Genomic DNA, 57,671 nt, shown 5'->3' with positions numbered 1-57,671 from the left:
CAGCCCTTCTTTTTCATCAATCGTTTGGATTCTTCGATACGCAAATGCGTTAAGTACTGAATGAAATTGCTGCCGACTTCCTTCGTAAACTGCTTGCTTAAATAGCTTTCGCTAACGCCCACCATCTCGCTGATCAACGCCAGATTGACGTCTTCCATATAATGAAGATCAAGGAATTGCTTAGCCGTCGCCACCACGGTGCTGTAGCTGCTATCCGCTTTTTCCTGCCCATGAAGCCAACTGTACAAATTCGTGCAGATCCGATATAGCCAGCTTTTCGTTTCTTCCAAAGTCTCCAAACTTCTCATATATTCAAAAGGATGCTGAAGCTCTTCCTGCAGTTCATCCCAACGTATCCCTTTGCGATGCAATAAGCCGCCAAGCTCCCAAAGCAAATTTCCAAGGGCAGCCTGAACATCCTGAGGCCGCCATCCCCATGTTTGCCCGAGCAGCAGCTGCATTTGCTCAAACTCCTTGCTCCATAACTCCGGATTGTCTTGTTCCAGCAGTTGAGTGATCGCTGCCCCATTCGCTTTCAGCGTCAGCTGCAGCTTGCGAACATGGTCCTGACCGGCATTCCCACCAGATCCAGATCCAGTTCCAGCTCCAGCTCCAGATCTTCCCTGATCCATACAGCTTTCAGGATAAAACACTTTGTTCCATCCGGCAAAAAAGCTCATCGCCGCCAAATGCGCAGCCTGTTGATGCAGACGGTACCAATGCTTCGTTCCGCTGGCCAGTTCACTCACGCCGATAGAGATCGACACGTTCACATACTGAATCAGCCGGGTTTGCATCATGGTAAAAGCAGATTGCACCTTTTCGCGCATCACGCTTTCGCTTCGATATTGGACCAAGGTGCAGAAAAGCACGTATTCCGTTTGACTTTTACGATAGATGAAATGCCGGATCGACATAGCGTCCAGTACGGTTTGCACCGACTGCGTAATAAAACGCTGCGTTTTCGCATCGTTCAAACTTCGATCCTGCCTGCTGCCCAGTGAACCTTGCGAAACGGTCATAACGGCAACCAACTGGTTCACTTCACCAAGCCATTCGTGAATACCTGTAGTTGTTATGGCAGCCGCCTCTTCCTGCTGATTCGGATCTAACGTGATAAGCTGACGGAGGATTTCGCTTTTCGCATCAATGTCGTCTTCAATCTCACTTGCCGGCAGCGAATTTAACTCAGGTTCCTCTTTACTGAGTTCGTTGACCGCCTTCAGAATGACAGGCACGAGATGCTCCTCATCCATATCCGCCTTCACGATGAAGTCTATCGCACCGAGCAAAAAAGCTTCCCGCACATAACTGTAATCGCTATAGGCGCTTAACATGATCGTGACGGGTCTCCGCTTTTCCATAACGGGCGAGTAGGCCCGCAGCAGTTCAATTCCGCTAAGCCTCGGCATCTCGATATCAAGGAGCATGAGATCAATATCGCCACGCTGCTTCAAAATCTCAAGCGCTTCCGCTCCGTCAGCGGCCTCGCCTTCGACCACAATCCCCATACTTGGCCAATCGATCATATGTTGAAGCGCAAGGCGAACAAGCGGTTCATCGTCAACAATCATCATTTTAAGCAACCGATTCATCCTCCAATGGCCAAGTTGACTGCTTCCACCTTATCCTTTAACAGCCCCATCCATGAGACCTTTGAAAATATAACGCTGAAACACGATGTAGAAAATGGCGCTAGGCAGCAGCACGATAATAATCCCTGCGCAAAGCTGTGATAAATCGGAACTGCGTGTACTGACAAACGCTGTCAATGAGGTCGCCAACGTCGCCAGTTTCGCGCTTGGCATGTATAACTGTTGGACAAAGATATCGTTCATTATTGTAACACTTTTTAGTATAGCTAGTGTAGCCGTTGCTGGCAGCAATAATGGGAAAATAATCGAGCGGAAAATGCGCACATAAGAGGCGCCATCCAACATCGCACTCTCGTCGAGCTGTACGGAAATCTTTTCGAGAAACTGCATATAAATGTAGATCTGCATAATATCCGTTCCGATATAAATTAGCAGAGGCGCACCTAGTGTATTATAGACACCCAGAGCATGTATGAGCTGAAACCTGGCAATCTCCGTCGTATAGGCCGGAATAATCATCGCAGCCATAAACATCATGAGAATCACTTTTTTCATCCGGAACTGAAAGCGATTAAGCACATAAGCCGTCATCGTACCAAGCAGCATATTCCCGAGCATACTCAACACAACGAGCAGCACAGAATTGCCTAGACCGCGTATCATATTGCCCTCTTTCAAGGCGCTAACGTAGTTATCGATATGGAGAAAGCTTTGGGGCAGAGAAAAAGGCGACGTTTCGGCCAGCTCCAGATTTGTTTTAAAAGAACCGAATACGACCAGCAAAATGGGGACGAAAACGATCGCCGCCATTAAGGTAAACAAGACATAATAAACGATATGGCCAACTAATCGCTGTGTGCTCATCGAACGGGTCCTGCTCGGCACTTCCGGCTTGTAGGTTTGTTTCAATAGCTGAGTACGTTCCATGTCAAGCTTCACTCCTGTCTTTCACAATCCAAGCCTGCAGCGCTGAAAATATAATAATTAATAATAAAAGCATAACGGCCATAGAGGAGGCCAAACCATAATTGTTATACGTAAACGCCGTTTGAAGCGAATATAAACCGAATGTTGAGCTTGCGCTGCCTGGACCGCCATTGGTCATGACAAGCGGAATATCATACTGCAGAAGAGCTCCCGATACATTCATAAACAAGATAATTTCTACGACCCGACGGATGCCTGGCAGTGTAACAAAACGCTGCTGCTGCCAAAAGTTCGCTCCATCGATTTCAGCCGCTTCATACAGATCTTTCGGAATCGACTGCAGACCGGCTAGAAACAAGACAACATGCACACCGCTGTAACGCCAAAGCGAGACAACCACTAAGGAATAATTAACGACGTTGGAGTCGCTCAGCCAACTTTGAATCCATGATTCTAGCCCGACTGCCTTTAACAACTCGTTCAGCGGACCGTTAATTGGATTATAGATGTAGCTAAACATATACGCCACAGCAATTCCGTTAATAATGTAGGGCATTAGCACGGAAAAACGAAAGAATGCACTCCCACGCAGCACTCTGTTCAGCAGTACGGCTGTCGTCAATTCGAGTGGAATCGCGATGGTATGGAGCAAAAAATACACGCCGTTATTCCTAATCGCTTGCCACGCTTCAGGGAAATCAAACAGCATCCGGACATAATTCTCGAAGCCGATGTACTTGAAGCTAGGGCTGTAGCCATCCCAGCTAGTGAAACTGTAACGAAATAACTGCAGCGTCGGATAGATAAGAAATAACAGCAAGAGTGAAACCGGTACAAGTAGAAACGAGAAAATTACGACTTTTTGCTGCATGCGATAATTCATATGATCACTCCTGTATATAAGAGAAGACACTATGCCAGTCGCCTAGGTAGTGCCCTCTCTTCCAAACTTATTTGTTCGATTCAACCGCTTTTTTCCACTTATTGTTTAAATCTTTTTCCACGGTTTCGATCGGTTTGCCAGCGTAAATTTCTTGTGCCGCTTTTTTGAAATCAAATTGGGCTGCGCCGCTTACTTTCGCAAAAGCCTCATCTGTCGCGTTGTAAATGAACGGTTTAAACGGATACTTTTCCGTCCACTTATTGAAAAAAGGAATTTCCGAATTCACGCCGTTGATGGTCGAGAACTGTTGGGCGTTATTGATATAACCTTGATACACCTCTTTGCTGAACATCCACTCGAAAAACGCTTTGGCTTCTGCTACATTTTTGCTGTTCTTGTTGATCCCGATATTCATATCGGACAACGTCATAGCCGTTAATGGTTCGCTCTCGGTGCTTCTGAAAGGAAGCGGGAATACGCCAACGTCATCGTCCGTTTTTACACGGTTCACATAATCGCCGTAATACCATTGACCGGCAGCAATCATTGCCGCCTTCTTCGATTCAAACAATTGCGTGGATTGATCGAAGGAAATCGAGAGCGCATCTGGTCCTGCTAATTTTTTGCTCGACATTTCTTTAATTACTTTTCCAACTTTATCAAATGTGCTGCCATCGCCAAACGGTTCAGGCGTTTTCGCCAAAGTAGCCAAGTAATTCTCATCCCCGGAGAGGATATGCGGTCCGAATTCCATGAACGGATAGAACGTCCAATCTTCCTTACCTCCAATGGCTATCGGCGTGTATTTGCCGTTAGTTTTAATTTTCTCCATCGTTGACATCAACTCAGGCAATGTTTTTGGCACTTCCAAGTTCAATTCTTTGAAGACGCTCGGATGGAAGTAAACGAATTCAGAGAAGGAAACGAGTGGTGCACCCAATATTTTTCCATCGATTTTTGCCGGGAATTTATTATTTTTGGCCCCGTTCAGATCATCGAGTGGAAGCAGCGACTGCTTATAAATTTGCATATGGGCTGGTTTTAGGTAGAACAGATCAGGTAAATCATTTGCAGCTAAGCGTACCTTTAAATATTGGCCGCCGTTGTCCGGCACTTTTTCCACTTCAACCGTAACATTCGGCTTCAATTTGGTATAATCTTTCACTTTCTCCTGCCAAAACGTAATGTCTCCCTTGGCATCCCACATCGCCAGCTTCAACTTAACCGGATCAGCCGGTTTCGCAGTTGGCGCAGCAGCCGCTTGGGTTTCTGCCGGTTTGGTTGATGCTGCAGGCTGTGTAGCCGCATCTTTGCCGCAGCCTGTTAAAGCACTCAACATCACGATTCCACTAACTAATGCCGTGCCCATTAATCTTCTTTTTCCCATCTTCGTTACCCCTCCAATGATTGATTCTATAATCACTTGTTCTACTCTTATCATACCCGTGATGTAAACGCATCCAAATGATCTTTTCGGCTATAGAGTTGATCTTTTTTGAACTACAGCGGCTCCTCATCTTTATTTTTAAAAATAAGCGGAATTTTCATCGTGACCTTCGTTCCCTCCGGTTCATTCGCTGCCAGGGTTAAGCCGTAATCCTCTCCGTGGTGCAGCTGAATGCGGTGGTGCACATTGGCAAACCCCATCCCTGAGAACGTATGAGGACTGCTTTTCGCACGGAATTGCGTTAACTGTTCCTCGGTCATTCCCTCACCGTTATCCGCAATGACGATGTACAAGCTGCCTTCATGAACATTAGCGGCTATAACGATTTTACCTTGCGATTCCTTACCGGCCATCCCGTGTACAATGCTGTTTTCCAGAACCGGTTGCAGCAGCAGCTTGAGCAAATACTTCGACTCTGTTTGCGGATCAATCTGCCATTCGACTTCGAATTTATGGCCATATCGGATTTCCATGATGTATAAATAATGCTTTAAATTTTCAATTTCATCGGAAAAGCGCGTAAGAATGCCTCCCCGGTTAAAAGAAGAAGAAACAAGCCGCATCAAGGCATTGGTCATGTTCCGAATATTATCTACCTTGCTGATAAGCGCCATCAATTTAATCGCATTCAGCGTGTTAATCAGAAAATGAGGGTTGATTTGCGACTGCAAGGCGGCAAACTCCGCTTTCCTTTTCATCTGCTCCTCTTCCTCACGCTGGCGAATCAACAGCTTAATTTGGTCCAGCATATGATTGAATGTGCGCCCAAGCGTAGCCATTTCTGCGATGCCCGATGTGCCGATTTTGGCATTCAAATCCCCCTCCATGACCAGGGACATCTTGCGTACCAGCACATGAATGGGTCTCGTAAGGCCTTTCACCAAATAAAATGAAATGAGCAAAAATACGGCAATAACCGCGAATGTAGCAAGCAGTACGATCTTATATATCCGGTTATAATTGGCCGTCAACTCGCTATACGGAATTTCATGCACGACTTTCCACCCCGTTTGCCCAACCGCTGCATATGTGACAAGCATCTCCGTCTCACTGGCTTTATCGATAAAATGGCCTTCACTAGCTGACTTTATTTGCTCAAGCCGTTCAAGACTCACACTCGTTTCATCCCAGTTGCTGCTCGCTGCAATCACTTGCCCTTCTCCGGTCACAATGACAAAAGCGGATTTATCATAGGGCTGCTGCAGAAAAATTTTATCGAACGCTTCTTCATTTAATGTAAAACACACCATCTCAACATCGCTCAACGTATGAAAAGCGCTCGGCGCGATGGCCGCAGATAGCCCTGATGGTTCAGTCTGACCAAACAACATCATACGTTGCAGACCTAGAAACTGGACGTTATCCGTTTGCTTCAACGTTCTCCGATACCACTCCATAGCGCGAACCTCCTGCTCGTCTGTGGACAGATTTTGCTGGAACGAATACACGCCGCCATCTTTGTAAAAAAAATGAATCGCCAGAAGCTGGCTTGACATTGAGTACGTATATCGACTTAGCGCACGTTCCATCGCATTAATGTACGTGTAGCGATTGCTTTCATCCGCTTGATGCAGCCCAGTTGCAATCGATAAAATATCCCGGTCGACGCCGACTGCCGCCGTCACGTACTCGATTTTGCTAATCTCTTGCTGGGCGGAATAGGTGACCGCATGCAGCGTCTGCAGGGAACGTTCTGTCGTTTGCTGCAGAAGATCACGTTTATATACTTGCAGAATCATGGTCGAAATAATCACGATGGGCAACACCACCATCACAACTAATAAAACATGGAGCGTCGCCGAAAACGTCCACGGTTTAGCAAACAACTTCATCCTGGGCACCCCGCCATGTCAACATACATTAGATGACTTTCTCACCATACATTCGGTCATTTTGAGGTAATGTCCTTTTTTCCCTTTTGAATTCGACAAAAATTCTTGTTTTTCGACATGACTTGGTGCGCAATTCATGCTCGGAGATGCCATCAATCAAACCTGCCGCATACGCCTTTTTTACCGCCAGCTCATACCAAGAGCCTGAAGCGACATCGTCGAACGGCGTTTGGCCCGCGTTGTCCTTCAGATTCAAAACCTTGGCAATCAGTGTCGCGAATTGAGCTCTTGTCACATTCGTGTCCGGTGCGAAATGATCGTCATCCATTCCCTCAACGATTTGTTTGCCGACCATCTCCATAATGTCGGGTTTCGCCCACGTCCATTTCACATTCGTTGTCCCTATTTTTTTCGCTTTAAAAGTGATCGTGCCTAGATAAATGTGCAAGCGCTTACAAATTTACTTGCAAAATCATGTTCTCAATTAAATTATAGCGATTCCCGAGAGGAAGGCTCATGATGTTTTTTGTTCGATTCATGATTATTTTTGAACCTTTGTGCAAATAAAAAACCGTTTCATCCAGTCCAAGAGACTGAATGAAACGGGCTTACATTTTACACGCCGACAGGCTGACCAAGCTTGGCAGATTCATAAGCGGCAAGCGCCACTTGCGCCGCTTTCAAGCCATCTTCACCTGTGACCGGAACCTGCTCGCCTTGGCGCAGCGCCTTGACGAAGTCACGGATCATAAACGCATCCATGTTGTCTCCCCAGAAGGTGTATTGCCCTTTACCCGCTGCATTGCTGAACAGGTCATTCTTCTGCGCAAAACCGTCCACGGTGATGACTCCCAGTGTGCCGACAATCTCCATTGTCACATCTCCCCAAGTCGGGAACGATTTCGGACGCGACCAGCTCGTATCCAGTACTGCGAATACGCCGTTCTCGAACTTGATGTGCAGCATGCCGGCATCTTCCACTTCAAGCTCTTCTCTGAAAAGCGTAGCGGCATAAGCGTACACTTCCTTCACTTCGGACTGTAGGAACCAGTTCATCAAGTCCATCACATGCACGGTGTGGTCAAGAACAGCCCCGCCTCCTGACAAACTTTTATCGATGAACCATCCGCCGGGATTCCCTCCGTGATTCGTCCCTTTAATCGCAACGATGTCACCGATTTCACCGCGCTCAACGGCTTCTTTCGCCCGCACGACTGCCGCCAAGTAGCGGCAAGGGAATGCTGTCATAAGCTGCACTCCGTTATGCTTGCAGGCCGCAATCATTTGCTCCATCTCTTCTTTTGTCGTGCCGAGCGGCTTCTCACAAAGCACGTGCTTCTTTGCATTGGCCGCATCGATCACAAGCTTGGCGTGGTGAACATTCTCCGAGCAAATGACCACGGCGTCCACATCTTGTGCGAGCAGGTCGCGGTAATCCGCATAATACGGTACTTCGTGGCGCTGGGCGAGACCTTCAACCCGGCTTGTTACTTCATCGGCAATCCCAACGATTTTAACCTCAGGCAGTTCTTGTAAGCTATTAAAATAACTGAATGCATGACCGTGCGCGAAGCTAATCATGCCAATTTTCAATAAATCCATGATAAGTTCCTCCCTGATTGTTTGGCTCTTTTTACAGCAGCACGACTTTGCCGGATTGAATCGAGTCAAGCGCAGCTTTGGCGATTCTTAATGCTTCGCATGCATCTTGAGGCGTTACAATCGGTTGGCTGCCGTCGCGGATACAACTCAGAAAATGTTCAAGCTCGATGTAATACGGATCAAAGAAGTTCGGACTTTGCGGAATTTCAACCGCTTTCCCCCCGCTCTCTGGAGGTGCTGCCTTGCGTATTTGCAAAGATTGCGCGCTCATGCTGTCCGTGCGGACAAGTCCTTCGGAACCTGCAAACTCCGCCGCATAGCGGAAGGAGCCCGGATATCCCCAGAAGGCCTCCAAATTAGCTACGGCGCCGCTTTCAAAAACTAGCGTAACCAGCGCATAATCCATCGTTCCCTCACATTTGTTCATCCCGTAAACCGATTTGACCTCGCCGAGTGTCCACCTCATGAAATCGATGTCATGTACCATCAAATCGACGATTACGCCTCCGCTTTTGTCAGCATCCAGAAACCAAGGTCTGGCTTCCCCCGGATGACTGCCCACGCGCCGGGCATTCGCAACACCAACTCTGCCGATTTGTCCGGCATCCATCTGCTGCTTCATTTGCGCATATTCAGGGAAAAACCGCACGACATGACCAATGAACAAGCGAACCCCATTTTCCTCGCAGCAGGAAATCATCTCTTGCGCATCTTGCAGATCAAGCGCAACCGGTTTCTCACAAATAACATGCTTCCCCGCTCTTGCGGCTTGAAGCACAACTTCTTTATGTACAAAGGTTGGTACTGCGACACTAACCACGTCAAACGAGACCGCCGTAAGCATTTCCTCAAATGACGCGAACGCTGCCGTCCCTACTTTATTGGCAGCTTCCACCGCAAACTCCAGCTGAACATCACATACGCCAACTAACTCTACACCGGGCATCTTCGCATAACACTTCGCATGCCACTGACCCATACCGCCACAGCCGACTACTGCTACTTTCATCTCTCACTCGCCCTTTCAATTGTTGTATACTAATTAAAGCAATCATACCGATTCGACAGCTATTCAAAAATGACAAGGTTTGTCTTGTTTATATCCAAATTTGCAGTGATGATTAGGTGGTATTACTTATGGAAACGTTCAAAGAACCCATTTATTATCAGAATGAACATTTATGCATGAAGGTTTGGCAGTTCACTAACACAAATCCGAAGAGTCGACAGCTTGCTCAGCAATGGCATTATCATAAAGAAGTAGAACTGATTATCGTGCAAGAAGGAAAGCTGGATATTCGTACGCCGGACAATCTTTATCACCTGTCTCCGGGAGAAGTCGTCCTTATCGGTTCTTCCCAGCTGCATCACAGTCATAAGCCGGAAGACGAACCTCTCGTCTACATCGTGCTCCACGTCGATCTACAGCCCTATTTTGATCCTGCGATGATGATGTATTATCGGCATTTTTCGGAAATGGTGCGGCCGCTCGAAGATCTGAACTATATGTTTCTTGAAAATGAGCGCGCCAAGCAGGAAATCGGCCGCATCATCGTAGACATTCATGCCGAAATGATGGACAAAACCAAAGGCTATGAAATTGCTATGAGCATGCACATTAAGCATTTGCTGCTAACGCTGCTGCGGCATGACCGGCGTGAGCTTCTGCAGCCTTTCGGCTTTGTGGACGCGGCCGTTATGAGGCCCATTCTCGATTATGTCGAAACCCGTCTAGGAGAAAAAATCGACATGGAAGAAGTTAGCCGGAGCGCAGGAATGAGCTATACGTACTTTTCAAAATTTTTCAAAAAATGCGTTGGCGTCTCCTTCACGGATTATGTGAACCGGCAGCGGATTCGAAAAGCCGAGCAGCTGCTCATTACCAAAACCGACATTGTCACCGATATTGCCGTTGCTGTTGGGATCGAGAATATGGCCCATTTTTATGAGCTGTTCAAACGCTATAATGGCTGCACGCCGAAGGAATATGTCAGGAAGCTGCTGCGAGTGGTACAATAGAAACCGATCGCGTTTCATTTCAAATTATCAGGAGGATGGATTAGAATGAGAGATACCTTTTTATTCGGAGCATTGGACAGATACCGTAATCGATTACTGCAATTAGTTGAAGGATGTCCTGTGGATAAAAGAAATGTCGTGCCGGCTGGGTTTAACAACAGCATTCATTGGCAAATTGGTCACGTACTTGCGGTGACGGATCGCCTCATATTCACGCTTTCCGAACAACCTTCGTTAGTGCCGGCGAACTATATCTCTTTTTTTGGCAATGGCACAAAACCTGCGGATTGGCAAGAAGAACCGCCTGCGTGGGATGTGATTATTGCGCAGCTGAAGGAACAACCTGCCCACATCCGTGAATCCTTGGGTGATAAGCTGGATGTTGCAGTCAAGGAGAATATGATGAAAGCTGCAACAATTGAACAGCTAATCAATTTCAGTATCATGCATGAAGCCAATCATTTTGGCATGATCTCCGCGATGATGAAGGTCCTGAAATAATCGAGAACAAAAAAAAACAGCCGTTCAAAGGGTACTTTGGATAGCTGTTTTTTTATTGTTGGTCCCGCTAGACTTCTATTTTTCAATCGGACCGGTGTCCACGACCTCAAAATCGCTGCCTTTGAGCTTGCTCAGCTTGCTTAAGTCATCGTCATCCCATTTCGGATCAGGCGCGCCGCTGACATAGAGATCGCTGCCGTTGTCCGCGACGATCATGCCATATTTCTTCATTGCGCGAAGGATGGCTTGATTCGTTGGCGAGTAGCCGGAAATGTCAACATCGGCCCGCAGCCGCAGCCTCAGTCCCATGGGCGGAAGATTAGGGTCCGTACTGCTCGATGCATAATGGGTGGCTGGGGCGATGAAGCCCTTTTGTGTTTTGCGGACGGTGAACCGCAGGGCATGGTTAATTTCACCGGTAGAAGCTTCATCATACCGGACGAGACCAGGGAAAACCGGCAGACCGGCTGCATCAGCGGATGTCCAGTATTTTGTCCGCAAGGCATTGGATGTCAAGTCCCACTTGGCGCCGTTCGAAGCTTGCCAACCGTCTGCAGTCGGGTGAGCATTGTATAATTCATACAGGTATTGATTGTCTTTATCAACAACGATGACATGACGGTCGCCGTCGCTGTTTGGTCCGCCCTCGATTGGCGCATTGGACGGAATCGGGTAGGGGCCCGGATCGCTCTCATCGCCATAGTCCGTGAATGTCACATTAACTTTCGGCTGATCACCGCCAACGATCGTGTAAGGAATGCCGATTGGCGCACCTTCCCACATCGTCCCGAAATCCGCATGCAGACTTGTATTGAGGCCTATTGAGGAGAGGTACTGCGCCGATTTTTGATGGACAGGGTAGCTGGAAATATCGGTATTCCATGGGTTATCCTTTGGAAATACTTGCAATGCTCCCGATCCTGACGTTGGATTCTGAGCCGGCTTGTCCCCAACATAGATAGAGCTTGTTGCATCATCCCAACTTACCGGTTTCCCAAGCGATTCAGACAAAAATCTCAGCGGTACGTACGTGGTATCTTTGTAAATAAACCCTTGTAGATCCTTCGGCGGCTGCTTGTTCTCACCATCGAAATAATACTGCAATTTCCGAAAGTAAACGTCTATGCCGACCGCATCCGTCGCCGCGTAAGTAAGCCCTGAGAAGAATAAGGCGCCACATACGAAACCGACGGTTCCCGCTTTCCATTTACCCAATGTATGGTCACTCTCCCATTTCCCTATTGATAATGTAGATTCTTTCGCCTAACATTAAATTATTCGTAATATCCTTACGCTTTTAGTTCGTTTCCACCCGAAAAATAGTCCCATCGTCTCGGTAGTAATAAGCAATTTCATCCATAATCGTGCTTAAGCGGACGGATTTATTGGTGAACTTTTCAATAATTCCGCGGTCTACTTCACAGTAAACTCCTTCAGCATCCGTCTGCAGCACAGAGACCGGTGTTTGCGATAAAGCTGCGATAAACAGATCCGCATCAGATTCCAATTTCTTATGCATGGAGACAGCCTCACCTTCGGTTAGGTCATAACGAGCAGCTTTTTACAAAATGTTACTTGAGTATATGTGGGAACTTATGATGTATTAACCTTTTATTCATAATCGCTAATATTTCGAAGGGGATGGTGCCGTTGATACGTTTTGACAAGTATGAGAGTGTGACCGCATTTCAAAAAGAGGTGAGCTCTTTCTTGGAACAAGATGAAGCCGCCAACAATTTATTGCTAGGTGTTCTGCAATCTCTGATCGACCAAGATACAACCCCTCTTTTCATGGCGGTTGTACGGAAAAATGATGACATAGGATTGGTTTTGCTTCAAACACAACCCAAACAAATTATTTTATCCAAACCCACGGCACTATCTTCTCCGGACATACAAGAACTTGGAGAACAGTTGGTGCAGACCGTTCAACCCATCCCGGGTTTAATTGGCGAAAAGAAACTAACCACCGAACTTGCCAGGTATGTTTCACAAGCACAAGGGACCCGTGCCACTATCCACATGGAACAAATCATTTACAAACTAGAAAAAATTAAAAATACCTTACAAACAAACGGAAAACTTCGGCGAGTAATAGCTAGCGACCATCCTGTTATAAAAGAGTGGGTCTATCAATTCTGCCAGGAGACGAATCAACCTCTTAGTTCTGATGACGCTTCTATCAAAGCCACCTTTCTCATTAATAAAGGAAATTTAGTGGCATGGGATGTGGATGGAGAGTTGGTTTCCATGGCTACTGCCACTCGCCCTACTAGGCACAATATTACCATCTCCTACGTATACACGCCCAGCAATCAAAGGAAAAAGGGATATGCCTCCGATTGTGTATCAGACCTTACGCAGCGGCTGCTGAATCGCGGGTATCAAACAACAAGCTTATACGCAGATCAAAGCAACCCAACATCGAATTATGTCTATAGGCAAATTGGATATGAACCGATCATGGACTCCATTGTCATCCAATTCCAATGACACCTGGCCACTGCGGAAAAAGAAGAGGCTGTCTCCTAAGTCATTTTCTGACTCTGAGACAGCCTTTTCTTTTATTTAAAATGGCCCTTCGGCTTTTTGCCGCTCCATCTCTCGTCAACCTGCTCGCTGGCCGATTGATACCTCGCATCAACACTAATGCGATACTGGTTCGTCGTATTTTCAAGGGAACAGTGCATCAAAAACATACCGAAAATCAGCACATCCCCAGCTTGAAATTCGGTAGTTGCCCATTTACCGCCAAACTTCTCCGTAATGACTAGCGGATCATCGGTATAGTGGCCGATGCCATCGCGGTCTGAATCCTTGGATCCGTATGATGCTTTCAATTTTTCGAAACGGTGAGAACCCAGGCAAATAGCCAATCCCCCCATTTCATACGAAACGTCTCCAAGCGGCGACCATACGGTGTAGACATTTTTTGTTCCTCTGCCCATATACACAATATCGTAATGCGCTCCGGTGAAATCTCCTTTGCCTACGGCGCGCAGCCATTTGTAATGGTAAGTAAGCGATTGTTCCCCAATGAATTCGTCAAAAAATCGCATGATATGCTCGCCATTTAATACATTCAGCAAAGCGGGCAAATCTTCATTCGTTCCTCCCATGAAAATGGTTTTGCTGCCGTCGGCCATCACACCCTCTTCCAACTGCGTGTCGCGATCCAGCTTGCCCATTTGTGCCATTTTCTCCAAAATACTCGTCCGAGCTGCCAACACCTTGTCTCTATCATGAAATCCACGGATCAATAAATAGCCGTCTTCTTCCATTCGCTCTCGCAACGCCTGCTTGTCATGCAAAATATCATTGGAGCTTCTAAGCTCCGTCAATTGCTCGCCATCCATCTCTAATTCGCGATTTCCTACTTTCACCATCATTGTCCATACACTCCTCTGCTTGATGTATATGATTTAAGTGTAGAGGAAATATGGAATTCCATCCATGGATTGACGGCATAAACTCATGTATAATTGTACAAATAAATGATCCAATTGCGCTATTATCCCCCACTTCAAATGTACATTAGAACATTTCGCAAGGAGACGATGTTTCATGTCCTTCATGAATATTCCCTATGGATTAGGAAGTACGCCAATCCCACTTGCATCCTTTATTTCCATCTGGAAAGTGCAAGCAAACGATTCCTACCATATAACGAAAGGAACAGGATTCGAGGTTCCCGGCCTATTTATCACCTATGAAGGGAAAGGGCTTCTTACGCAAGATGAGCAGCACTTTGAGTTGCACGCAGGCACTTATTTTTTCGTACCAGATGGGATACCTACTACGTACAGATGCCTGGGCAATGACTGGAAATTTTATTTCCTTGATTTCAGCTCGCTGGATGCCATGCACGCTCTGCAGCTTCCCGTAAACAAGGTGGTTTCTACAGGGAAAGCAGCCGATGCCATTCAACTCTGTGAACGGATCATTGATCTGTTGATTGCTGAGCCATTCGGATACGCGTATTCTACAAATATCATCTTACAGGAAGTGATGCTTCTCTTCGCTAAGGAGCATTCTGCTGCCCTTCCCGCCCGCCATACAGAGCTTAATAAAATTATGATCTACATCCACCGAAATTTGGACAAAGTCATCCGGGTTGATGAACTTATCGATCAAAGCGGCATGTCACGGACGACTTTTTTCTCTCGCTTCCGTTCATTAACAGGCCTATCTCCCACTGAATATATGTTGACTCTAAAACTCGAATCGGCCAAGATATCGCTGGAGACAACCAGCTTATCTGTCAAAGAAATCGCTGCCCATTTGCAATTTTATGATGAATTTCACTTTTCCAAGCTGTTTAAAAGGAAGTTCGGTTTGTCGCCCAGCGCTTTTCGCCGTCTAACCTAAATTATTCTTTTGGAAGTCTCTCTGTATACGCTAGGCGAACTGCCAAAGTATTTGGTAAACGAGCGGGTAAATGAATAAAGCTCCGGATATCCGAGCGATAATGCGATCTCTGTCACGGATAATGCCGTTTCTCTCAGCAAGCTTGCCCCTTTCGTGAGTCTGATCTTCTGTAAATATTGCTGCGGCGAGACGCCGTATTTCGTGCGAAAGGAGGCGAACAGATGGGAACGATGAACGCCAACTAAACGCGCAGCATCCTCAATTCGAATATGCTCTGTCGCGTGCAAATCCAGATACTCCTTCACATCATCAAGCCAGTCTGCCTTTCTTGCCCGTACTAATAGCGTGGAGGCGCTGTTCATTTTCCAAAACAAATTGTACAGTAAGCTTTGCTCTTGAAGAGCGTCTTTTTCCGGTCGACTGACCGCTTCGAGGACATTCTGCAAAGCCTCTCCGACTTCCGAGTTGATAATCTGTTGCAACCAAAATATCTCTGTAGTGAGCCCTAATTGCGCTGTAAGGTAAGGAAGCTGATTGCCTTCCATCGCCAGCCACGCCATTTTGAGCGGTTTCTCGTCTGACTCATGAATCGTTTCGTACGTATACGTTTGTTTAGGAAACAAACAGAACAAATCGCCTTTCACAAGTTCAATTGTCCGATTGTTGGTGGCAACCCTCACCTTCCCCTGTAAAATCCAATGGATGCTGGTCTGGTTAATCACTTTGGGACCTGCCATATAATTCGGCTTTGCCTCATTCCGTCCCGCCCTCACAATCCAGCAGCCTCCCGCCGTTTGTAATGGGTGTGGCAGCGAATACCAATAATCCGCATATTCCAACGCATATTCTTGCATGGCTTCTTATTCCTCCTTGGCCAAGATAATGAATCCAACAAGATGAATACCACATAATGAATACAACATAATGACAAGTGCAAAACATATTGATATTTAGTTATATCCCCATCAATCTTATACTTAAATCAATCACTCTTATCTACATATTAGAAAGGAGAAGACACTTTGAAAAGACCTAATATACTTTTGATCACAAGTGATCAACAACATTGGGACACCCTGGGTGCCTTTAATTCTGAAATCTCCACTCCCAATTTGGATCGTTTGGTGCAGGAGGGCACAACGTTTACGCGTGCGTACTGCCCGAATCCAACTTGTACGCCTACCCGCGCTTCCATCATCACCGGTATGCACCCCAGCCAGCATGGGGCTTGGACACTTGGCACCAAGCTTTTCGAGGACCGCCATACGGTCGGCGAAGATTTCCAAGAAGCCTCTTACCGTACCGCTTTAGTCGGCAAGGCACATTTCCAGCCCCTGCGAGCAACCGAAGCCTATTCCTCTCTTGAGTCTGTCCCGCTTCTGCAGGATCTTGAATTCTGGCGAACATTCGACCAAGATTTCTATGGCTTTGATCATGTAGAGCTAGCTCGCAATCATACAAATGAATTCCTTGTCGGTCAACATTATGCGCTTTGGATGGAGGAAAAAGGATGCAAGAACTGGAGAGATTATTTCCTAGCTCCAACAGGTACGATGGATCCCTCCCAACTGCATCACTGGGATCTCCCGGAGGAATACCATTACAACACTTGGATCGCTGAAAGAACGAACGCACTGCTGGAACAGTACAAAAATTCAGAGGAGAACTTCTTTTTGTGGTCCAGTTTTTTTGACCCTCATCCGGATTATCTCGTTCCGGCTCCTTGGGATACGATGTATGATCCGAATCAGTTGACGATCCCAGCCGTTACACCTGGGGAGCATGATCAGAATCCGCCGCATTTCGGATTAACGCAAGAGACAGAGCCTGATTTTTCCCATTTGCGTGAAAGCGGATTTGGTATCCACGGGTATCATTCGCATACGAAGCTGCCTGAAAGTGAGCGCAAGCAATTAGTTGCAACCTACTACGGCATGATTAGCTGTATGGATACATACATAGGCCGCATCCTGGATCGGTTGGATGAACTCGGCCTTGCCGATAACACCATCGTGGTGTTTACCACCGATCATGGACATTTCTTCGGGCAGCACGGCCTGCAGTATAAAGGCGGCTTTCATTACGAGGATCTTATCAAGCTACCGTTTATCGTTCGATATCCCGGACATGTGCCTGCGGGTCGAACATCGCCGGCCATCCAATCGCTCGTCGATTTGGCGCCTACCTTCCTATCCATGGCAGGAATTCCTGTTCCTCACCATATGACGGGAGTTGACCAAAGCCGGGTATGGACCGGCAAAGCCAGCATGGCTCGCGACCACGCTATCTGCGAATTCCGTCATGAGCCAACAACCATTCATCAGAAAACATATGTTGGCGAGCGATACAAAATCACCGTGTATTACAATCAAACCTACGGTGAAATTTTTGATCTGAAAGAAGATCCGGGTGAAATTCGAAACCTGTGGAACGATCCTGAATACGCTGCTCTCAAATCCGAGTTGCTGCTGCGGTATATTTGGGCCGAGCTGGGCAAGGAATCGATGCCGATGCCGCGCATCTGGGGCGCTTAACGATTTGGGCGACTGTGTGGAACTTTTTTAAGGGAACCACAGGACGCTATATTGGCGAAAATAGGAGGTTCGTGAATGGCGGGGGAACTACAGGCTCTTAATTCGGCTAAAAGAGCGATATTTCCCCTAGAAATGGAAAAATAGCGGACCACAGTTCCCCCTCGCTAGTTCACGTAGTGTTTTTCTGTGAAATAACGCCCTGTAGTTCCCCTATGAGGGGGACAACGTCGTAATACATGTAAAAAAATAGCTGCCAAACCGCTTGAATCAAGCGGAGGCAGCCTTTTCACTTCTTTTTCTTACCACATTCTTCTCAAGTTGTTCGTACCGAGCCGTGACCCCTTTTCGACAATTACATACTCAAGCTTACGTGGACAGCACCTACTGTTCTGCCCTCACGCCACTCGCTGCAGCTTGCCCGATCGCCGCATTAATGCGCTCCCGGCAAGCGAGCAGCCACGCCTCGTCCCTTGGATAGGACGCAAACGTAATAGGCTCGGCGGCGCCTTCCTCCATCAACGCAATCGTCTGTTCCCGGCCGATGAGTGAGCCGAGCAGTTCCAAAGCTCGCAAGTCTTGCAGCGCTTCGCGGAACACTTCCAACCGCAAGGAGACGAGCGGTGTTCCTTCTTGTCCCGGGTACACGACAAAAGGGTCGCCTGCAGGGAACGCATAATGCGCATCCGTATTCCGATACGGGTCGATCGGGAATTTGGCATATTGTGAGAACCAGAAGTTATAGCCCCAGTGCAAGAAACCTGCGATGTTATATTTATAGAGTTGCAAGCCTAAGATGCGGTTGCGCGCAGATGGCATACAGAGAAAGCGGTTAGAAACGGCTTCATATTGGGAGCAGCAATAATAGGTCCATAAGGGCTCAACTCCACGCTCCAAAAATGGTTCGATATGATTGCTTGCAGCAACCGGCGTCTGAACAAGCCCCTGCTCATAGAACGATATGTCCGAGAGTGCATCCAGAGACGGGACATCCCCCATAAACTGCCTCACACAAAGACTGGCGCTGCTGTAGGACGTCAAATGCTCGAACGTAGGCTCATCCGAGATATGATAATAGGTGCGATTCAACAAGTCATTTTCCTTGAGGAAACCGACCAGTTCCGGTAAAAATTGTGCCAGAAAGCCCTGATACGCTTCGCCTGCCGCATCCGTCTCCCAGCCGAAAATGCGCTGCGTTCTGCCATCAACGATGCCCATAATTTTTGGAGCATGCTTCGCACCCCACTGCGTGAACAGGTGCGAGAGCTCAAACACCTTCACTCCGTTACGGTTCCCCATCTCGACCCAGCGCTTCAGCCGTTCGAAACCGAACGTGTAGGATTCGCCGTTCTTCCAGACATCCACCAGTTGAACCGTTGGACGTTCCCCACCGACCTCTGTATCGAGCGGAGGTGTAAAAATCGGCGTCAGCAGCATATTGCAGCCGTACGCTGCTGCCGTCTGCACATACGATTCAACGATTTCCCAATATCGCTCGCTGAACACCTCTAACCCGTAATAGACGACCAGGCTGTCCGTGTGGAACCATTCTGTATGAAGCAGCTTTTGTTCCGGCAGTGCGGCAGGCAGCACGGTGAGCGTAAACGTTTCGCTGGATAGCGTCTCCCCTGCCGTGTCGACGAAGGCGATACTTACCGCGTGAGAACCCGGCTGCACGTCAGAGCCTACCTCCATCGTGACCCAAATCGAGCGCCACTGTTTGGGAATTGCCTTAAGCATACCCGAATCCGGCACAGGCACGAGCAAATCCGGGTATAGCCCCGGCGTATCGCGCAGCACATCTCCATCATGGTTCGGGTTGTTGGGAAATTCAGCCGGCACCAACTGCACACTGCTCAGACGGATGCCTTCTTGCAAAGTTGACGTCACCGCCAAAGAGAAAGGCAGGTGAACTTGGCTCCGATAGGCAACTTGAAAGGAGTAAATTTCGCCTTGCAAGGCAGAGGCGGCGTGATATGCTGCAGCTTGAAGCTCTTCGTCTGAAAATACTTTCACCAAAGAGGAAAGACAGCGTGTCTCGAATTGCGCTTGTAACGTTGGCATGATAGGTCTCCTTCACTTATACTATAAATAGCGCTTACATGACTCCTGTAACTTTTGACTAGTGGGTTGGCCACATGGAATTCTCATCATACAGCTTCAGTTTACCTTGCTATCTGACAGAAAGGAATGACACCCATGACACGCTTCTTGGACTATATGATTAGTCCACAGCCAATTCGCATCGTGGATCTCAAAATCGAATCGTCCAAGCTCAGCATCCCCTCTCTCACAATAAAGGGAATGGGACACTTGCCGGGGCGAACGCTGCAGCGCAGCCAGGCCGCCTTCGATAGTTGGGCATTTCTGTATATTGCCGGCGGTAGCGGCTTTTACCGCTTGAATCAGGGTCCTTTACAGCAAGTCGAGAAAGGGTGCCTATTTTTTGTCTTTCCCGGAAGTGTAGTCGATTTCGGCCCGGAGGAGGGTGGACATTGGGACGAATATTATGTGCGTTTTGAAGGCAGCCGCATTCAGGAATGGCTTGGCAGTTGGCTCGTACAGATCGACATCGTGAAGCACGTCGGGTTTGAAGAAGCTTGGATTGCGCAGCTCGAAGCCATGTTCCTGCTTCTTGAGAGTGGATCTCCTACGCAGATCGATCAAGCCGCTCTTCAGCTTGAGGCGCTGCTGTTCAATTGGATGGCCAGATCCAAACTCCCGCAGGGCCACGCGGCCACTTCCAAAGCAGTGGATGTGCTGCAGGATATCGCGACGAGCTTGTATACCCCGCTTAACGCGGAGCAGTTAGCCCATCGACATCATATGGCCGTGTCCACGCTGCGCCGATTGGTCAGCCAGCATACTGGCTACCCCTTGCACGATTACATTCACCGCTTGAAAATGGAGGAGACGAAACGGCTCCTGCTCAGCACCGACCTGCCAATTAAGGAAATCGCCGACGCCCTCGGCTATCCCGACGAAAGCTACTTCTCCCGTTTGTTTAAAAAATATGGCGGCCTCGCGCCCAAACATTACCGCAAGCGGAGTTAATACGAAGAGATGCCAGCCGTAAGGAATAGCGGAGACTGATACGTTGGTTTTCAGCACTGGCGAGACTGTCAGTCTTGATGTGTTAGTATCTTGATGGGGCTGACGGGGCTGACCGAGTTGGTCTGGGTCGCGTAACGAGCTGTCCGGCTGTGCGGAATACTATTTAAGGGAACCACTGGACGCTATTTTGGTAAAAATAGGAGGTTCGTGAGTAGTAGGGGAACTACAGGATCTTATTTCAGCTAAAAGAGCGCCATTTCTTCAAAAAAAGCAAAATAGCGAACACCAGTTCCCTCCACCTACTCATATGCCGTTTTTCCGTGAAATAGCGACCTGTAGTTCCCATATGAGGGGAGCAGCACCGGTTAGCTCCAGCAGAAAAGTTGGTTTTTAACGGTAACGTAGGCGGAATGCGCTGTAGAAGTTAGCGTCGTAAAACAAGCTTAATGATTCGGGGGCGACGTTCGGGCGGCGGCGGGTTCGGGCGGCGGCGGGTTCGGGGTTCGGGGTTCGGGGTTCGGGGTTCGGGGTTCGGGGTTCGGGGTTCGGGGGTTCGGGCGTTCCGGCGGGCCTGGTTCCGCGCTCGACGTTCGACGTTCGCAGTAATAAAAACAGCTGCCAAACCGCTTGAATCAAGCGGAGGCAGCCTTATACTACATGCTAATTTTCATTCCACAGTCTTCTCAAATTGTTCATTCCGAGCTGTGACCCCAACTCGCAATCCTCCATGCCTTCGAATTCCACCGTTACATAGCCGTCGTAACCCGAGCTTTTGATCAGCTTAACGACCTCACGGATCTCGATATCTCCCTGGCCGACGATCGCGCCTCTTAAATAATTACCGTTCGACGTCCGGAACCAATTGCCTTCTCCCGGGTCCTGGAAGTAAGGTCTGAAGTAAAAATCCTTAAAGTGTATTAAGGACGCATATGGCAAATTCTTGCGCACGCCGACCAACGGCGCTTCATCTACACACATAAAATTGCCTACATCCAATGTTGTTTTGAAATTGGGGCGGTTGACTTCGAGCAGCACACGCTGTACGCGATCGCTTGCTTGCACGGAAAAGCCGTGATTTTCAATCGTCGTCGTAATGCCATATTCGGCCGCATAGTCAGCGATGATTTGGCTGCCCCGAACAATAAGCGGTAAGCTGTCTTCAAAGTATTTTATTGTCATTTTCTCAGGAGGCAAAGTGAAAGCGGTAACATCATGGCGCATATGCCGAATGCCTAAGCGATGCACAAGATCAACATGCTGCTTGACGCGATCCATTTCCGCTTCGAATTCCGCCTCCGATTCCTGTACGAAATTGGCGGGAATGGAATAGTTGGATAGGTCGATGCCGACCTCTTTCGCCTTATTTCTAAGCTGATCCGCGAGTTCCAGATTATCGACCAGCGTGTAACCGTAAGGAACAAGCTCCAAATGTTCGCCGCCATTAGCCTTCACCCAATCAACTGCATCCAAAATAGTCATTTTCCCTGATTTCAACGCTTGCAGCAAACTATACGAACTTAATCCGATTTTCATCTGCTTACCTCCCGTTTTCATTTCCATTGCCCACATGATGAAAACTTAGTCCTAAAAGATTGGCTTCTTGATCACTTTCCGTGATTTCAACCATAATTCCACGGACTTTGATGGCGGGGACACGAATGATCGCTTTGTGGCCGATATGTTGTCCCTCATAAATCGTGACAGGTCGTCTCGACTTTTGCGTGATGATACTAATCTTAAAACTTCTTACATGTTCGCCTTCTGTCAAATCCTCTTCCAAGACAACAAGATCAAGCACTTGTGCTTGCTCCGTCTCGTAAACCCACGTATGGCGGTCCCTTCTATCGCATTGCGCCAGCGTTGCAAATGGACTCCCTACATGTCTGCGAATTTCCGCACCGAAATCAAGCAGCCTTTCCACGTCCTTCTCAGGAAGCAAACCGTTTCGATCCGGCCCGATATTGAGAAGCAAGTTTGCGCCTCTGCCAACCGAATGCAAATAAATGCCCATGAGTTCTTCCACACTTTTCAGGGTATGTTCATCGCTGTCGCTATAAAACCAGTTCCCCCGCATCTGAACATCGCATTCCGCAGGCAACCACAAACGATCGCCTAACTGCTCCTTTTTCTCCGTCAAAATGGAAAACTCTGTTGCATCTACGACATTCCAGCAGGGCATCGGGGCAATACCGTCCTCGTTGCCTACCCAGCGAAAATCGGGATCCCCCATATTAAAAATTAAAATCTGTGGCTGCAAACGCCGAATTTCACCAATGATGCGATTCCAATCATACGAATGCCCTTCAGAGCCGCAACCGTCAAACCACAGGATGTCAATGTCACCATACGTACTAAGCAGTTCGGTGATTTGGTTGACGAAATAATCATCATAAGCTTTCGCATCCTGGGTGTAAAAATCGGCAGAGCCGTCAAACGGCGAATAGTACAGCCCCGGTTTCACATCATATTTGCGGCATGCCTCAACAAATTCGCGAATGACATCCCCTTTCCCTTCCTTCCACGGAGAAGCGGCCACACTAAATTGGCTAAACCGCGAAGGCCAGTTGGAAAATCCATCATGATGTTTCGCAGTTAGAACGGCGTAATTCATTCCCGCCTCTTTAGCCGTTCGAATCCACTGCTCGCAATCCAGTTGAACGGGGTTAAATGCACCCGGATCCATCCGCCTTTCATCGAAATCAACGTAACCTTCATAAAACGTGCGCAGCCCAAAATGAAGAAACAAGCCAAATTCCCAGTTCTGATAAGCTAATTGTCTGGCTGTGGGGGTTAACTTCTGAACAAGATTCATCTCATCCGACCTTTCTCATTCCTTTGGTATAATTCTGTTTTTTTTCTAAATGCAGGTTCAAGCTCTCTCGGATGTTACTTTTTGGCAACAGCTTTCTGATAAATTTCAATATATTTACCAAGCTGCAAGCCGTCAAAGCCTTTTACATAACTATCCCATTCCTTATCGATGTCTTTACTGCCCGTAATAAACTGCGCCATGTTCGACTTGATGTAATCACGAATCGTTGTTTTCAGCTGTGCCGCAACTTCGGCATCTTCCAATGCGATGAACACACTGGGTGGATACATCACTTTCGATTGGAAAGGTTCATATTTCGCTGATTCACGTTTCAAACGCACTTCATACGCCCCTTCTGCAAGCGGATCTTGCAGGGCAGCCCATGAATCGCGATATTGGAACGTACGGAGCGACGGCCCAATTTGTTCCCACCCATCATTATGCGTAGGTTTGTTGTCGACCTTAGGAATAACTGCATATTTCGCCTGCTTGCCGTTCATATCCAGCTCGCCGTCCTTCGCCTTTCGCCATCCAACGTTTTCAGTACCGCGCTCTTCCAAAACAATCGCTTCTTCGGTGTACAAATAGTCGGCCAATCGAATCGCAGCAATTTGCTGCTCTTTGGTCGCTTTATTCGTAATCGCCATTTGCGAACTGCCTATACCTGCAAAATAGCCGGCCTGCTGCACACCGTTAGGTCCTTTGAGCGGAGGAACGGTAACATAATCCTTGTGGCGCAGGTGCTTCTCATCCGGCGAGTGCGCGTAACTGATCAGCGCCGTCGTTATACCGCCCATCACATTTGCGTCTTGTCGGTTACCCAACTGCTGAATCGCATCGGAGTTTTGTGTAAAAGATGCTGGATCAATCAAGCCTTCCTTGTACAACTTGTTCAGGTACAACAGACCTTGCTTCCATTCGGGCTTATTGGCAGTTAAATCCACCTTGCCATCCTTTAACTGCAGGAAAGTGCCGCTGTCTTTATCGATCTGATCGTCAATAATGAAGGCGTTCATCAGGAAAGACGCGATGTTGCCTGCCCACATGTCATCCGAACCGGTCAGCGGGATTTCATCTTTTTTCCCATTGCCGTTCGGATCTTTTTCCTTAAATGCCTTCAATACTTCATAAAATTCGTCTGTTGTCGCCGGCATTTTCAATCCGAGCTTATCCAGCCAGGCCTGGTTAATCCAAAGCTTTTGAGCATAGTTGCAGTGATAGCACTCGTTCACTTGCGGAAGGGCATAAATATTGCCGTCCGGCGACGTGATGGAGCTTTTCAAGTAGGGCAGGTCAGCCATTGCTTTCTTGAAGTTAGGCGCATAGGTATCAATCAAATCGTTCAACGGAATAAATACGCCTTGTTTGCCGTACTTCATCTGCTCATCTTTCGTTAAAGCTCCTTGCAAAATCACTTCAGGGTAATCGCCGCTTGCGAGCATTAGCTGTTTGCGGTCATTTAACGCTTTGTCAGGCACAAGGTCCCATTTAATTTGAATGTTCGTCTTGTCCTGCAGATATTTGGTAAAAGAGTTCGTCTCCATGTTTTCGATGCTGGCCAGCTGCGGAGCGAACATTTTAATCGTCATGGGCTTCTTCACAATTGGAAATTGCCCAATAGGGGTGAAATCTTCACTTGCGGTTGGCGCGCTGCCTGTAGTGGCGTCTCCAGCAGGTGTGCCGGATTCTGTGCTGCAAGCGCTCAAGACGAGGGAGAAACATAGTGCAACTCCCACTAAACCTGCGTATGATTGATGCCATTTTTTCATCGTAACAACTCCTCCCAATTTGACAATCCTATTCCTTCAACCTTTTAATGAACCAATCATGACGCCTTTAACAAAATGCTTTTGTACAAACGGATAAATAATGAGAACCGGCGCGCTTGCCACAACGATTAGCGAGTACTTAAGCAGGTCCTTCAGCCCTTGCTGGGCCAGCATCTGATCAACTTTGGACACCATAGTCGGATCAATCGTATTGAGAATAAGAATGTTGCGCAGAACGATTTGCAGCGGGAACAAGTTCGGTGATTTCAGGAAAATCAAGGCATCGAAGTAGGCGTTCCAATGGCCAACCGCATACATCAATGTCAGCACAGCCAGAATCGGCTTGGAGAGTGGCAGTACGATACTCGTTATGAATCGGATATCGCTGCATCCGTCCAGTTCCGCCGCTTCGGCAATTTCATCAGGGATCGATGTTTGAAAAAAGGTGCGGGCTATAATAACTTGAAACACCGCCATGGCGCCAGGCAAGATCATCGCCCACCGGGTATCGAGCAGATGCAGATTTTTGACAACGAGATAGAACGGGATAAGTCCTCCCTCGAACATCATCGTAATCACAAGCAGCACCATGATGACATTGCGGCCATAGAATGTTTTTCTGGCGATGGGATAGGCCAGCATGACGGTTAATGCGACGTTGACGACCGTGCCAACCACGGCATAAATGAACGAATTCATGTAACCGGTTACGATTTGCGGATTGCGGAACACCGCTTTGTAGCCCTCCAGCGTTACATCGACAGGAAGCAGCCACACTTTGCCAGAGACAACGGCTTGCGGTGAGCTAAATGATGAACTGACGATGAAAATGAGCGGAAACAAGACGACAATTAACACCGCGATCAGAAAGATATAAATGCTGAGCAGAAACAATCGGTCGCCTTGCGATTCGCGAATGCTTGACGTTTTGATCATGGAAAATCCTCCTTACTACGAACTAAGGGGCCGACGGTTACCACAGGCTTGAACTGGACAACTTTTTGGCGATGTAATTGACCCCAATAAGAAGAATCAAATTGACAACCGAGTTGAAGAAACCAATCGCCGCCGAGAAGCTGAAGCTGGAACTAAGCAGTCCCACTTTGTACACATAGGTCGAAATGACTTCCGATGTGCTGACGTTGAGCGGATTTTGCATTAAATATATTTTTTCGAAGCCAAGCTTCATGATGTTGCCTAAATTGAGGATTAGCAGGATGACGGAAACCGGAATCAGACTCGGAATGTCGATGTTTATGATTTTCTGTATCCGGGAGGCGCCATCTACTTTGGCCGATTCATAAAGCTCAGGGTTCACACTTGACAAAGCCGCAATGTAAATGATGGCTCCATAACCTGTATGCTGCCAAACATCCGACCAAACATAGATCGATTTGAACAAACTCGGAATTCCCATGAGATTGGTATTTTCCACACCGAGCGTATGCAGGAACTTGCTGATAATACCGACGTTTGGCGACAAGGTGACAATGAGGATCGAAACCATGATAACCGTCGATATAAAGTAAGGCGCGTAGGTAATCATTTGCACGCTGCTTTTGAAGAAACCGTTACGAATCTCATTCAAAGCGAGCGCCAATAGGATCGGAGCTGGAAAGCCCACAAGCAAACCGTACATACTGATGCCCAGCGTGTTTTTCAAATATAACCAGAAATTCGGCGATTCAAAAAACTGTTCGAAGTATTTCAGACCCACCCACGGGCTGCCCCAAATACCTTTGATGACGTTGTAGTCTTTGAAAGCAATGACGACGCCAGCCATAGGAATGTACTTGAAAATGACCAAATACAGCAGCGGTAAAAAGACAACCAGATATAACTGCCAGTGACGCTTCATCTTTTTCATGGACATTCCTAATTCCTTCTGCATGCTTAACATAGGCTCCTTCTCCTTTCGTCTGGATGGAATGCGCTTTCACACCTTCATCGTAAAGGCGATTGCAGCCAGCTGCAAGAAACAAGAATCGTGCCCTTAACCGTTTTCGCATTGCCTGAAAAAACGCGCAGCCCCGGAGGTTCTCCGGAGCTGCTGCAGCCAAGCAAACTATTTTCTACCGTTTAACGAAATTCACCCGGTCTCTTTGCGCACCGCATCCTCGCGGTATTCGCTAGGCGAACAGCCTATCACTTTCTTAAACACACGGCTGAAAGAGATTGCGCTTGTATAACCGATCTGCTCCGCAATTTCTTGCATCGGAGCATCGGATTGCGCAAGCAATCGCTGTGCTGCCTGGATGCGGATATCAATCAGGAAGTCGACGAACTTCTGTCCCGTCTCTTCTTTAAACAGCTTGCTCACATATTTGCTGCTAATGTTGAAGGTTAAACTGAGGTAATCCAACGACATATTCGGATTGGCATATTCTTCTTCGATGAACTTCCGCATGTCGCGAATCGTTGCTGCATGCAGACGCCTGTCCTGCGCTTCCAGTAGACCGTCGTATAAGCTGTCCAATACGTTCAGGGATTCTTCCCGCATTTGTTCAAGGGAATGGCAGTCATCCATAACTTTACTAAGCCTCGGCAGGCCGTCCACCATCCACATTTCTTGAGACTCTTTCGTCATCCCCGCCATTTCCCGGCCCAAATAATAAATTAAATAGTTCATCAGATTCGTAATTTCATCTTTGGTTAATAGCCCAATCTTCATTTCGCCAAATAACTCGTCATATTTCGTCTTCCACTCATCTTCAAGAAGTCTGAACGACTGAATCATAGATCGAATGGCATTGAGATGTGAAAATACTTCGGCCTGTCCGTGATTGGCGATATGTTCGCTGGTAATCAACCTGTTTTCGCCAAGCGCAATTTTATATTTAAGCGCCCTTAACGCTTCTTTATACGAATTCGCAACACTCGCAAGCTGCATAACCTGCTCACCAATACCCACCGTTACCGTAAATTTCAAGTTCTCCTGAGCCCACTCACGCACATGATCAAAAAGCTGAAGGATCGAGGAAACGCCGGCTTCCTCCTCGTTCCCCATAAACACCATAACGCTAAGCTGAGAAGCGGACGTCCACTCGGCCCAAAGCACGAGCTCATATTTCGGTGCAAGCTCCTGAATAACGCTGCGCAGCGCAAATTTGAGAAGGTTTTGATCCTTGCGTGAGTACTGACAGCAGAAATCGCTGTATTTATCCATTTCGATCACCAGCACCACTTGGCGGTTGGAAACGTAGGGAAGCTGCAGGCTGTTTATTTCTTCCACCCATTCCTCATGCGTTAAACCCGTGTCGCCTTCAATAAGCTGATGAAACAAGTATCTCGCCCGGAGATGCCTGTCTTCTTCATGTTTTTGTTGATATTGATTGGACTGTTCAATGATATTGGACAAAGCAGATTCGATGAACGAGAATTCATCTCCCCCTTCCTTGGACAATGGGAGACGGTAACCGCGAATACGCGCCACAATTTGTTCCAACGGTTTCGAATTGCGCCTGGTCACATAGAGCAACCACACAAATCCAACCACAATCATCGCAATTCCGATAATAAACCAAACGTTATAGAGGGAGGAAATCACATGAAACACCTTGCCGTTCACAAGCCCGCTTTGATAGGACCATCCCGTATAACTGGATACATAATTTGAGAAAATCCTTGTTTGTTCATTTGAGCGGGAATCACGAAACAACTCGTTGCCCAAGGCGTCGCGAAGGCCAATATAACTTGTTTTGGGATCATACAAGTCGGCAATGCTGGTCCGCAACGAATCCGTCGCTACATTGACGACGATCATTCCCTTCTCGCCTGTGATGAATGGCGCCCCCCGCACCAGACTGACTACAGGCTTGCTGCCTTTGACAGAAAACTGCTCGAAGTCTCTTACGCCTGACCATTTTTTGCTGCCTAGCGGGTCCTTGGCGCTCTGAATAAACGGCTCATCCTTATAGTTACTTAGCTGATCGCTTGTCGCATTGCTGAGCACAAAATTATCTTCAAACCGCACCAAATAGATCGAATCAATCATGGGGTACGAGGCGATCATCTCGCGCATTTTTTTTACCGCGCTAATATTGGTGAACACATTACTTTTGGATTCATTATTGAAAAAATCGCTCAATTCTTTGTTGTTAATCGTTTCCATCATCACCATGTTGTCAATCGCCTTCAGTGATGTGTCGATTAAGCGCATCGCCTGCAAGGACAACATTTTATTGGCATTCAGCGCCTCTTTGCGGCTTTGTTCACTCAGCACCTGAAAAAACACGAAAAACGTAAACGTGACCACGATAATAAAAATCGGCATATAAGATAACAGCAGCCGATTAAATAGCGTTTTCCTCATGTTCAGCCTCCATTGTTCAAACGGAATGTCGACGGTGAGCAAAGCGGAGTTCAGTTCGTTTGGATGCCTCTGCCTTTTTTGCGTCTATCTACCAGTGTACACGCTTACAACCGGAATCGTCCACTGTAACCTTCCCGCCAGTCGGGCCTTATTTATAATGCTTAGGGCTAACCCCTACATACTTTTTAAATATTCTTGAAAAATACGTCCGTTCCATATAGCCTAACTTTAGCGCTATCATTTCAATGTTGTATTGCTTTTCTTTTAACAAGCCGCAGGCAATTTTCATTTTGAATTGATGGTAGTAGTCAACGAAATTCACGCCGGTCTCCTGCTTGAAATACCGCGAAAAATAGCTTGGATTCAGAAACAAATAATCGGCGATATCCACCATCGAAATATTTTCTGCCAAATGATCCGTTATATACCGGTCGATTTGCTGAAGCTTCGGCTTTTTATCTATCGCCATATGCATCGAGGCCGCATGCAGCTCTTCCAATTTGCAGCTGATTAATTCAAGGCTCTCTTTTAACCGCTTGCACCTCAATAAGCAGCTATGGAACGTTTCTTCACTTTTATGCTTAGCATCCAATTCAATCAGCCGAATGCGATGCGAGCACGCAGCAAGGAACATCCCCGACTCCATTCGTTCTTCACGAACGAAAGTTTCCAAAGCGCATAGGGATCGGGTAATCCCATTCGTAGTGGCGTCTTTGACAGCCTCCGTAATCCGATCCCATTGTTCTTCCAACGAATGATTGACATTCCACAAGGGGACTTCTTGCAACCTGATCGCTCCAAACGTATCATCCTCATAAAACGAGGACTTCTGCCATATCTTCATCGTCTTGTAATTTGCGCTTACCCCTTCCACGCCTTTAAAAGGAGTTCCGTAATGAAGGAACACATCCATCTTCAAATACTGTTTAATTAGTTCGCGCAAAGACAATAAATAATCCTTAAACAGGGTAGTCGTATTCAAGCTCAAGTTCGGCTGATAATTATAAATGCAAATCAATTGACCGTCCGCATCGGAAAATAAAGTAACCTGCTGCTGCGATTGCAGCGACAACTCATTGGCTATGTTCCCGGCTGCGTACAGCAGCAAATTCATATCTTCAAATCTATACTGCTTATAGACCGAAGCTCTATGAAAGGAACCAATCGCCATAAGAAAGTGCGAATGCCCCCAGTTAATGCCTAACCTTTTCCCATAACTGAGCATCTCCGTGGCAGAGGATGTTGTAAGAAGCTGCTGAAAGTACGTCTGCTTGAGTAAATCTTTATTTTTGATCAAATCCTGCTTATATACGATGTCCTCTATTTGATTCCTAGTCTCAGTCAGCAGCTGAATAGCTTTGCGCAAGCTTTCATCGAGCTGCTCAGAGGTTAATTCATCTTTAATTAAATAATCGACAGCATCTAGTTGCACGGCTTTTCTGGCATAATGAAACTCTTCATGACAGGTCAAAAATACCACCTGAAGCTCAGGCTTCAACGCTTTCAGCTGAGCGACCAGTTCCAAGCCATCCATTTGCGGCATCCCAATATCCGTAATCACCAAATCGAGCTGCGTTTCATGGAAAATCTGCATGGCACTTTCTCCCGAGTTTGCCGTCGCAGCAAGCCGCAGCCCCAACGAATCCCAGGAAATCAGCTTCGTTAAATATTTGATCATCGGCACATCATCATCTACCAACATGACATTCAACATGCAGATCCCCCTGTAGGTAATTTCTCTTTAAATCCGAGTGTAACAATCAAGCCGCCGAGTTCGCTCTGTGCGCATATCATGGATGAGGCGCTGCCATAGGTCATCTTCAGACGTTGAAAAACATTCCATAGCCCTACGCGCTTATCCGCTTGCCAGGCTTCTGCATCCTGCGAGCTTTGCAGTTCGGCATTGAGCAGGTCTATTTTCTTCGCACTCACTCCTAATCCGTTGTCGGAGATAGAAATCTCCACGCGATGGTCGTTTTGCTTAGCTCGTATGATAATCCGTGGTTGATCAACGGCTTTCTTAAAGCCATGCACAAAGGCATTTTCCACAATGGGTTGAAGCAGCAGTTTCGGGAAACCTAAATTTGCAAGCAACGGAGGAAGCTCAATATCCAACTGAACCTCCAGATCACTGCGCATTTGCATGATGTCCACATAATGAAACAGCAATTTACATTCATTTCCCAGACTAGAAGGTTCATTGAACTTCATATAAGCCCTCAACAAGCTCATTAATGAATTAATCTTTTGACTATGGACCATCTCGTTATCCAGTGCCAAATTGCACTTAATGGAATTCAGTGTATTCATCAGGAAATGAGGACGGATCTGCGAATAAAGCGCTTGAAGCTCCAATTCACGTTTCTGCTCTTGCTCCTGTTCATTTTCCACAATCAACTGGTTGATTTGTTCCAGCATAATATTCAAGGTTCGGCCCAAGTCCGAAATTTCATCTTTCCCGTCTTGTTCAAACCGAATCCGGCGATTGCCATTACCGAATTGCTTAACCCCCGCTTGAAGCTGCCGGATGGGCCGATGAAGACGCTTTGCTACGTACATCGAGACGACAAAGAAGATCAGAAAAAAAGGGATGATCAGCAGCAGCGTAATGAAAAATGTTTTCGTAATTTGACCGGTCACTTGCGCGTCCGGCGTCTCACTGATGAGCTTCCAGCCTGAGTATTGAATCAGACTTTCATTTCTAATGTTATTTCTCGCAGTAGCGTCGATGCCATAAGAGACGATCGGATCACCCGCAATCAATTTGCCTTCAGCATCAAACAAGGCCATTTTCGAAGTGCTTAGTTGAGTGAACGCTTTCATAAAATAACGCTCCGGTATGGAGATAAACAAAGTACCTAACTGCTGCGTATCGCTTGGAGATTTGATGACCCTGGCAAGTAAATACGCCTTGTTGGTTAATGCGTTTGACCCCTGCGTAGGTACAGTTCCGAGCCATTGCAAAATATTCGGCTTCGACAGATCCACACGCGACTTGACGATTTCATACTGCTGTCTCGTCATTTCCGGGTCCGCTCCCTGGATCTCACTGGACTGGACGATAAATCCAGCTTGATTGGACACGTACATCAGAATATCCGGATTCATCGTTTTGACATCCACCAGGCTGAAAAAATCTTTGATCTGCAAATAAGTTTCAAAATCATGGAAACTCTCAATGCGCTTCATCGCCATGAAATTGCGCAGCTGTTTTTTCACATTTTCATCCTGAACAAAAAAATTCGAGGCATAGGTCATATCATCAATTGTTTTGGATATATCCTTGGCAATGACGGTAAGCACCGTTTGATTGCTGAGAAAGATTTTCTCCTTCACATTATTATGCGTAATCGAATAATTGAGAAACGAGGCAACGACAGTCGGCAGCAAAATAAAACAGAGAAATGAGATTTGAATGCGTCGATAAAAGGAAAATCGAAATAGTGAGTTTATTCTCATAGGAACTCCTTCTGCCTTCTGGATGCTAAGCATGTAACTAACATTCAACTACCCCTATCATAGCATAACGACTGTTTCCCTATGAACGAAAACATAGAGGACGTTATTACGCCCTCTACCCGTGTGTCCATGAGGACCCTATCGCCTATTTCGCATTTTGTTTGGCGATTTTATCCGATTCATCCATCATCCACTTTTGCGCTTCCTCGGCAGTCGTATTATCCAGCATGAATTTGCTAAAGCCTTTTTCCAATACAGCCTTCAACTGGTTACCGTATGAAACGGAGATTGCAGGATCGAAATTCGTTTTTATGCGCTTATCAAAAATGGTTGTTTGCAGCGACGTTACGTCGATAATATCCGCCGCTTTGCCATACAGCCGATCTACGATTGCTTTCGGATCAGCCTTTTTGTAACCGGATAATTCGAGTCTTGCCTCTTGTTCCGTCGTCATATAGCGAATGAAATCGTAAGCTTCTTGCTTGTGCTTCGAATTGGAGGCTACTGAGACGTACGATCCTCCGATGTTGGTAATGCCTTGTTCGCCGCTTTTGGAAGCGCGAGGCAGCGGGGCAATGACCGATTTGAACGTGTGCGGATACTTCTCTTTGTTCATGACATTGTCTAGCATGAATGGCGCCGTTGCCAGCATAGCCGCTTTGCCGTTCAAATATTCCGTGATATAACTTAACTTCGCTCCAACAACATCAGCTAAAGGTTTGACGGATTTATCATCTTTCTCCATGGCACGACGCAAATTGAAGAAATAAGCGAACGACGGATCATTGAACCCAGGCTTGAGATCGCTTGTCAAATAAGGGCTCTTGAGATCGGAATACGCAATTAGATTCGTATACTCACCCCACGTGTGGAAATAAGCGCCGTATCGTTTATCGTTGCCTTCGCCTTTCGAAAGTTTTTTGGCATAGTCCCGAAATTCATCCCAGGTCCACTCGAACGATGGCAGAGACAGATTGGCTTCCTTCAAGGCATCCTCATTAATCAACACAAAGTAGGGACTTGATGTCAGCATCGTTGCGTAATATTTCCCATTCACTTTCGGATTAATGTAGTAATCTTCTTCCGGTTTTACATTCCCTTTGGCATAAAATTCATCCAGGGGAGCAAGGACGCCTGCAGCCGCTCTCGCCAACGTCTCATCAATGTTCCCGTACTCAAGAACGTCCACTTCTTCTCCGGATGACATCAATACATCCATTTTCTTCATGCTTTCTACAGAATTCCCGGGAACTAATGAAATATTTTGCACCTTAATGTTCGGATATTTGGCTTGAAAGGCATCAATCATCTTTTGTCGGGCAACTTGATTCGTTTCATTATCCCACGTGTAAAATTTAAGATTTACCGGCTTCGCATCCGCTTGTGTTGCCGCAGGTGCTGCGCTTGTTGTAACGGCTGTTGATCCTGTATTTCCTTGATTTGAACCCGAGCTGCACGCGCTCAAAATAGACATCGTCAATAAGGCGCTGCTCATCAATATGGCTTGCTTTTTTTTCATATGACGTCCCCCAATAGTTCATTTTTTGTTGATATCCAGAATTTTACACGGATTATTTCCCCAAGATCGTATAATATTTTGCGCTCTTTGTGTCATATCTTTACTTTCCTATAAGTAGCAATTAACCTTTTACCCCGCCAAGCGCGATGCCTTTAATCACTTGCTTTTGCAGGATAATAAAGATAATTAATAGAGGTAAAATAGCAGCCACAGAGGCCATCATCAGGACGGCGTAATTGTCGGCAAATTCATTTTTGAAAAGCTGCAAACCCAGCGGAATCGGGTACAATTGCTTCGATATAAGGAAAATCAGCGGATTCTGATAATCGTTCCACACCCAGATAAATTTAATAATGGCTACCGTTGCCAGGATCGGTTTCGACAACGGCAAGATGATTTGCACATACATTCTAACATATCCCGCTCCATCTATTTTTGCCGCTTCCAAATATTCACTATGAATGGAAACCATGAACTGCCGCAGCAAGAAGGTAAAATAAATCGTTGAGAACATCCCCATAAGCATTAATCCCGCATGCGTGTTGTACAAGTGAAGCCACTTGAGCAGCAGATAGCGAGGCACGAGCGTAGATTCAGAAGGGATGATCATCAAAGAAAGTAAAATCCCGAAAGCCATGTTACGTCCACGAAATTGGAGCTTGGTAAAAGCAAATGCCGCCATGGAAGAGAAAAGCAGCGTTACAAAGGTGATCGTAAGCGCCAACTTTAGCGAATTATAATAAAACAAAGTGAATGGGACGCTGCTCAGCCAAACTTCCTGGAAGTTGCTGATCAAGTTCCACTTGGTTGGAATCCACTGAATGGGGAATACCATCACATCCTTCTCATACTTCGCAGCCGCCGAGAGCATCCAAAGCAAAGGCAGAAGGAACAGGAACGAAAATAACCCCATCAACAGCGTAGTGATCCATTTGGGTATATCTATCTTTTTCAATAACAAGCAAGCTCTCTCCTTTCTGCTATTCGTAAGCGGAATGCTTTTGCAGTCGATAAGTAAGCAAAGTTACGACGCCAATAATAAGGAACAACACCCATGAAATCGCTGAAGCGTACCCCATCCTGAAGTTCTGGAAGCCTTCCTCATAAATGCGATAGACAAGCACGGTGGATGAATCGTTCGGCCCCCCTCCCGTGAGGAATGCTATCAAATCAAACACCTTGAAGGATGACATCAGTGTTGTTATTGTTAAGAACGAAGTTGTCGGGGCCAGCAAGGGAAGTGTAATCCGGAAAAATTGTTGGAAGGAAGAGGCGCCATCCATATTAGCCGCTTCATAAAGCTCATCCGGGATATTCGTCAAACCAGCTATAAAAATAATAATTTGATAACCTAACGCTGCCCAAATCGCGATAATCATAATCGATGTTAATGAATAATGCGTATCCGCTAACCATTTCGGCGGGTTGGTGACCCCCAGGCGAAGCAAAAACTGATTAATCGGGCCTAAGGAGGGATGGTACAAAGCGCTCCATATCGCACCAAGAGCTGTTATCGAAGAAATGTACGGGATGAAAAAAGCAATTTTAAAGTAGCTTTGCCCAAACACTCTGGCATGTATAAGGACCGATAGAATTAACGCTAGAACGAGTCCAATCGGCACTGTAATTACCGTATACGTTAAGTTGTTTTTTAAAGCCATATAAAACTTATCGTCCTCGAATAGCAGCTTAAAATTATCAAATCCTATGACCTTAATACTTGAAAGGCCGCCAACCAAGTTCCACTGGCAAAAGCTTAAAAATAGGGAAAACAAGACCGGAAACACGCCAAGAATCAGTATGCATACATACACAGGCGATAGAAATAACCATCCCGCAAACGCTTCTTTTCTCGGCTGGTTCCAGAAAGATCTTTTGGGCCTTGGCGTAGACGAAGTTAGAGCAACCCTTTCTGAATGATTGATCAACACACGGTTCACCTCTCTATATAGGTATCATTGTATAGATCTACTATAAGGCCTTTTCAATTTCACGTATGAATCTGATATTTTACTGATTTGTGTACTATTTTTACTTTTTTCTCCAGACAAGAAAAATGAGGGATTTGACACGCTACCGACGAAAGTTGCTTTGAGATGCTACAGCTGAAAAAAATCGAATTCATAAAATTGTGGATGAATGTGCGATTTCCTTGATCCAAGCTGTCAAAATCGTGCGCTTACGGACTACTGCGGTTTCTTTTTTCGTTTGTTGTGCCTAGCTTGGCCAGACACGATATTAAAAAAAGACTTAGCCTTAGGCTAGGTCCTTGTCTTGTTCGGGCATGGGGAGGTTATAGGATAGGAGGCTTCAGTTGCTTCTTAAAATTCCCTTTCTATTCCCTTTTTCATTCTATTTTTGGCAACCTATTACTCCGATTCGGCTTTCAATTCTGGCTTTACAACTGCCTTTTAACTACAGCCTCATCACTTAAGGTAGGGTTGGCCATCTTTCTTGACTTGAACTTGAATAATTACTAATTAACCATTTGTTATCAACGAACTCTAAAGTAATGAAATCTGTATAAGCTTTCTGTTTATCTTTAACTTTAACTTTCACTTTCGCCTCCTTATGTAAGGGATCTAGCTCTTTAATCTTTTCTATTTTATATCCAATTATATCACCGTAGTAAAATCTGTAATTGGCAAGATTACCAGCATTATAATTTTTCATAAATTCTGAAGTACCGTCCATTCCTTTTGAGTAAACATCATAGAAATTTCTTAACGTTTCTTTGGGCATTCGATTCTTCATTGAGTAAGGATTGTCTTTCATGTAATACATAAACACAGAAATTGCTAATATAATTACAGCGCAAACAATCACAATGATAATATTTCTTCGCATTAGTCTTCTCCTTTCACCCATTGGTTGCCCAATACCAGAAGTGACCCAAAACATTGCTTCAACTCACTATAATTATCAACTAATCATACAAGGATAAACGACTTCGTCGTCCTTTAGGACGAGCCCGTTTGTCAAGGTAGAGCGACGCAGAAGTAGAAACTTATACCTTCTTATCTATCAATAAAGGTTGTGCTTTCGATTAACCCAAAACATATAAATTCTTATCTTTTGAAAAAGGACCTATTTCAGTGCCCAGTGGTTCCTCGTTGAGGAGAAAGGTATCATTGGAGGAGTTAATTTCCCTCCGTAGTTTAGCTTGTTAAGAGCCCAGTAGGAGCGAATTTTAGCGGTGGAGAACCCCCAACGCCGCTAAAAATTCAGCGTTACTGAGACATTTGGCGGAGGGGGATCCTCATAGGAGAGGTAAGCTAGCTGGGCCACTTGGAGGAACTACAGGGCGCTATTCTAACAAATAAAGCCCGTTTCCGCGTTCAAGCGGAACTGCTGGCCCCTATTTGACCGCCTAACCCCGATTTCTTCAAGAGTACGGACAAATAGAGGACGTCAGTTCCCCTCCACGTGACGAGGAGCCTATTTCGATGAAATAGGGCCCTGTAGTTCCCCTCAGAGAGGTGCTGCTGGAGCGATAGCAGCGACTGTGACAGCATGTTGCATTTTGTGCAACCATTTGGCCGTAAAGAGGCCTCACTTCGCCTCTATATTGCACTTTATACAACGATTGTTGCATTTAAACCGCTTACAATTCACCCTTTGCAATAAATAGTTGTATGATGTGCAACGAAAGACTGCAATCGCGGTCTGACTACACCATTACGTTGTATGTAATGCAACGTAGCCCTTCGACTTTGCAGCACAGCCATCTTTACAACGAAAATATTTGTTTGAGTAGATTCGATTCCATACTTAGATTTTAACAAAAAAATTAAATAAAGGTTAAGTCAAGATAGAGCGACGCAAAAGTAAAAGTTATCCCTTCTTATCCATAAATGAAAAAGATTGCCAACCACCTGACCGGAACGGTCGGTAGACAGCAATCTCTTCGAAATAATAACCTATTTGACATTAATTCCAGCTAACAGCCTTTTCAGCACAACCACGGATTCAGCCCTTGTGGCATGTTCTTGCGGGGCAAATTCTTGCTCGGTTCGGCCATTCATGTAGCCAGCGTCCACAGCAAGTTCGACAACGTGTTTAGCCCAATCACTGACAGAGCTTTCGTCCAGGAACTGGATCGAGGCGCCTGCCGTCATCTCTTCGACTTTCGTCCCCGTTACCTGAGCCTTCGCTCTCATGAGCATGGCTGTCATTTCTTCGCGCGTAATGTTCTTCTCCGGGGCAAACGTATCGTCAGCAACGCCGTTGATCAATCCAGCTGCATAAGCTTTCTTCACGGTCTCCTCATACCAGGAGCCTGCCGCGACATCAGCAAAAGGATTAACCCCAGCGCCATCCTTCAGGTTCAATGCTTTGGCAAGTAAGGTAGCAAACTGTGCTCGTGTGACATTCGTATCCGGCGCGAAATGATCGTCATCCATGCCTTCCACAATTTGTTTATTAACCATCAACATAATATCCGACTTGGCCCAGTGACCGTTAAGATCGCTGAAGATTTTAGTAAAATCGGCGGATTTCGTAAGCGCAATCGATTGATTTTTCAAATTGTGATCCACAATTTTCATGGAGGTCCATGTCACTTGTGAGGTTCCAACCTTCTTGGCTTTGAAGGTGATGGTACCGATGTCTATATTCCCCTTCTCGCCATCCACTTTCCCCACTTTGGTGTGCGCAAATGTCACTTCGTTATTCTTCACAATAGGCGACACGGAGAAGCCCTCTATTTTAGTATCCGCCTTGACCACTTCAAGCTTACTGGCATCAAAGGAGAATTTCGCTTCATAGGCATATAAATCCTGCAGATTTTCCCCCTGCAGCGTAACGGTGAATTCGCCTGTAGACTCGGCATCCGAGGTCTTCATCACGAATTGGGAAGCGTCCTCCGCATAGGCCGGACCAAGTAGTGCCAAGGAACAACCAAGATTGCAGACTAATGTGGCAAGTACGATTTTACGTCTCATGATAAGTCATCCTCTTCTAGTTACTGGATTATTTTTGCAGCTACAAAGGCAAGGTCGTCAATATCGATACGACCATCGCCAATCACATCCGCTTTCTTAGCCTCTTCCCAATCCGGACTGTTTGTATCTTTACCGTAGTGGGCAGCTACGATGGCCAAGTCGCCAATCGTCACTTTCCTATCGTTCGTAAGATCACCAGGAATGCCAGGGATCGGAGCCTCGATCGCTACGCTATAGCTGGAAGCCGCAGCTTCCGCTTCGCCCCCCGCTGCATCGCCTAAAACCGCCTTAGAAATCTCGACATTCCCCGTTTTATTTTCCGTAACTGCTTTGGCCCTGAACGTCAGCTCCACAACTTGCGCGTCCTCGCTAATGGCATGAGCCGCGCCTTTACTGACAATGAAGAGTCGAAGCTTACCTGATGATTGCCTAATCGGCTCCAAAATGGAAACACCCTCATTCACTGAACTTGCAGATACGAATTCCATCGCATTCGCATCGTAATGCAAGGTGACATCTTGCGCAAATGCCGGCTGTGCCAGGTTCTTTAGCCCAAATGTGACCTTAAATGTTTCCCCGCTCGCTACCGTGCTGCCGCCTGTAAGCTCCGTGGATAATACTGCCGGAGGCGTACTTAACGTAACCTCAAGAACAGGACGATAAGCGGCATTGGCATGCTCCCTGGAAGCGTAACTTACGTCCCCTTTCGCTCCCTGATTCGAAGTTGATGCAATCAACAGGGACATTTTCTTGTCCGCTGCCAGCGCGCCATTCACTTGATCTGTTACATCAAATTGGGCCGGCGTATAGGCCGATGTCAGTGTCCAAGCCGCAAATGCCGCTCCTGCTGCAGGCTTATTATTCCAGTTAACGGCCGCCTCTCCCCAGCTGTTATCCGCCACAAGCTGCGCCTGATTCGTTGTGCCGGACATACTCACTCCAACTGGAACGAGCGTAACTTTAGCGCTCTCTATGACGCCTGAGATGGAAGCGAGATCAAATCGCAAGTACGATTGCCGGGCGTATCCTGCAGCATCCTGCTTGGTGACCAGGGTATCTGCCGTCCCATAGTTCGTACCGGCGTAAGAGCCGTCACGGACATACACGTCGGCTTCAGGGAAGATCGTAACGATCGGAACCGGTGTGGCGGATAGCTCATTGGATAGTCCGCTTTCACCGGAAGCCTGATAGGCCGCCACGGCAAAATAGTAGGTTCTCCCTGTTTCCAAGCCAGTTACCGCAACTTGATTGGTGGAACTTACAGATGTGACATCGAGCGTTTTGGTGTATACCCCTGGAGAAGTGCCGTACTTCACTCGGTATCCAGCTGCTCCTTGCATCCCCGTCCAAGACAACATAACTTGCGAAGCGCCGCCTTCGGCACTGACCAAGACAGGCGTCTCGGTCGTAGAAGGCGCTTTCATACTGAATTTGGCTGCTAGTGTCTTGCCGAAAGCTCCGCCAGTTCGAACGCTCATTTTAATCGTCGGACTGACTTGGGTAACCGTAATCCCAGGATCGAGGGAAAGGACTCCCGCTGCGCTGCGGTTCAATTCCACTTGAATCGTTCCTGTGTTCGCTTTCGTCGGATCCGAAATCCCGATGTGAATTTCCCCATCCGCTTCCAGCATTGTAACTGATGACTTCTTGTCGCTTGTGATTAGTGGTTCATTGTTGGCATAAACGGTCTTCGTTACATCGTTCCAGAAATTAGCCCCAACCGCATGCAATGTTGTATCCATTACTGCATGGGCGTCGGCTGAATTCTCCAGAATTTGAATATCCGGATTGGCCGCATAGTTAGCCGTTGCAGCTGCATCCTTGCCTGGCAGCACGACATACGCGTAAGTCGCATTTGCAGGTGCTTTGCCATGATGAAATGCCAGGCTAAGATAAGGATTCGTCACTTGTTCCGTATTTCCTCCTGTATTTATCTGTTTCCATGTACCAGATCTGAATTCACGCAGTCCAGTTATGGATGCTGTTCCTGGAAAATAATAACCGATATCGGAGCCTGGCACATTCCCGGCCAAATGCGCCCAATGCGCGTTATTTATTGTTTCCGACCATCCAAGGCCGCTTGCTTTGGTCACGCCGTCTACAATTAGCGGATTATCGCCGCTTGCATTTAACTTGCGGTTCTCAACGATCGTTTCAACCGTACGTGCTGTGTCTGTACTTGCAATGCCGGAACCTACGGCGACGATTTGATCACCGAACATGAACCATGATTTCTTCCCTTGCAAGGGACTTCCCGTATTTTGAGTAAGCGAGAACTGCATTCCCGCAGAACCGTGAAGTTGGTCGACCGAAGATCCTCCCACCCATGTGTTCGGGTTCGCATAGTTTTTCCAGTCAACTGGTGTACCACTCCCAGAACCGTCTGTTGTCGTTCCAGGAAGACGATACATATTTACAGTAGCCCAGTAATTGTCGCTGTACTGTTTCAAATCATTGTTGTATAAGGTCATCATTCCGACACCCGTATACCAGCCCTTGATATTTTCACCATTGCCATATTCAAAGGCGGAAATACGAGGCGAGAACATGCTGATGCCCAGTCCGAAATGTTCACGAAGCTGGGCGACACGATCCATTCCCGGGAATTGAAATTGGCCTACCAGCTTGCCTTGAGGAACGATGGCCCCATCACTCATCAACTTTTTGCCAAGAATCATATCAAACATACTTGCACCTGTATAATAGTTTGCGAACGTTGTATCCGTTGAGATCCATTCCTTAACCATCCGCTTGATTTTCAGCGCTTGTTCGGGCGGCGCTCCTTCTGCCAGACGCAGCATACTCAGGATAATGGAGCGGCCTGTCGTATGATCGTTACCGCTTTGCCTTGAAATTCCCCGTCCTTTCAGGTTATCCATGCTGGCTCCCATATAAATAAGCGGCTTGTAGGATTCATCGACCCATCTGTACACATTAGCCACATTCGGGTCCGTAATGCTCCAAGAAGATCCGCTCAATAAGTACATGAGATCCGCCATTCTTCCGAGCAGCACATCCCCATATCCGCCTGTGTAGGCTACATAAGTATGTTGAATAAACGATCCGTCATCATAAAAACCGTCTCCGCTTTTCACATATAGAAATGCGGGACTCATCGAATCCCGGCCTTGGGTAATTTTGGCGCTCGATTTGCCGATAACGCCGCGAAGAGACACCACATAGGCTTTGTCCAGTAAGTTCGCGCCTGTTTCAACGACCGAACTGGCGGTTCGTTTGCTGGGATTAGGCACAAATCGATCAATCGCCCGCATGTAATTATCAATTTGAGCCTGCGTCAAATCCTCATACATGAGCACGAGCGTGCTATTAACGAGCTGAGGCGTGCCGATTTCCCAGTCCCACCAATTGTCGTATTCGCTTTTGGATTCTTTATAGCGATTGGCATAAGCCCAATCCAAACCGCTGACGATATCATTTTTAAGATTTACATTATGATAGAGAGGTGAACCGATCGTCGAATAAGCAATGGCCATTTGATTTAAACGCGTATAGTGGGAGGAAACTTCACTTGATTTCGTCGTGCTTTGCAAATCAGCCCATAAATAGCTCCTGTTCGCCGCCTTATTCATCGTATCCCAGTAGCCGGTCAAATTCTCATTGCTTATGGCATCGCTCTTGAACTTGATGTTCACGGAAATATCCGGATCATTCGGATCATAACCGTTTCCACCCGTGAAATAGGTAAACATTTTAGCACGAAGCGTGTCAAATTCGTCTGCGGGATTGGATGCCGCTGCGGCATATGGTGCAAATGGAATGACATAGATGAGAACGAGCAGTGTAAGAATGAGGTGAAATTGGATTCTGTGTTTCATTCGTACCTCCTTAGGCGGATACCTTCCGTTAATTAAGCTGGACATCACCTTGGCATTAAGCTAAAAAAGAGGGGAGCACTTGACTCCCCTGATTCCCCTTCTATTTATTACTCTATTTTGGATGCTACAAACGCGAGGTCGTCAATATCGATTTTACCGTTAACTACAACGTCTGCTTTTTTCGCTTGCTCCCAATCCGGGCTGTTCGTATCTTTGCCATAATTAGCCGCTACAATAGCCAAATCGCCGATCGTCACTTTCCTATCATTCGTAAGGTCTCCCGGCATGCCTGGAGTCGGTGCAATAATCGCTACGCTGTAGCTGGAAGCGGCTGCTTCCGCCTCTCCTCCTTGTGCATCTCCGAGAACGGCCTTCGATATTGTGACAGTACCCGTCGTATTTTGCGTGACGGCTTTGGCTCGGAAAGTCAACTCCGCAACTAGTGCGTTACCGCTAACCGCATGAGCTGTACCTTGACTTACGATAATCATTCTCAGCTTGCCTGCTGATTGCGTGATCGGCTCGATAATGGTGACGCCCTTAATCACGGATATTGCGGAGACAAACTCCATCACATTGGCATCATATTGAACGGTCACATCTTGGGCCAATGCCGCTGTTCTTACGCTTTTCAAACCGTATGTGACTATGAGCGGCTCGCCGGACTGAACGGTGCTTCCTCCCGTTAGCTCTGTCGAGAGCGTCATCGGTAAAGCCGCAATGTTTACCGTAATAACAGCCTCTTCAGAATCGGCTATACCGTCATTGGCTTTGAACGTAAACGTATCTGTTCCAGTAGCACCCGGGTTCGGTGTATACGTGAACGCACCTGTTGCCGGATCCGTAATGACCGCTGTCCCTTTTGTGCCATTAACGGCAATCGCATACGTCAGGGCATCCCCATCATAACGGCTGACCGATAAGTTGCCGGTATAAACAGCGTCTTGCACGGTGCTGACAGCTGAGCTTACTGCTGTAGGGCTCTCATATAAAGAGAGGGAGAAATCGTCGATGTACGCTACTTTTCCATCATTGCTCGCATTCGTATTTTTCCATGAATAAATGTTGGCCGATGTATTTGCAGCTCCTGTTTTGAAAATGATTTTACCTTCTGAGTAATCCAGTGTGCTGATTGATTTTGAAATCTGGCTGCCGCCATAATTTTTGACGCCGATGCTTTGCGTATTTCCGGCATCCATAACTTTGATCCAACCTCTGGCTACATATTTCGTATTCGGCGTCAAACCGCTTACCACTTGTTCTGCGCCAGAATTGTTGCTCATGAATTTCACGGCATTGCTGCCAGAATGCACATGGGCAGGATCGCTAATGATGGCTGCTCCCGTACCATAGAATGAAGTCCAGCCAGGAGGCGGCGTTGTTGTACCGGCTTCGAAACCGCCGTTTTGGAGCAAGTTCGACTGCGCAATCGCTACCGTTACGGTTCCGATATTCGAATCGAGCAAGCCATCGGATGCTTTGAAGGTGAAGCTATCATTCCCTGTAGCGCCTGGGTTAGGTGTATAGACGAAATCGCCTGTCGTACTATTCAACAGTTGAACCGTACCTAAAGACCCATTGCTCACGATTGAAAATTGCAGGGGATCGCCATCAGGGTCGCTTGCAGAAAGCTTGCCTGTAACAGGGCGGTCTACTTTCACGCTGTATTTCGCATTCGAAATCAATGGACGGTGATTCGCTCCCGTTGTGTCGCCTTGGTATTCGAATGCTCCAATATCCGCGAATCCTTGATATAACGGATCGCCTTTATAATCTTTACCGCCGTTATTCGTTATCGCCATCCCTGCATTAATCGCAGGCGAGTCCGGTTGCAGTTCGTAAGCATTGGCTGAAGCCAAACCTGCTCCTGCACCACCTGGATTCACAAACTTAGGTTCAGCGGTCACCTTGTTGGCATCGTTAGGCTCATTGGCAGAATGAACGCCACCCGCTTCATAGAACACATTGTTGCTGAATAAAGCATTGCTCCAGCTGTTGTTCAGCCAATTCGTTGGTGTCGTCGTGTTCGTGTTATAGAAAATATTGTTATAGAAGCTATAACCGCTTTTCACTGTGTTGCCTGAGCCCATAATTTGGTTTTTACTGCCATCATAATAAAACACATTATTGTAAATAGAGCCCGTTGTCTTCTCGTCAAAAGCAAAGTGCCTGAAGATAATGCCGTCATTCTGACTTACGTTGTAGCGCAAAACATCATTCTCATTGGTTCCCATCAAGAGCATAAAGCCCATCGGATTGTCATGGCTGTAATTGTATTGGTAAACCGTATTTATCAGGAATTCATCAAAGTCAAAGGCGCATCCATCCTGATTATTAGCAGGGCCTCCCGTAACCTCGTTGTACTGAATGAGCGTATTCTTGGCGACTGCCAGCCAAATTCCTGCAATGGCGTTGCTGCTCGCAACCCGCGTACCGAATTTGTTCAGATAGTTATATTCTAGTACAGCCCCATCCGTATCCCGTAAAATAATCCCGTCGCCGCCTACATCCTCCATCGTGTTGTGGGCAATGTAAAAGCCCGTGTTCCAATTGCCATATTTAAATGTGGCTGTCGTTGAGAAGGAATCATCGCCGACGTAGTTCGCATGAGCCGCAACACGAATGGCAACGCGATCGACTTTGCGAATCGTATTATTTTCAACCTTCACATCATTGAATCTGGCCTTCGTCACTTGGCTTGTTGGAGCCGTTCCTTTGACTACGCCGATAATGCCGCCATTTTCTTTAGGACCTGCATTGTTGTTGCCGTCAATGTCATGAACATAACAGTTGCGGATATAAATGTGGTTATACACCCGATCGCTTTCATTGGCATCGATGGTAAAGAAAATACCCGCACGAAGCGCAGCAGAATCGTTATTTTCAACCGCAAAATTGTCATCATTCGTTACTTCTAAATTGTTAAGCTCCCAGTATTCCTGATTTTTCAGAAAAACAGCTCCTGAGTTGTAGGTCGTGGTTGAGTTGTAAATCGTTTGATCGAAATTATTTCCCTTCCCGTTAATAAGAGGCCTGTTGCCTGTACCATATTGGTCGATAATAATCGGGTTGCCTTCTGATCCTGAACCTTTCGGCCATAATTGACCGTCCCATGAATCGCCTGCTTTGAGCAAAATCTTGTCGCCGGGAATAAATGTCGTGCCGCTGACTTTATTCAAGGTTTTCCATGGTGCAGCTGCGCTTAATCCATCATTTGTGTCATCGCCTGTGGAGGAACTGACATAGAAGGTATGGCTTCCTTGACCCGAAATTTGAATGTTCGTTTGACCGGCAACACCGCTGCCGTCTTGCGCCGTTGCTTTGACCGTCACGGAACCATTGTCTACGGCTGTCAATAAACCGGTGCTGCTAATCGAAGCACTTCCCGTTCCATTCTCTACCGTCCAAGCCACATTGGTCGTTGGCGCTCCCCCAGGCTGAGCGGTCGCTCCCATTTGAAGCTGTCCGGCACGCGAAGTGATCTCAGTCGCTCCGCCTGCTCCTGTCACCGTCAGGGAGGTCATTTTGACATCGAACGTTAGCTGCAAAATATTGCTTTTTACACCGCTAGGATCATTGGCTGTCGCTTGAATTTGCACGGTGCCGGCTTTGACTGGCGTAAGAACGCCCGCGCTCGAAATCGTTACGACATCCGCTCCCTGCAAGATAGCCCAACTCACCGTTGGATCCGCCGTGCCAACCGGTTTGACTTCAGCGCTCAATGAAACAGGATCAAGCGTTGTAAAGCTGGTTGCTCCTGCTGGCGCTTGAATCGTGATAGCTGCTGCTTTAATCGTCTGGCCTGTGATCGTAATTAGAGCGCTATCAGATAGTTCCGGCTTAACCGTGGAAGTCGCTGTTACCTTGACCGTCCCATTCCCCTTCGCAGACAATAAGCCTGCTGCTGAAATCTCTGCGAGGTTCGTTGGCGTACCGTCTGTATTTTCGACTTTCCATGTGACCATGGAATGTGCGCCCGCCGGATTTGCAGCAGCTGTCATTTGCAGTGTACCTGCATCCGCTGTAATCGCTGCCGCTCCTCCTTGACCTTCTACTGTTAATCCTTCCAAATCAGCGGTTGTAACCGGGATCGACAGGGTTGTCGAGAGACTGGTTCCAAGTTGAGTTGTTTTGATATCGTCGTAGTAAGTTACCGCATTATTGGGCAACCAATTGCCCAGCAAAGCGACGTATTGATATTTCGTTTCCGCTGTTGTTGTGCCAACCAAAGTCCCGTCTATGTACATTTTGGCATCCGTACCCGAAGTCAGATCCCATTTGAACTCATGCCAGGCTGGCGTTGTTCCACGATTTACGGATGTCGGAGAGAAAGATGAGCTCATCAATCTCGTAATAAATTTAGTCCCTGAACCTGTGGCACCGTCCCAATGTTCCCCCATAAGTAGGCCGGCAGATACATTCACGCCTCCAGATGTCGTTTTTGTACCGACATAGATATTGTTTCTGGATTGGTCAGAAGGAGAAGTTGCCCCAGCAGATCCATTATAAAACCATGCCGTAACTATCCCATTCAGCGCTGCGCCCATATCGACTCTAACGGTATTCGTTGTTGGTCCAGTACGATTGGCACTATACGTGCCGCTATGCGCTGGAACACCTGCTCCTGTTTTGGCCACTACCGCTGTTGATGTCGTTGTCGTAGCACTCGGGTCATAAGTAAAGCTGCCAATATTCCCGCCTTCAAAACCTTCAAAATATTTTACATCCAAATACTTGATGTCCGCTTTAACATCCACAGGCACATTGCCCGCAGAGCCATCGTACGTCAAAATACCTGTTGCATCATCAATCGTTACACCTTGTACGGTTGACGTATAATGAACGCTGCCCAGCTCAGGGTCTGTCGAGTTGGAGGCGGTCGTCTTTTTCAACTCTACTTCCGTACCATTGCTCATGCGGGCCATTACCTTCAGCTGAACTTGCTCGCCGAGGGTTGCGATCTGCGCTTTGTCAGCAACCACATAGGTACTTACGACCGTGGGTATGGCTGATGGCGAAGGAATGACTGCCGCATAGGCTTTTTGGCTGCTGCTTCCGAGAGGAACATTCACCACATTGGCGGCCAAAAGCGCAACGGCACCCAGAGAAACAGTGCGTTTAAACGTTTTAATAAAGTACATGATTCACGGCTCCTTTGTATCGTTTGAGAAGCGATTGTCTTCCCCATATGATACAGTACGTATTGTCCAAATCGTGTGCATTATCTTTACTATTTCGTTTAATTTCTTTACTTGTTTCACAGCATGGATTCGACATAGTTTTCAGCAAGCATGAGTTTTTGTAGAATGATGACACATTTTGTATCGGAGCCCACACACATTCACGCACGTTGAGAAAAGAGGGTAAAAGGAGATCAGAGAAAGGCTCTTCTCTGATCTCTGCATGTTCAATTATTGGATGATTTTCGTTGCAATCGCTGCAAGGTCATCGATGTCAATGACGCCATTGCCACTTACATCGGCTGCCTTCACATTTTGCCAATCCGGGCTTGCTGTTGATTTACCATAATTCGCAGCTGCAAAAGCAAGGTCACCAATACTTACTTTACCATCATGGTTAATATCACCTGGAGTACCCACCGATATATTCACTCCAACGGACGATACAGCTGCTGCTGTTTCCGTGCCCGTGCTGTCTGCGAGCATAGCACTTGCTACTGTGATTGCCGCAGATGCCGACTGCGAGATCGATTTAACTCGGAAGGTTACTTCAACCAGCGGTGTCTCCCCCGTAATCGCGTTCCCTGCCCCTTCGCTAGCTAAAATAAGCCGTAATTTACCTGACGTATTCTTCGTAACGACTAGGCTTACTTTATCTTTCACCGACTTGGCCGACACAAAATCTAACAAGCTATCCTCATAATTGATCACAAAATCTTCGGCATAAACTTGACTCGTCACATTGTTCAAACCTAAATGAACAACGAATTCACTGCCTGGCGTGACAGAAGAAACACTGCTAAGCGTCGTCTCCGCACTGGAAGGTACGCCTGCTTCCACAGTCACTTGGCTTGTCGCCTGAAAACCGGCGTCAACGCTCGTGGCTGTAATCGTCACTGTCCCTGGTTTAATTCCGGTTACAATTCCCTTACCCGCTTGATTCTCCACGCTCGCTATCGATGTATCGCTGCTGCTCCATGTGACGTTCTTATTGCTCGCATTCACTGGCATTATCGTAGCCGTCAACTCTGTCGTCAGCCCTTGTTTGACCGTTGCCGAAGGCTTATCAAGCTGCAACCCCGTAGCTGGAACCTGAACGCTTGTATCCTCGCGCAGTGCGCTCTTCAAATTCGGGAGCATCTCTTGTCCTAGCGCATTGGCAACTACGGCTGTTTCCAATAAAGCGGTGGCAGACTCATCTTGTGCTGTCGCTTGGATCTTCAACAAAGCTGCATCGGGTGTAATGCCGTTGTCTGCGCTGAGCACGACTCTTGTTTGTCCATTAGCGGATTCACTGCGGATTACCTTCGCGCCTTCTTGAACGGATTCTACCGCCGTTACGTTCAGCCCGTTCGTTGCAACGATAATGTCCATCGCTTTGGCAGGGAGCGCCGTATTGCTGACAGCCAACTCATAATACTTAAGGAGCTGCGTTGTTGGAGCTACCACTTTCGTCAGCTGTAAATTAGGCGCATCCGCTTTGTTCTGATCTTTCTGTGCGACGAACATGCCGTTAATCTCTTGGGAATCACCGATGGTACGGTTAATGCCGAGCGCCTTCAACACCGTGGCAGCCAAATCTTTGGTCGTTCCACCTTGCAAAATTTTCTCCTTGCCCGCATCGGTTGCCACCGTTCTTCCGTTTGCCGCAAAGAAAATTGTTGTCGCCAGCGGAGAATCCTGCCCGTGTGAAGTCGCGCTACCCAGCGTCGTATTGGCGTTCTCCGTGCCTCCGCCGTGATCCGGCAGCATGACAATCAAGGTGTCATCCAGCAAGTTTTTGTCACGCAGCGCGTTGACAACTGTTCCTACGTTCAGATCCGTCTTCGTCAGCTGCTCATAATATTGCTTTGTGTAGAAGCCAATACCGTGTCCTGCATGGTCCATATCGTCGAATTGGATGAACATAAGCGATGTATCGAGCGCTTTACCGCTAGCTACATACTGTGCGAAAGCAGCTGCGTCCGCTTCATCGTTTCCTGTTCCGACTTCAACGCCCACAGACGGTTCGATATGCCCGTCCACAATGTTTTTCCACTGCGCGAAAGCAACCATTTTCTTGTTCGGTAATGCTTCTCGTACCTTCTTGAAAACGGATGGATAAGATGAGGTTTCCGAATAATAATAGAGTCCGCTTTCCGTGTTGTTGATTTGATGTTTGCTAAAGTCAACGCCATTCAACATAGCGCCCCAGTTCGGGGATGAGCTGGATGGCAGTGTCGTTTTGGCCGTGTAGCTGACAGCGCCTTTTTCAATTAGACTACGCAGGTTAGGTGCAATCTGCCTATTGCCGACCTGCTCCTTCAGGGAGCTTGGCGTCTCCCAATACGGCGCATTGGGCATTACAGACAAACCGCCGCCATCCATACCGATGACGACAACCCTTTTATACGGAGCGTATTGCGCGTTGCTGGCAATGGAGTTCTGCAGTTCGGCGGAATTACCTTGTGCAAGGGCTAGGTCGCCAACCGTGACAACGCCGTCCTTATTCAAGTCTTCTGTGGCTTTCGGATGAATTTGAACCGTCTCGGGCTGCGTATTAAACGTTTCATTCACCATTTTGGTCGCGCCGGCATAAAACTCTGCTTTGCTTACTTGAATTTGCCCTTGCCCGGAAGCCCCTTTTGTTTTGAAAAACACTTCAGAAATTCTCGATTTGCTGTATTCAAGCGGATTTGTTTGGCCGTAGACGATGCCTCCCGGAATGGTCAACTTCACGATCCCAGGCGTGGATGTATCTGCGGATACAGCGTTGGTTGCGTTTACAAAGTCGAATAAGTTGCTGTCATAAGCGAGTTCAATGACTGATTTATCCACCGCCGTGCTCATCGTTGGCGTGCGCAGATCCAAATTGACCCGGAATGTACTCCTTTGTACGGCATGTTCAGCGCCAATCAAGTTCAACGAACCTTTAAAATTCTCATTCACCTCTATCGGAGGCGCGCTATTAAACATATCCCCGACTTCCTGTGAAGTGACAGCTCGTTTAATGACTTGCATTTCGTCCACTTGCATGTCAAACGTGCTTACCTCGTAATTCCCTGTGCCATCGTTGCCGATCATCGTGGACAATCCCGAATCAATCGTTCCTGTTCTGCCGGCAATATTCATACTGCTCGATATGCTTTGGTATAACGAGCCGGTTTTCACTGAAATGGCTGCAGGTACTCCGTCTTTATAGAAATCCGCGCGCCCGGTTGTTCGATCATGGGAGACGACGATATGATGCCATTTCCCGTCAGCTACATTCGGAATCTCCGCATCCGCTCGCGACCCGCCCTGTGTGTTATAGTTCCATTTCAAACTATTATTCGGCTGTAATGATAAGGCATAACCTACATTGCTGCCGCTAGCCCAGTTTTTGTTTGCAATAACCGGCGGATCGCTTGCTACACCAGGAGACTTCACCCAGAAAGCTAATGTAAAGTTTGTGCTTGTGCCGAATTGCAGATTAACCGGCTTGCCCAGATTCAAATATTGCCTGTTCGCACTTGTCGAGTTGAGATTGAGTGCTTTCCCTTCTCTTCCCGCCACATAAGTTGGATTCCCCGTTGCTGTGACATTGGTTGCGTTTGTGGAGCTGTCGACAGCATTGTCCTCAAACTTCAATTGAAGCGCAAAGTCGGAAGCAACGACTGCGGCATAGGCGGTTTCCGCCATAAACGGCAGCGTAACCGACAAACTGGAAGTTGCTAAAAGCGTAGCTGTTAACGTAGACATGAACACTTGCTTAAACGTTACTTTCACTTGGACATCCTCCCGAAATAAAGTAATAGTTTTTGGTGCTTGCCAACACGTTTACAAAACTAAAACAATATAAAAACACATAATAACAACTCATTACTCTGTGATCTTATGCGAGAGAAGGGCAAATGACAAGTACTTAAACCAAATTTCACAAAACAAAAACAATGTAAATACACATAATAACAACCCATTAAATTGTTAGTTTATTCAAGAAAATTAGCGATGGCAAGACCTTCGACAAAAGTTCCTGCCATTCGTATTTTTTCGTCTTTTAATACGCGACTCCCTAAGTCTTTCGGACTCAGCGGCCGTTATATGCACGAAAATAGTCCCTAAAGAGGAGACCCTCAATGAATCTAGCAAGGGTCTCCTTCCTCTGTCTATTCCACCATTTTCGAAGCAATGAAGGCCAGATCGGAAATCTCAATCTCTCCGTCATTATTGAAATCCAGATGTTTAATGCTCGCCCAATCCGGACTTGACGTGTTTTTACCGTAATTAGCTGCCATCATGCCCAAATCGCCGATCGACACTTTTCCGTCGTTGTTCAAATCGCCAGGAGTACCGGCAGGAATCGGTGTTACATGGATGCTTAGGGAAGAATTTAACGCTTTGAACTCGTTGCCCAGCTCATTCCCCAGCGTAGTGTCCGTCACTTCAATGAAAGTCGTAATAGCCGTAGAAGTCACTTTGGAATTAAAAGTAAGCTTTAACAATTGCGTATTGCCTGTCACAGCGTGACCTAAGCCTCGGCTGGCGGTAATCAAACGAACTTTACCCGTTCCATCATTCGTTTTTCGCACGATGCTAAGATTCGGATACACCGGCTCCACCGATCCGAATTCCATGACATTCGGATCATAGGTTAATGTGATATCTTCCGCATAAGCTTGCTGCGCCACATTGTTTACGCCATAAGCGACTTCGAGCGGCTGTCCGCCTTGAATGCTGGAACTACTTCCCGTAAGTGTTGTATATGAAGCTTGTGGTGAAACTACTGTCACTTTGATAGGTGCAGACGTTTGCTTCCCGCCATACGTTGCCGTAACGACCGTTTCCCCTTGGGAAACACCCGTGATCGTACCGTTTGTTAGCGTAGCCAGCAGCGTATTGCCAATCTCCAACACGGATGCAGTTGTCACATCTTGATTAGTTCCGTCCGAATACTGCGCTTTTACCTTAACAGGTTTGGATTGCCCTTGCTGCACTTCATAACTTGCTGCATCAAAAGCGATGGTTTGCAAGGTAGGCGCAGCTTGATTTTTCCTGCTATCCAATAGCGTTTTTCCTGCTTGAAGGGCAGAGATCGCTGTTGCGGCCTGCTCTTTTGTCATCGACCATGATTGGAAAGCGCCCGCTGCCCGAGCGATTTCAGAGCGGTAATCCTCCATCGCTGCCTGCGGATACTGCCCTGGGCTGCTGCCTATAACATTCGGATTGTCAGCAAGCGCCCGAGCTTGATTTAAATCAGCGTATAGCTGGTCAAATTCGGTAATAGCCATCCGGTTGGCCTGCTCCTGATACGACTTTTGAACTTCATCCGCAGTAAGAGCGGTGCTGAATAGTCTGGCCACGCTGACATCGCCATTCAGCACGATACCGCCCTTATTACCGCTGGAAGGGTCAGCTCCAATGGCAAAATTCATATTGGGCTGCTTCAGTTGGCCGGTGGCATTCAAGGTCTTCACTTTTTGGCCATTCAAGTAAAGCACGATTTGTGTACCGTCATAGGTAGCGGCCAGATGATAGGGTATTCCTGCCGACAGGGTGACCCCTATACGTTTATAGGCCCCGTCGATGTATGCCCACAACTCCACATTGCCACCGCTTGTCGATTCAAACGAGAGACCTCCGCTCTCTGTATTACCGAAAATCGCCTGATTGCGTACGGTATTCAGAATGAAGTCTGCCTCCAGCGTAAATTCGCCGACGACCTGTTTAATGGAGTCGCTTGGCGCGATCCGGAAATATTGATCGTTGGTTCCGTTCATTCTGCCCACATATTTTTTGAACACGTTGCTGTACACAATCGTCGCACCACTGCCATTCGCAACAGCATCATTGTGCGCTGTAGACCGATCCTTGCCTGTGCCGTCGGCAAAGTCGATGTCGATGACGGCCATTTCATCGATCGAAGCTGCCTGAGCTGTTGTAAACTCCGTCGTAAGCGCTTTGTCGCTGCGGTTGTTGAAGGAATCAAGCGCCCATATTTCAGCTCTGTAAGGCGTGTTTGGACGAAGGCCGGCAATGTCCAGCGACAGCGAGCTCGGAACAGGGTCGTAGTACCATTCCGAAAACGCTTTTAGCGACATGGCCTGTACATTCGTATCCGCTTTAATCATATTGATTTCATATGAGTGCACCATCAAATTATCCGTTGCTTGATCGAATTTCAATTTGACTTTCTGCGCTTGAATTGAAGAGGGATCTACGCTGGCATGTGCGCTTACAGGGAAAACCGGCTTCACCTGATCGCGACTGTTTGTATAGGTGAATTTTGATTTGTCTGCTGGATAACGCACTACATAATCTTCGCCAGTCCACTTATTAGCATGAAAATCTCTGCGCTTAATGACAACCTGGCCATCCTGTACCTCAACAATTAATCCCTGCATGATATGATCGTCTGGGAAATTGCCCTGTATTTTCCCTGGTTCAAGTTCTGGGTAACTAATAGCTGACGTGCCTAGTGAGGTAAAATCCTGCTGGTGAATCGACCTGGGATCGTCAATCGGATAATGGGAATGCCCCGTAAACGTCACGACCTGCGGATACTTGCTTAATGCGTTATATAACTTGGTGTTGAAATAACCCCAAAGGTCGCTGCCGTAAACGGTGTCCTTGATGTGCTGGTGATGAAAGACGAAAATCGGCTTGTTCGGATCCGCATTTTCGGCCAACTTTTGCTCCAGCCAGGCGATCTGGGCATCTGACATTTTGCCGTCTCTCGTAGAATCTTCCGTTCCTAACATAATAAAATGAAAACCGTTAATCCATTTATCGTAATAATAGTTTTCTGTGCCCGTCTTTTGTTCAAAGCGGTCTTGCGCAAGCTGAGGCGTCAGGCCATTGATGTACTCGTGATTGCCGATGACGAACAAATTGGCGGCTGACGACACTTTCTTTCGGTTGAAGATGTTCATGACCGTATCGTATTCGGAAATGGCCCCGTGCTCCGTCAGATCGCCTGCAATGGCGATGGCGTCATAGTCAGGCACCAACGTTCGAAGCTGATCCATCGCTTGTTCGAACTTGGGAGCGTCTGTCGCGCGGTTGCCCATCTGCAAATCGCTGATAACGGGAAAAACGAGATAGTTTCCGTCAGAACGCTTGTGTGGTGCATAGACGTCATCGGTCACGGCGGCTGATAGCGTTGCACCATTTAGCGTTTGTCTGACCCCTGGCAAACCGATGCCTTCGGCTCTTGCTACTCCGTTTGTTTCCCCCGGCAAACTGTTAAGTGTCAGAGCGCCGATTACGAGTAAACTTACGACTGATTTCCGGATTTTTGCAAATGACTTGGCATGCATCTGGAATTTACTCCTTTTCATTGTCAGTTAAGTGGAAGAGGAGGAACCTCTTGAACCGGCAGTTCAAGAGTCCCTCCTTTTAGCTTAGATACTATTCCATGATTTTCGAAGCAATGAAGGCCAGATCTGAAATTTCAATCTCTCCGTCATTGTTGAAATCCAAGTGTTTAATGCTCGCCCAATCTGGACTTGATGTATTTTTACCGTAGTTAGCTGCCATCATGCCCAAATCGCCGATCGACACTCTTCCGTCGTTGTTCAAATCGCCAGGAGTGCCGGCAGGAATTGGTGTTACTTGAACGCTTAGGGAGGAATTTAATGCTTTGAACTCGTTGCCCAGCTCATTCCCAAGCGTAGTGTCCGTTACTTCAATGAACGTCGTAATAGCCGTAGAAGTCACTTTGGAGTTAAAAGTGAGCTTTAACAATTGCGCATTGCCTGTTACGGCGTGACCTGCGCCTTCGCTAGCGGTAATCAAGCGGATTTTACCCGACCCATCCAATACTTTTTTGACAATGCTCAGGTTTGGATACACCGGCTCCACCGATACGAATTCCATGACATTCGGATCATAGGTTAATGTGATATCTTCCGCATAAGCTTGCTGCGCCACATTGTTTACGCCATAAGCGACTTGGAGCGGCTGTCCGCCCTGAATGCTGGAACTACTTCCTGTTAGTGTTGTATATGGAGCTTGTGATGCAACTACTGTCACTTTGATAGGCGCAGAGGCTTGCTTCCCGCCATACGTTGCCGTAACGACCGTTTCCCCTTGGGAAACACCCGTGATCGTACCGTTTGTTAGCGTAGCCAGCAGCGTATTGCCAATCTCCAACACGGATGCAGTTGTCACATCTTGATTAGTTCCGTCCGAATACTGTGCAGTAACCTTAACAGGTTTGGATTGCCCTTGCTGCACTTCGTAGCTTGCTGCATCAAAAGCGATCGTTTGCAAAGTAGGCACCGGTACTACATCCACCTTATACACATTCAGCTCTGAAGCAGAAGCGAAGTTGCCTGCGCCAGCCGTTGCTTCAAGCTTGATGAATGCAGCAGTAACGGGTGCAAAATTCACTTCTTTCAGACTGTTATTTTGCAGCCATGCTCCACTCGCTACTTTCGTATACTGATTGCCGTCGTCGCTGACATATACGTTGTAAGCCGTAATTGTACCATTAGCGGCATCCTGACGAGGCGTGTATGCCAATTTGCTGATTTTGTAAGTTCCGCCTAAATTCAAAACGATCGATTGTGGCAGCGGATCAACGTTAAACCATTTGATGTGCCACCAAGTGCTCGGATCTCCGTCAATCGCCAAGTTCGGCTCGTTACCGGCCTGGAAGCTTGCAGCCGTCGCCGTCATTTGCGTTTGCGGAATTTTCTCCAAACCGGTTTGTCCCGTTACCGTAACATCTACCGTAGCTTTATAACCGCCTTCTGCCGTAGTTGCGGTGATCGTAGCTGTTCCTGCGCCTTTCGCAGAGACGACTCCGTTCTCATTGACCATGGCAATCGCAGGGTTGCTTGTGCTCCAAGTCACGCCTGTGTTGGCTGCATTCAGAGGCATGACGGTCGCTTCCAAGGCAATCGGTGCATCAAGCACATTCATCGTCATCGCCGAACGATCAAGCGTAATGCCCGTTACCGGCGCCGTTCCGACAATCGGCAAGCCGATCAGCTTCACGTCCGCAATGCTTGCCTTCGTATTCGCATCAGGCAGTCCAGTAATTGTGATTCTCACATAACGCCCTTGGCTGCCGAATGTATCTTTGAGGACTGGCGCTGCTTCCGTATTGTTCATACGG

General features: G+C 47.1%; 37 protein-coding genes (2 of these 37 only partly in view). 6 read left to right on the top strand and 31 right to left on the bottom strand.

Features of this window, described 5'->3' with window-relative positions; all coding sequences use genetic code 11:
- The 8 genes from AC3WTJ_RS13620 to AC3WTJ_RS13585 form a co-directional block, all read right to left on the bottom strand.
- Window positions 1–1,595, bottom strand: partial view of a response regulator transcription factor gene (locus AC3WTJ_RS13620; RefSeq protein WP_492522209.1) — the 5' portion only. It extends 118 nt beyond the left edge of the window; 1,595 of the gene's 1,713 nt are visible here — the first part of the coding sequence; it begins with the start codon at window positions 1,593–1,595; its stop codon lies beyond the left edge, outside the window.
- A gap of 30 nt (window positions 1,596–1,625) precedes the next feature.
- Entirely contained in the window at window positions 1,626–2,522 is an 897-nt protein-coding gene (locus AC3WTJ_RS13615) for a carbohydrate ABC transporter permease (protein WP_246068904.1), read from the bottom strand.
- Between the two features lies 1 nt (window position 2,523).
- Window positions 2,524–3,405 carry a carbohydrate ABC transporter permease gene (locus AC3WTJ_RS13610; protein WP_407871962.1) on the bottom strand — a complete coding sequence of 294 codons (882 nt, stop codon included), beginning with the start codon at window positions 3,403–3,405 and terminating at the stop codon, window positions 2,524–2,526.
- Between the two features lie 67 nt (window positions 3,406–3,472).
- Entirely contained in the window at window positions 3,473–4,792 is a 1,320-nt protein-coding gene (locus tag AC3WTJ_RS13605; protein ID WP_492522208.1) for an ABC transporter substrate-binding protein, read from the bottom strand.
- A 113-nt stretch (window positions 4,793–4,905) separates the two neighbouring features.
- On the bottom strand, window positions 4,906–6,684 hold the full coding sequence (locus tag AC3WTJ_RS13600; protein WP_492522207.1) for a cache domain-containing sensor histidine kinase: 1,779 nt from the start codon (window positions 6,682–6,684) through the stop codon (window positions 4,906–4,908).
- A 28-nt stretch (window positions 6,685–6,712) separates the two neighbouring features.
- A complete protein-coding gene (locus AC3WTJ_RS13595) occupies window positions 6,713–7,075 on the bottom strand; it encodes an S-layer homology domain-containing protein (RefSeq protein WP_492522206.1) in 363 nt (120 codons plus the stop codon).
- Window positions 7,076–7,299: 224 nt separating this feature from the next.
- A complete protein-coding gene (locus AC3WTJ_RS13590; protein ID WP_492522205.1) occupies window positions 7,300–8,286 on the bottom strand; it encodes a Gfo/Idh/MocA family protein in 987 nt (328 codons plus the stop codon).
- Window positions 8,287–8,317: 31 nt separating this feature from the next.
- On the bottom strand, window positions 8,318–9,295 hold the full coding sequence (locus AC3WTJ_RS13585) for a Gfo/Idh/MocA family protein (RefSeq protein WP_492522204.1): 978 nt from the start codon (window positions 9,293–9,295) through the stop codon (window positions 8,318–8,320).
- Between the two features lie 128 nt (window positions 9,296–9,423).
- On the opposite strand from AC3WTJ_RS13585, the gene AC3WTJ_RS13580 reads away from it, so the two are divergent.
- On the top strand, window positions 9,424–10,305 hold the full coding sequence (locus tag AC3WTJ_RS13580; RefSeq protein WP_492522203.1) for a helix-turn-helix transcriptional regulator: 882 nt from the start codon (window positions 9,424–9,426) through the stop codon (window positions 10,303–10,305).
- A gap of 45 nt (window positions 10,306–10,350) precedes the next feature.
- The gene (locus tag AC3WTJ_RS13575; RefSeq protein ID WP_492522202.1) at window positions 10,351–10,806 is read left to right on the top strand and encodes a DinB family protein; all 456 of its coding nucleotides are present in this window, start codon (window positions 10,351–10,353) and stop codon (window positions 10,804–10,806) included.
- Window positions 10,807–10,881: 75 nt separating this feature from the next.
- Here the strand turns inward: AC3WTJ_RS13575 and AC3WTJ_RS13570 are convergent, their stop codons facing one another.
- Together AC3WTJ_RS13570 and AC3WTJ_RS13565 are read right to left on the bottom strand one after the other, a co-directional pair.
- Entirely contained in the window at window positions 10,882–12,021 is a 1,140-nt protein-coding gene (locus tag AC3WTJ_RS13570; protein WP_492522201.1) for a stalk domain-containing protein, read from the bottom strand.
- Between the two features lie 82 nt (window positions 12,022–12,103).
- The gene (locus AC3WTJ_RS13565; protein WP_492522200.1) at window positions 12,104–12,325 is read right to left on the bottom strand and encodes a hypothetical protein; all 222 of its coding nucleotides are present in this window, start codon (window positions 12,323–12,325) and stop codon (window positions 12,104–12,106) included.
- 191 nt (window positions 12,326–12,516) lie between these two features.
- Between AC3WTJ_RS13565 and AC3WTJ_RS13560 the strand changes: the two genes are divergently transcribed.
- Entirely contained in the window at window positions 12,517–13,299 is a 783-nt protein-coding gene (locus AC3WTJ_RS13560) for a GNAT family N-acetyltransferase (RefSeq protein ID WP_492522199.1), read from the top strand.
- 71 nt (window positions 13,300–13,370) lie between these two features.
- Here the strand turns inward: AC3WTJ_RS13560 and AC3WTJ_RS13555 are convergent, their stop codons facing one another.
- Window positions 13,371–14,195, bottom strand: coding sequence for a phytanoyl-CoA dioxygenase family protein (locus AC3WTJ_RS13555; RefSeq protein WP_492522198.1), 825 nt, complete (start codon window positions 14,193–14,195; stop codon window positions 13,371–13,373).
- Window positions 14,196–14,370: 175 nt separating this feature from the next.
- Between AC3WTJ_RS13555 and AC3WTJ_RS13550 the strand changes: the two genes are divergently transcribed.
- Complete coding sequence (locus AC3WTJ_RS13550; protein ID WP_492522197.1) at window positions 14,371–15,174, top strand: AraC family transcriptional regulator; 804 nt, start codon at window positions 14,371–14,373, stop codon at window positions 15,172–15,174.
- On the opposite strand, the gene AC3WTJ_RS13545 is transcribed toward AC3WTJ_RS13550, so the two are convergent.
- Window positions 15,171–16,028 (bottom strand): AraC family transcriptional regulator, encoded by an 858-nt coding sequence (locus tag AC3WTJ_RS13545; protein ID WP_492522196.1) that lies wholly within the window; start codon window positions 16,026–16,028, stop codon window positions 15,171–15,173. The two genes, AC3WTJ_RS13550 and AC3WTJ_RS13545, sit on opposite strands and share 4 nt — an antisense overlap.
- Window positions 16,029–16,196: 168 nt before the next feature.
- Between AC3WTJ_RS13545 and AC3WTJ_RS13540 the strand changes: the two genes are divergently transcribed.
- Window positions 16,197–17,708, top strand: a complete 1,512-nt coding sequence (locus tag AC3WTJ_RS13540) for a sulfatase family protein (protein WP_492522195.1) — start codon at window positions 16,197–16,199, stop codon at window positions 17,706–17,708.
- A gap of 381 nt (window positions 17,709–18,089) precedes the next feature.
- Here AC3WTJ_RS13540 and AC3WTJ_RS13535 read toward each other — a convergent pair whose 3' ends face one another.
- A complete protein-coding gene (locus tag AC3WTJ_RS13535; RefSeq protein WP_492522194.1) occupies window positions 18,090–19,769 on the bottom strand; it encodes a DUF4091 domain-containing protein in 1,680 nt (559 codons plus the stop codon).
- A gap of 135 nt (window positions 19,770–19,904) precedes the next feature.
- On the opposite strand from AC3WTJ_RS13535, the gene AC3WTJ_RS13530 reads away from it, so the two are divergent.
- Window positions 19,905–20,759, top strand: coding sequence for a helix-turn-helix transcriptional regulator (locus tag AC3WTJ_RS13530; protein ID WP_492522193.1), 855 nt, complete (start codon window positions 19,905–19,907; stop codon window positions 20,757–20,759).
- 660 nt (window positions 20,760–21,419) lie between these two features.
- Here AC3WTJ_RS13530 and AC3WTJ_RS13525 read toward each other — a convergent pair.
- The 18 genes from AC3WTJ_RS13525 to AC3WTJ_RS13440 all read right to left on the bottom strand — a co-directional run.
- The gene (locus AC3WTJ_RS13525; RefSeq protein WP_492522192.1) at window positions 21,420–22,292 is read right to left on the bottom strand and encodes a sugar phosphate isomerase/epimerase family protein; all 873 of its coding nucleotides are present in this window, start codon (window positions 22,290–22,292) and stop codon (window positions 21,420–21,422) included.
- Window positions 22,293–22,296: 4 nt separating this feature from the next.
- Window positions 22,297–23,571 carry an alpha-L-fucosidase gene (locus AC3WTJ_RS13520; protein ID WP_492522191.1) on the bottom strand — a complete coding sequence of 425 codons (1,275 nt, stop codon included), beginning with the start codon at window positions 23,569–23,571 and terminating at the stop codon, window positions 22,297–22,299.
- A 74-nt stretch (window positions 23,572–23,645) separates the two neighbouring features.
- A complete protein-coding gene (locus tag AC3WTJ_RS13515) occupies window positions 23,646–25,340 on the bottom strand; it encodes an ABC transporter substrate-binding protein (protein WP_492522190.1) in 1,695 nt (564 codons plus the stop codon).
- A gap of 36 nt (window positions 25,341–25,376) precedes the next feature.
- Window positions 25,377–26,276 (bottom strand): carbohydrate ABC transporter permease, encoded by a 900-nt coding sequence (locus AC3WTJ_RS13510; protein ID WP_157318154.1) that lies wholly within the window; start codon window positions 26,274–26,276, stop codon window positions 25,377–25,379.
- 37 nt (window positions 26,277–26,313) lie between these two features.
- Complete coding sequence (locus AC3WTJ_RS13505; RefSeq protein WP_492522189.1) at window positions 26,314–27,240, bottom strand: ABC transporter permease; 927 nt, start codon at window positions 27,238–27,240, stop codon at window positions 26,314–26,316.
- Window positions 27,241–27,429: 189 nt separating this feature from the next.
- Window positions 27,430–29,652: a helix-turn-helix domain-containing protein gene (locus tag AC3WTJ_RS13500; protein ID WP_492522188.1), complete on the bottom strand. Its 2,223-nt coding sequence runs from the start codon at window positions 29,650–29,652 to the stop codon at window positions 27,430–27,432.
- 148 nt (window positions 29,653–29,800) lie between these two features.
- Window positions 29,801–31,366: a response regulator transcription factor gene (locus AC3WTJ_RS13495; protein WP_492522187.1), complete on the bottom strand. Its 1,566-nt coding sequence runs from the start codon at window positions 31,364–31,366 to the stop codon at window positions 29,801–29,803.
- On the bottom strand, window positions 31,360–33,111 hold the full coding sequence (locus AC3WTJ_RS13490; protein ID WP_492522186.1) for a sensor histidine kinase: 1,752 nt from the start codon (window positions 33,109–33,111) through the stop codon (window positions 31,360–31,362). Before AC3WTJ_RS13490 ends, AC3WTJ_RS13495 begins: the two co-directional genes overlap by 7 nt.
- 145 nt (window positions 33,112–33,256) lie before the next feature.
- Window positions 33,257–34,630: an ABC transporter substrate-binding protein gene (locus AC3WTJ_RS13485; protein WP_492522185.1), complete on the bottom strand. Its 1,374-nt coding sequence runs from the start codon at window positions 34,628–34,630 to the stop codon at window positions 33,257–33,259.
- Window positions 34,631–34,751: 121 nt separating this feature from the next.
- Window positions 34,752–35,543 (bottom strand): carbohydrate ABC transporter permease, encoded by a 792-nt coding sequence (locus tag AC3WTJ_RS13480; RefSeq protein ID WP_492522238.1) that lies wholly within the window; start codon window positions 35,541–35,543, stop codon window positions 34,752–34,754.
- A gap of 67 nt (window positions 35,544–35,610) precedes the next feature.
- Entirely contained in the window at window positions 35,611–36,561 is a 951-nt protein-coding gene (locus AC3WTJ_RS13475; protein WP_492522184.1) for a carbohydrate ABC transporter permease, read from the bottom strand.
- A 499-nt stretch (window positions 36,562–37,060) separates the two neighbouring features.
- Window positions 37,061–37,477 carry a hypothetical protein gene (locus AC3WTJ_RS13470; RefSeq protein WP_492522183.1) on the bottom strand — a complete coding sequence of 139 codons (417 nt, stop codon included), beginning with the start codon at window positions 37,475–37,477 and terminating at the stop codon, window positions 37,061–37,063.
- Between the two features lie 1,073 nt (window positions 37,478–38,550).
- Window positions 38,551–39,573, bottom strand: a complete 1,023-nt coding sequence (locus AC3WTJ_RS13465; protein WP_492522182.1) for an S-layer homology domain-containing protein — start codon at window positions 39,571–39,573, stop codon at window positions 38,551–38,553.
- Window positions 39,574–39,593: 20 nt separating this feature from the next.
- Window positions 39,594–43,409 carry a polysaccharide lyase family 8 super-sandwich domain-containing protein gene (locus AC3WTJ_RS13460; RefSeq protein ID WP_492522181.1) on the bottom strand — a complete coding sequence of 1,272 codons (3,816 nt, stop codon included), beginning with the start codon at window positions 43,407–43,409 and terminating at the stop codon, window positions 39,594–39,596.
- 107 nt (window positions 43,410–43,516) lie between these two features.
- Window positions 43,517–48,550 (bottom strand): Ig-like domain-containing protein, encoded by a 5,034-nt coding sequence (locus AC3WTJ_RS13455; protein ID WP_492522180.1) that lies wholly within the window; start codon window positions 48,548–48,550, stop codon window positions 43,517–43,519.
- A gap of 270 nt (window positions 48,551–48,820) precedes the next feature.
- Entirely contained in the window at window positions 48,821–52,336 is a 3,516-nt protein-coding gene (locus tag AC3WTJ_RS13450) for a LamG-like jellyroll fold domain-containing protein (protein WP_492522179.1), read from the bottom strand.
- A 380-nt stretch (window positions 52,337–52,716) separates the two neighbouring features.
- Window positions 52,717–55,866: a LamG-like jellyroll fold domain-containing protein gene (locus AC3WTJ_RS13445; RefSeq protein WP_492522178.1), complete on the bottom strand. Its 3,150-nt coding sequence runs from the start codon at window positions 55,864–55,866 to the stop codon at window positions 52,717–52,719.
- A 91-nt stretch (window positions 55,867–55,957) separates the two neighbouring features.
- Window positions 55,958–57,671, bottom strand: the final stretch of a protein-coding gene (locus tag AC3WTJ_RS13440; RefSeq protein ID WP_492522177.1) for a discoidin domain-containing protein. Its footprint extends 3,455 nt past the window's final position; the window shows 1,714 of its 5,169 coding nt (coding positions 3,456–5,169); its start codon lies beyond the right edge, outside the window; its stop codon occupies window positions 55,958–55,960.

The organism is Paenibacillus sp. FW101-FHT12H11 (assembly GCF_058790355.1).
Note: the sequence above shows the minus strand (reverse complement) of the source record. Positions and strands in the feature narration are given on the sequence as shown.

Coding starts and splice junctions, on each gene's coding strand:
- AC3WTJ_RS13615 (WP_246068904.1), bottom strand. CDS start 2,522: ATGGAACGTACTCAGCTATTGAAACAAACCTACAAGCCGGAAGTGCCG.
- AC3WTJ_RS13610 (WP_407871962.1), bottom strand. CDS start 3,405: ATGAATTATCGCATGCAGCAAAAAGTCGTAATTTTCTCGTTTCTACTT.
- AC3WTJ_RS13605 (WP_492522208.1), bottom strand. CDS start 4,792: ATGGGAAAAAGAAGATTAATGGGCACGGCATTAGTTAGTGGAATCGTG.
- AC3WTJ_RS13600 (WP_492522207.1), bottom strand. CDS start 6,684: ATGAAGTTGTTTGCTAAACCGTGGACGTTTTCGGCGACGCTCCATGTT.
- AC3WTJ_RS13590 (WP_492522205.1), bottom strand. CDS start 8,286: ATGGATTTATTGAAAATTGGCATGATTAGCTTCGCGCACGGTCATGCA.
- AC3WTJ_RS13585 (WP_492522204.1), bottom strand. CDS start 9,295: ATGAAAGTAGCAGTAGTCGGCTGTGGCGGTATGGGTCAGTGGCATGCG.
- AC3WTJ_RS13580 (WP_492522203.1), top strand. CDS start 9,424: ATGGAAACGTTCAAAGAACCCATTTATTATCAGAATGAACATTTATGC.
- AC3WTJ_RS13575 (WP_492522202.1), top strand. CDS start 10,351: ATGAGAGATACCTTTTTATTCGGAGCATTGGACAGATACCGTAATCGA.
- AC3WTJ_RS13565 (WP_492522200.1), bottom strand. CDS start 12,325: ATGCATAAGAAATTGGAATCTGATGCGGATCTGTTTATCGCAGCTTTA.
- AC3WTJ_RS13555 (WP_492522198.1), bottom strand. CDS start 14,195: ATGATGGTGAAAGTAGGAAATCGCGAATTAGAGATGGATGGCGAGCAA.
- AC3WTJ_RS13550 (WP_492522197.1), top strand. CDS start 14,371: ATGTCCTTCATGAATATTCCCTATGGATTAGGAAGTACGCCAATCCCA.
- AC3WTJ_RS13545 (WP_492522196.1), bottom strand. CDS start 16,028: ATGCAAGAATATGCGTTGGAATATGCGGATTATTGGTATTCGCTGCCA.
- AC3WTJ_RS13535 (WP_492522194.1), bottom strand. CDS start 19,769: ATGCCAACGTTACAAGCGCAATTCGAGACACGCTGTCTTTCCTCTTTG.
- AC3WTJ_RS13530 (WP_492522193.1), top strand. CDS start 19,905: ATGACACGCTTCTTGGACTATATGATTAGTCCACAGCCAATTCGCATC.
- AC3WTJ_RS13525 (WP_492522192.1), bottom strand. CDS start 22,292: ATGAAAATCGGATTAAGTTCGTATAGTTTGCTGCAAGCGTTGAAATCA.
- AC3WTJ_RS13520 (WP_492522191.1), bottom strand. CDS start 23,571: ATGAATCTTGTTCAGAAGTTAACCCCCACAGCCAGACAATTAGCTTAT.
- AC3WTJ_RS13515 (WP_492522190.1), bottom strand. CDS start 25,340: ATGAAAAAATGGCATCAATCATACGCAGGTTTAGTGGGAGTTGCACTA.
- AC3WTJ_RS13510 (WP_157318154.1), bottom strand. CDS start 26,276: ATGATCAAAACGTCAAGCATTCGCGAATCGCAAGGCGACCGATTGTTT.
- AC3WTJ_RS13505 (WP_492522189.1), bottom strand. CDS start 27,240: ATGTTAAGCATGCAGAAGGAATTAGGAATGTCCATGAAAAAGATGAAG.
- AC3WTJ_RS13500 (WP_492522188.1), bottom strand. CDS start 29,652: ATGAGGAAAACGCTATTTAATCGGCTGCTGTTATCTTATATGCCGATT.
- AC3WTJ_RS13495 (WP_492522187.1), bottom strand. CDS start 31,366: ATGTTGAATGTCATGTTGGTAGATGATGATGTGCCGATGATCAAATAT.
- AC3WTJ_RS13490 (WP_492522186.1), bottom strand. CDS start 33,111: ATGAGAATAAACTCACTATTTCGATTTTCCTTTTATCGACGCATTCAA.
- AC3WTJ_RS13485 (WP_492522185.1), bottom strand. CDS start 34,630: ATGAAAAAAAAGCAAGCCATATTGATGAGCAGCGCCTTATTGACGATG.
- AC3WTJ_RS13480 (WP_492522238.1), bottom strand. CDS start 35,543: ATGGGGTTATTTTCGTTCCTGTTCCTTCTGCCTTTGCTTTGGATGCTC.
- AC3WTJ_RS13470 (WP_492522183.1), bottom strand. CDS start 37,477: ATGCGAAGAAATATTATCATTGTGATTGTTTGCGCTGTAATTATATTA.
- AC3WTJ_RS13465 (WP_492522182.1), bottom strand. CDS start 39,573: ATGAGACGTAAAATCGTACTTGCCACATTAGTCTGCAATCTTGGTTGT.
- AC3WTJ_RS13460 (WP_492522181.1), bottom strand. CDS start 43,409: ATGAAACACAGAATCCAATTTCACCTCATTCTTACACTGCTCGTTCTC.
- AC3WTJ_RS13455 (WP_492522180.1), bottom strand. CDS start 48,550: ATGTACTTTATTAAAACGTTTAAACGCACTGTTTCTCTGGGTGCCGTT.
- AC3WTJ_RS13445 (WP_492522178.1), bottom strand. CDS start 55,866: ATGCATGCCAAGTCATTTGCAAAAATCCGGAAATCAGTCGTAAGTTTA.